Below are 50,820 nucleotides of genomic sequence, written 5' to 3' on the forward strand. Positions count from 1 at the left end.
TGATTGAGCCGCTGATTCGCCTAAAACGCTATGATGCAAAACGTCAGGCGAAGATGCGGGCAGCGTTGGAACAGCTGAAAGGTCTGGAAAATCTCTCCGGCGACCTGTTTGAGAAAATTACCAAAGCGTTAGCCTGAGACGTTGACCTGTAGTTTTGTAGGCCGGATAAGGCGGTAACGCCGTTATCCGGCAAAATGCCCGGTGGCGCTCATACTTACCGGGCCTACAACGTCCTGAATGTTTATCCATGCAGTCGGATTGACTGTTCTGCCTCGCCACGCTGCATCACCCGATTCAACACTTCTGCCTCCAGTTCTGCCAGACGCGCCGAACCAATCCGACGTGGTCGTGCAATATCCACCGTTAAATCCAGCCCGATTTTTCCGTCCTCAATCAGCAAAACGCGATCGGCCATTGCCACCGCTTCACTAACGTCATGGGTGACCAGCAGTACGGTAAAGCCGTGCTCTTGCCATAAAGAGACAATCAGATCCTGCATCTCAAGACGGGTTAACGCATCCAGCGCGCCGAGCGGTTCATCCAGTAGAAGCAGGCCAGGGCGGTGAATTAATGCCCGTGCGAGGGCCACTCGCTGTTTTTGCCCGCCGGAAAGAGCGGCAGGCCATTCCTCCGCCCGGTTTTCCAGGCCAACAGCGGCCAGCGCATCACGGGCCGCATCGCGCCATTGGCCTTTCAGCCCCAGACCAACGTTATCAATAACCGTTTTCCATGGCAGCAGACGCGCATCCTGAAACATCATGCGCGTATCATCCTGAATCTCTGCCAACGGGGTGGTTCCGGCAAGTAATGCGCCTGAGGTGGGAGACTCCAGTCCTGCCAACAGACGCAGTAACGTGCTTTTACCTCCGCCGCTGCGGCCCACCACGGCGACAAATTGCCCCGCCGGAATATGCAGATCCAATTGATTCAGCACCGTATTGGCGGCGTATTTTTTTGTCACGGCGCTCAGTAAAAGCGGGGTACCCTGGTTCAAGCGAGCGGTATTCATACGGTAGCCTCCTTCACATGGTAAGCCGGGTTCCAGCGCAGCCAGACCCGCTCCAGCAATTGGGCGCTGACGTCGGCAAGTTTGCCGAGCAGGGCGTAGAGAATAATGGCCACCACGACCACATCGGTTTGCAGAAATTCGCGGGCATTCATCGCCAGATAGCCAATACCGGCATTGGCTGAAATGGTTTCCGCAACGATAAGCGTCAGCCACATCAGCCCAAGGGCGAAGCGTACGCCAACCATAATCGAGGGCAGAGCGCCGGGGAGGAGCACATGGATAAACAGTGAAAAGCCGGACAATCCATAGCTGCGTGCCATCTCCACCAGGCCGCGATCGATATTGCGGATCCCGTGCCAGGTGTTGATGTAGATCGGGAACAGCGTGCCCAGGGCGACGAGAAAAATCTTGGCAGATTCATCAATGCCGAACCATAAAATCACCAGCGGGATCAGCGCCAGATGGGGAACGTTACGCAGCATCTGTACCGATGTATCCAGCAGGCGTTCTCCCCAGCGTGAAAGACCGCTAATCAGTCCCAGCGTCAGGCCAATCGATCCACCAATGGAGAATCCGACCAGTGCGCGCCAGGAGCTGATCGCCAGATGCTGCCAAAGCTCGCCGCTGGAGGAAAGCGTCCAGAAGGCTTCAATAACACCCTTCGGGGAGGGCAGGATGCGGGTGGAAAGCCAGCCCATTGTGGATGCGAACTGCCAGACCACCACCAGACCCACCGGTAAAAACCAGGGCGCGAGGCGCAATAACCACCTGTTTTTCGGTGTTGCCATTAGCTGGCTCCTTAGCTTTGTGCGACTTTACGCGGGATAAATTCGTTCGCCACCGCTTCGCCTTGTTGGTGCAGGCGCTGTGGCTGTGGAATTTCGGGTATAGCGACATCCAGATGTGGGAACAGCAGTTCACCAACTTTGTATGCCTCTTCCAGATGCGGATACCCCGACAGCACAAAGCTGTCGATACCCAGCGCGGCGTACTCGTTTATGCGCGCTGCGACAGTAGGGCCGTCGCCGACCAGCGCGGTTCCGGCGCCGCCACGCACCAGCCCAACGCCTGCCCACAGGTTCGGGCTTATTTCCAGTTTGTCGCGTTTACCGTTGTGCAGCGCGGCCATCCGCTGTTGGCCAACCGAATCCGTTCTTGAGAAGGCGGCCTGGGCTTTGGCAATCGTGTCGTCATCCAGATGGGCTATCAGACGTTCCGCTGCCTGCCACGCCTCATCCGTCGTCTCCCGCACGATCACATGCAAACGAATACCAAAGCGGATCTTGCGTCCAAGCGCTGCCGCTTTGGCTCGCACTTGCTCAATCTTCTCTTTCACCTGTTCAGGCGGTTCGCCCCAGGTCAGATAGAGATCAACCTGCTCGGCAGCCAGGTCTTGCGCGACATCGGAAGAACCGCCGAAATAAAGTGGCGGCCGGGTTGTTGTACGGGAGGAAAAAACAGCTTCGCGCCGCGGACGTGCATATGTTTGCCGTTGAAATCCACCGTTTCCCCCTGTAACAGCCGACGCCAGATCTGGGTGAATTCAGCAGAAGCTTCATAGCGCTCGGTGTGATCAAGAAACACGCCGTCGCCAGCCAGCTCCTGCGGATCGCTGCCGGTCACCAGGTTAAATAACGCCCGGCCGTTAGAGAGTCTGTCGAGCGTGGCGGCCTGGCGCGCGGCAACCGTCGGCGAGGTTACGCTTGGACGCAGCGCGACCAGAAACTTTAATCGCTGGGTGACCGGGATCATGGAGGCGGCGACCAGCCAGGCATCTTCACAGGAGCGACCGGTTGGGATCAAAACGCCGGTAAAACCCAGACGATCGGCGGCCTGTGCGATTTGCTGCAGATAGCCGTGATCGACCGGACGCGAGCCTTCTTCCGTTCCCAGATAATGACCGTCGCCGTGGGTAGGTAAAAACCAGAACATGTTCAGACTCATAATTTTGCTCCTGTCTGCTGAGTGGGTTGCCAGATACGCTGGCGAATATCGATTTTTTTCGGCAGCAACCGGTTGTCATAAAACAGATCGGCGGTTTGTTGTTGCAGGGTGGCAACAGAGGCGCTGACGGGCGAGATGGTCGTTGGCGGGCGGTGATCCAGATAAGACGCAATCACCGGCTCTGGCAGCCCCATGGTTTTGGCCAGCAGGGTAATACTTTGCTGGCGCTGGCTGAGGGTTAACGCATCGGCCTGGCTAAAGGTATCCAGCACGCCAAGAACAAACGCGCCATTTTTCTCGGCATAAGGACGCGCGGCGAGATAAAAGGAGCCGGTCTGTTTGAGGTCTGAGCCGTCTTTCAGCACGCGCACATCACCCTGCAGCAACGCGGCGGAATAGTAAGGATCCCAGATAGCCCACGCATCAACGTTACCTTGCTGGAAGGCTGCTCTGGCATCTGCGGGTGTCAGATATGTTGGTTGAATATCGGTAAATTTCAGCCCGGCCTGTTGTAAGGCTCGCAGCAGTAAATTGTGGGCGCTGGAACCTTTCTGGAAGGCGACTTTATGCCCTTTGAGCTGCGCAACGCTCTGGATCGGGCTGTTTTTGGGCACCAGAATCACTTCGGCTTTTGGTTTGGGCGGCTCGACGCCAACGTAAACCAGATCGGCTCCGGCGGCCTGGGCGAAAATCGGTGGAATGTCACCGGTACTGCCGAGATCGATACTGCCAATATTGAGTGCTTCCAGCATTTGCGGCCCTGCCGGAAACTCAATCCACGAGATTTTGGTCTGTGGGTAGCGTTTCTCCAGTAACTGATGGCTTTTTGCCAGCACCATACTGACGCTTCCTTTCTGGTAACCTATGCGCAGCGCGTCTGGTGCAGACTCTGCGGCATGGACGAGCGTTGAAAGTGACAGCAATCCGGTTAACGCCAGCCACGGCGTGTGACGCTTGAGCAGATTAAGCATGGGCGGCACCTCGCAGAGCATTCAATTGAGGAAGTTGGACATCACGACGATGCAACGCCAGCCAGAAGGTGTCGAGCGCATTATCCAGACGCAGTTGCAGGTTGGGCGTAAACTGCGGTTTATGCTGATAATCAATCACCTGTGAATCATCAGCAAAAACACCGTGCAGGATTTCCTGGGCTTTTAACGCGCTCAGCACCGGCTTAAGCGCATAATCAACGGCCAATAAATGCGCAACGGTACCGCCTGTTGCCAGCGGCAAAACCACTTTGCCTTCCAGTGCGCGTTCAGGAAGCAGATCGAGCAACGTTTTCAACGCACCGGAGTAAGCTGCTTTGTAGACCGGTGTTGCCACAATCAATCCGTCGGCGTCGTGCAGTTGTTCGACAAAGGTTTTCAGCGCCGGGCTGTCGAAGCGCGCATAAATCAGGTCTTCTGGGGCAAAGTTGTGCAGATTCCAGTGACAGACTTCGACATCCTGACCGTTCAGTTTTTCTCGGGCGTATTCCAGTAACGCGCTGGAGCGAGAGGGGAAGCGTGGGCTTCCCGCCAGAGTAATGACGCGCATAATTCCAATCTCCCCTTATAACCAATTGTTCGCTTTTATTTAACATTGATAACAATTTGTGCAGTCTGGCAGAGAGATTTTGTTTATCGAAATGATTTATACGGGATAGAAAAGTTGAAAAATGAATAAAACGGCAGAAGCAGGAAAACGATTGCTATTTATTGCCGCAGGTCAATTCCCTTTTTGCTCGCGATCGCACATAATACGCCCCCGGTTTGCACACCGGGAATCCAGGAGAGTTCATGTACTACCCCTTCGTTCGTAAAGCCCTTTTTCAGCTCGATCCTGAGCGCGCTCATGAATTGACATTCCAGCAATTACGTCGCATTACCGGCACGCCGCTTGAAGCGCTTGTCCGCCAGAAAGTACCCGCAAAACCGGTTACCTGTATGGGGCTGACGTTTAAAAACCCGCTCGGTCTTGCTGCCGGACTGGATAAAGACGGGGAGTGCATTGATGCACTTGGGGCGATGGGATTCGGCTCAATTGAAATCGGTACTGTGACGCCGCGTCCGCAGCCGGGTAACGATAAACCACGTCTGTTCCGTCTGGTTGATGCAGAAGGTTTGATCAACCGTATGGGGTTTAATAACCTGGGCGTTGATAACCTGGTGGAGAACGTCAAAAAATCGCATTTTGACGGTATTCTGGGGATTAATATTGGTAAGAATAAAGACACCCCGGTAGAGAATGGTAAAGATGACTATCTGATTTGTATGGAAAAAGTCTATGCTTATGCCGGCTATATTGCGATTAATATCTCTTCACCAAATACTCCGGGGCTGCGTACGCTACAATACGGCGAGGCTCTGGATGATCTGCTTACGGCTATTAAAAATAAGCAAAACGATCTCCAGGCGATCCACCATAAATATGTGCCGGTGGCGGTAAAGATCGCGCCGGATCTTTCTGTGGAAGAACTGATCCAAGTTGCCGACAGTTTGGTTCGTCATAATATTGATGGCGTTATTGCCACAAATACCACCCTTGATCGCTCCCTTGTTCAGGGAATGAAGAATTGTGACCAAATGGGTGGTTTGAGCGGTCGACCATTGCAATTAAAAAGTACAGAAATTATTCGTCAGTTGTCTCAGGAATTAAAAGGGCAGTTGCCGATTATTGGTGTTGGCGGGATCGACTCGGTGATTGCCGCACGGGAAAAAATGGCTGCCGGTGCTTCACTGGTACAGATTTATTCGGGATTTATTTTTAAAGGTCCGCCGTTGATTAAAGAAATCGTCAGCAATATCTGATCTATGCCTTAATCCGACAACCAGGGCTTTATTTCTAGCCCTGGTTGTTTTATATTCCTTTACTGTTGCTTATTTAAACATTCTGAGCTTTTATTATTAGGGCAATAAACGAAGCGGCAAAAGGATAGTGTCGTAATGGCGATGATTAAGGAAAGGAGAGAAACTGATGCGAATTAAACCCGACGATAACTGGCGCTGGTATTATGATGAAGAGCACGATCGAATGATGCTCGATTTAGCCAATGGCATGTTATTCCGCTCGCGTTTTGCGCGTAAAATGCTCACGCCTGATGCATTTTCTCCGTCTGGTTTTTGTGTCGATGACGCTGCGCTTTATTTCTCCTTCGAAGAAAAATGCCGTTACCTGGATTTAGCTAAAGAACAAAAAGCGGAACTGGTGTTAAATGCGCTGGTGGCTATTCGGTATCTTAAACCGCAAATGCCAAAAAGCTGGCACTTTGTAGCGCACGGCGCGAACTGGTCGCCAGTGGTCGGTGACGCTGCCTGTGTTTATTTAAGCGATACTGAAGAACAGGTAAATCTGTTAGTGGTAGAGCCGGGTGAAAATGCCGCACTGTGTTTGCTTGCACAGCCGGGCGTGGTCATTGCCGGTCGCACCATGCAACTTGGCGATGCGATTAAAATCATGAATGACAGACTGAAACCGCAGGCAATTGTCGACAGTTTCAGCCTTGAGCAGGCGGTCTAACTTTCCAGCCTGATTGCCGTTTTGGGGACACAACTGCAGCAAAGAATCGTTCCGTCATCTCCAATCGCTGATTTTTTCAGTGGGCTGACTTCACCTTCTACCAGCCGAATCCGGCAGCATCCACAAATTCCCGCACGACACGAGTAGGGAACACGGATCCCCTGGTTTTCAAGTTGTTCCAGCAATACCTGCTGATTATTTCCGCGAAACGTTTGACCTTGCCAGTCAATCATCACTGTTGCATCGGGTTGTTGTTGCAAAGCGGTATCATCAGATTCCGCCGCGCCGTACAGCCGGGCGGGTCCGGTTGCCAGTATTTCTACTTCATCACCCACACGAATTACGCCGCTATTTCGGGCGATGAGATTCTGGCCGAAATCGACATCACCGTTGTCTGGCGCTGTACGGAAGGTTTGCAGCGTTGCCAGTGGCTCTCCGGATGGATGTTTCTGACCTTTCTCTGGGCTGACGGTAGTGAAAATACAGCGACTACAGGGTTTAGCCACGTCAAAGATAACGTCGCCGATGCGTATCACTTTCCAGGTATCTTCTTCCCAGGCGCTAGCACCTACAACCACCAGGTTGGGGCGAAACTGTTCCATTTTGATGCTGGCCGGGCAGCGCTGCTGCAGATCGCGCAGAGAGGCCTCGTTTGTCAGGAGATAGGGAAAACCATCGGCAAAAGATAACGGTACGCCATCGTGCCGCTTTACCCGACGCGTCAGTTGTGGGCCAACCCAACGTAACTGCACATCACGGGAAAAGAAACCACTGATCCAGCGATTGATATCCGCTGGTGCGACCCGTGCGGTAAAATGGTTTCCCCACACTTCTGTAGGTGCATCCTGCGTGGAGAAGTCGGCAAAGCGCACTAACGCACTGCTGCCGTCTGGCGCGGTAAGATGTAGGCCGTCATGGAATGGCGACGGGGTAAAACGGACCATTTGCGGGAACTGTCGGGCGGTGATGAACGTTCCGCCAGGTTCAGTGATCATAAATATGCGATCAAAGGCAAGGCCGCTGATATCTGCCAGGGCGTGCGTTAGCCCAATGCCGCGCATTGATTTAACCGGATGGATAAAAAGTCGGGTTAACGTGACCACTGTACAGCCCCTCGAATGAAAATAAGCCTTCAACTTTATGACATACAGCCCATATTAGCTATAATGCGCAGCAATTTTCTCGGAGTAAAAGTGACATTATGAATTCTCTGTTTGCCAGTACGGCCCGCGGGCTGGAAGAGCTGTTAAAAACTGAACTGGAAAACCTCGGCGCATTGGAGTGTCAGGTCGTTCAGGGTGGGGTCCATTTTAAGGGCGACACGCGGCTTGTTTACCAGAGCCTGATGTGGAGCCGCCTGGCCTCGCGCATTATCCTGCCGATGGGAGAGTGCAAGGTCTATAGCGATCTTGATCTGTACCTCGGTGTTCAGGCAATCGACTGGACAGAGATATTTAATCCTGGTGCCACCTTTGCCGTGCATTTTAGTGGGCTGAACGAGACGATTCGTAATAGCCAGTACGGTGCACTGAAAGTAAAGGATGCGATTGTCGATGCCTTTACTCGTAAAAACCTGCCGCGTCCGAACGTAGATCGTGAATCACCCGATCTGCGCATTAACGTTTGGCTGAACAAAGATACTGCCAGCATCGCGCTCGATCTGAGCGGAGACGGCCTGCATCAGCGTGGTTATCGTGATCGTGCGGGTCAGGCACCGATTAAAGAGACGCTGGCGGCCGCCATTGTGATGCGTTCAGGCTGGCAGCCGGGTACGCCGCTGCTCGATCCGATGTGTGGTTCCGGTACGTTGCTGATTGAAGCCGCAATGTGGGCAACCGATCGCGCGCCTGGTCTGCACCGTGGGTACTGGGGGTTCAGTGGCTGGGCTCAGCATGATGAAACCGTCTGGCAAGAAGTGAAAGCTGAAGCACAGGTGCGTGCGCGCAAAGGGTTGGCGGACTATACCTCGCACTTCTATGGATCAGATAGCGATGCCCGCGTGATTGAAAAAGCGCGCAGTAACGCCCGCCGTGCCGGTATTGCCGATCTGATGACGTTTGAAGTCAAAGATGTCGCCAAACTGAGCAACCCGTTGCCGAAAGGACCTTACGGTACTGTTATCAGCAACCCACCCTACGGCGAGCGTCTGGACAGTGAACCGGCATTGATTGCTCTGCACAGCCTGCTGGGACGCACGATGAAAAACCAGTTTGGCGGCTGGAATCTGTCGCTGTTCAGTGCATCACCCGATTTGCTCAGCAGTCTGCAATTGCGCGCGGACAAACAGTTTAAAGCGAAAAATGGCCCGCTGGACTGTGTACAGAAAAACTATCACGTTGCAGAAACGACCGCTGACAGTAAACCTGCAACAGTGGCGGAAGATTATGCCAACCGCCTGCGTAAGAATATTAAGAAGTTGGAAAAATGGGCTCGTCAGGAAGGGATTGAATGCTATCGCCTGTACGATGCTGATCTGCCGGAATATAACGTTGCGGTTGACCGCTATGGCGACTGGGTTGTGGTTCAGGAATATGCGCCGCCGAAGACGGTTGATGCGCAGAAAGCACGTCAGCGCCTGTTCGACATCATTGCCGCTACGCTGTCGGTACTGGAAATCGCACCAAACAAACTGGTGCTGAAAACCCGTGAGCGTCAGAAAGGGAAGAACCAATACCAGAAGATGAACGAGAAGGGCGAATTCATTGAGGTGAGCGAGTATAACGCACGCCTGTGGGTCAACCTGACCGATTATCTGGATACCGGCCTGTTCCTTGATCACCGTATTGCACGCCGCATGTTGGGGCAGATGAGCAAAGGGAAAGACTTCCTTAACCTGTTCTCCTATACCGGTAGCGCGAGTGTACATGCCGGATTGGGTGGCGCGCGCAGCACTACAACGGTAGATATGTCGCGTACCTATCTGGAATGGGCAGAGCGTAACCTGCGACTGAACGGGCTAAGCGGACGTGCGCACCGCTTAATTCAGGCTGATTGCTTGGGCTGGCTGCGTGATGCCAATGAACAGTTTGATCTGATCTTCATTGATCCGCCGACGTTCTCAAACTCTAAGCGTATGGAAGACTCGTTTGATGTGCAGCGCGATCATCTGGCGCTAATGAAAGATCTGAAACGTCTGCTACGCAAAGACGGCACGATTATGTTCTCCAACAACAAACGTGGATTCCGTATGGATCTCGACGGTCTGGCTGAACTGGGATTGAAAGCACAAGAAATTACCCAAAAAACGCTTTCCCAGGACTTTGCCCGTAACCGTCAGATCCACAATTGCTGGCTGATTACCTCAGCCTGAAAGGAAAAATAAATGTCATTGATCAGTATGCATGGTGCATGGCTGTCGTTCAGCGATGCGCCACTTCTTGATAATGCAGAATTGCATATCGAGGATAACGAACGCGTCTGTCTGGTAGGCCGTAACGGTGCGGGCAAATCGACGCTGATGAAGATCCTGAACCGTGAGCAGGGTCTTGACGACGGGCGTATTATTTATGAGCAGGATCTGGTTGTAGCGCGTCTGCAACAGGATCCGCCGCGCAATGTCGAAGGCAGCGTCTATGACTTCGTTGCCGAAGGCATTGCAGAGCAGGCGGTGTATCTCAAGCGTTACCACGATATCTCGCATCTGGTGATCACCGATCCGAGTGATAAAAACCTGCAGGAACTGGCGAAGGTTCAGGAACAGCTGGATCACCACAATCTGTGGCAGCTGGAAAGCCGTATCAACGAAGTACTTGAACAGCTTGGGCTGGAGCCAGACATGGAGCTGGCATCGCTTTCCGGCGGCTGGCTGCGTAAAGCCGCGCTGGGCCGGGCGTTAGTCAGCAATCCGCGCATATTGCTGCTGGATGAACCGACCAACCACCTGGATATTGAAACCATCGACTGGCTGGAAGGGTTCCTGAAAACCTTTAACGGCACGATCATTTTTATCTCCCACGACCGTTCGTTTATTCGCAATATGGCAACGCGCATTGTCGATCTCGATCGCGGCAAGCTGGTGACCTATCCGGGTAATTACGATCAGTACCTGCTGGAAAAAGAAGAAGCGCTGCGGGTAGAAGAGCTACAGAATGCGGAGTTTGACCGCAAACTGGCGCAGGAAGAAGTCTGGATCCGTCAGGGTATTAAGGCGCGTCGTACCCGCAATGAAGGTCGTGTGCGTGCGCTGAAGGCCATGCGTCGGGAGCGCGGTGAGCGTCGTGAAGTGATGGGTACGGCGAAGATGCAGGTTGAAGAAGCGAGCCGCTCAGGCAAGATTGTCTTCGAAATGGAGAATGTTGATTACCAGGTTGACGGGAAGCAACTGGTAAAAGATTTCTCCGCGCAGGTGCAGCGCAGCGACAAAATTGCCTTAATTGGACCTAACGGCTGCGGCAAAACGACGCTGCTTAAACTGATGCTGGGACAATTGCAGGCTGACAGTGGTCGCATCCACGTCGGGACGAAGCTGGAAGTTGCCTATTTCGACCAGCACCGTGCTGAACTGGATCCGGATAAAACCGTGATGGATAACCTTGCCGAAGGTAAGCAAGAGGTGATGGTGAACGGTAAGCCGCGCCATGTGCTGGGCTATCTTCAGGACTTCCTGTTCCATCCGAAACGCGCGATGACGCCGGTACGTGCATTGTCTGGCGGGGAACGCAATCGTCTGCTGCTGGCGCGTCTGTTCCTGAAACCCAGCAACCTTTTGATTCTCGATGAACCCACCAACGATCTCGACGTCGAAACGCTGGAACTGCTCGAAGAGTTGATTGACGGTTATCAGGGGACCGTATTGCTGGTAAGCCACGACCGTCAGTTTGTTGACAATACGGTTACCGAGTGCTGGATTTTTGAAGGTGGCGGCAAGATTGGTCGTTATGTGGGCGGTTATCATGACGCACGTGGCCAACAAACACAGTATGTGGCGTTAAAACAACCCGTTGAGAAAAAAACTGAGGAAACTGTTGCACCTAAAGCAGAAATTGTAAAACGCGGCACAAGCAAACTAAGCTATAAACTACAGCGCGAACTGGAGCAGCTTCCTGCATTGCTGGAATCGTTGGAAGCTAAGCTGGAAACATTACAAGCTCAGGTGGCTGATGCCTCATTTTTCAGTCAACCGCATGAGCAAACGCAGCAGGTATTAGCTAATCTGAACGAAGCGGAACAAGAACTTGAGCAAGCCTTTGAGCGCTGGGAGTATCTTGAGTCTTTAAAGAATGGCGCATAATTAAAGGAGCACATATGTGCGAACATCACCATGCCGCGAAGCATATTTTGTGCTCGCAGTGTGACATGCTGGTGGCGCTTCCTCGCCTTGAGCATGGTCAGAAAGCGGCATGTCCACGATGTGGCACTACGTTAACTGTTGAATGGGACGCGCCAAGGCAGCGTCCCACCGCCTATGTTTTAGCGGCACTTTTTATGCTGCTTTTGTCCAACCTGTTTCCCTTTGTGAATATGAATGTCGCAGGGGTGAGCAGCGAAGTCACGTTGCTGGAAATCCCCAGTGTTCTTTTTTCGGAAGACTATGCCAGTCTCGGCACTTTCTTTTTGCTCTTCGTGCAACTGGTTCCCGCTTTTTGCCTGCTGACTATTTTACTGCTGGTGAATCGGGTTGAGATGCCGGGGCGGCTCAAAGCGCGGTTAGCGCGCGTCTTGTTCCAGTTAAAAAGCTGGGGAATGGCGGAAATCTTCCTCGCGGGCGTGCTGGTCAGTTTTGTTAAGCTCATGGCCTATGGCGATATCGGTGTGGGCAGTAGTTTCATCCCGTGGTGCTTCTTTTGCCTTCTCCAGTTACGCGCATTCCAGTGTGTTGATCGTCGCTGGCTGTGGGATGATATTGCGCCTATGCCGGCTATCAAACAGGTCTTAAAGCCAGGCGTACCCGGTATCCGGCAAGGATTGCGTTCCTGCTCCTGTTGCACAGCTATTCTTCCGGCTGAAGAGCTGGTGTGTCCGCGCTGTCAAACGAAAGGCTATGTGCGACGTAAAAACAGTTTGCAATGGACACTGGCATTACTGTTCACGTCGATCATGCTTTATCTTCCCGCCAATATTCTGCCGATTATGATCACCGATTTGCTCGGGTCAAAGCTGCCGTCAACCATCCTTGAGGGTGTGGTTTTAATCTGGAGCGAAGGTTCTTATCCCGTGGCTGCGGTTATCTTTATCGCCAGTATTCTGGTGCCGACGTTGAAAATGATCGCGATCGCCTGGCTATGCTGGGATGCCAAAGGGCATGGCAAACGCGACAGCGAACGTATGCACCTGATTTATGAGGTGGTGGAATTTGTCGGTCGCTGGTCAATGATCGACGTTTTTGTTATTGCGGTGCTCTCAGCGCTGGTGCGTATGGGAGGGTTGATGAACATTTATCCTGCAATGGGTGCTTTGATGTTTGCTTTAGTCGTCATTATGACAATGTTTTCTGCGATGACGTTTGATCCACGTCTGTCGTGGGACCGTGAACCAGAACCAGGCCATGAGGAGTCCTGACAGCATGGAATCTAAAAGTGGGGAAGCCAAAGTGCAGAAGGTAAAAAACTGGTCGCCCGTGTGGATATTTCCGATCGTCACTGCACTCATTGGCGCATGGGTTCTGTTTTACCACTACAGCCATCAGGGGCCGGAAGTCACGTTGATTACGACCAATGCCGAAGGTATTGAAGGGGGTAAAACGACGATTAAAAGCCGTAGTGTGGATGTCGGCGTGGTTGAAAGCGCTACCCTGACGGATGATTTGACCCATGTGGAAATTAAAGCACGTCTCAATTCCGGGATGGAAAAGCTGCTGCATAAAGATTCGGTCTTTTGGGTGGTGAAGCCGCAAGTGGGACGTGAAGGTATCAGTGGCCTGGGAACGCTGTTGTCCGGGGCATATATTGAGCTGCAACCCGGTAATAAAGGCAGCAAGCTGGAAAATTACCAATTGCTCGATTCTCCACCGCTGGCACCGCCTGATGCAAAAGGGATCCGCGTGATCCTGGACAGTAAAAAAGCAGGACAATTGAGTCCGGGTGACCCGGTTCTGTTCCGTGGATATCGCGTGGGCTCGGTTGAGACCAGTACGTTTGATGCGCAAAAACGTACGATCAGTTACCAGCTTTTCATCAATGCGCCAAACGATCGACTGGTAACCAGTAATGTCCGTTTCTGGAAGGACAGCGGTATTGCCGTCGATCTCACTTCGGCGGGTATGCGAGTGGAAATGGGCTCGCTCACCACGCTGTTTGGCGGCGGAGTCAGCTTTGACGTACCGGAAGGGCTGGAACAAGGCCAACCGGTTGAACAGCACTCCTCTTTTAATCTGTATGACGATCAAAAAAGTATTCAGGATTCCTTGTATACCGATCACATTGATTACCTGATGTTCTTCAAGGACTCAATTCGTGGTCTGCAACCGGGGGCGCCGTTGGAGTTCCGTGGCATACGCCTGGGTACCGTAAGTAAAGTGCCTTTCTTTGCGCCAAATATGCGCCAGGTATTTAACAACGATTACCGCATTCCTGTTCTGGTGCGTATCGAACCTGAACGGCTGAAAGCGCAGTTGGGTGAAGACACCGATGTGGGGGCTCATCTTGCTGAGTTGCTCAAACGTGGACTGAGAGGGTCATTGAAGACGGGGAACCTGGTGACCGGCGCGCTGTATGTCGATCTCGACTTTTACCCGAAAGAGCCGCCAATTACAGGAGTGCGCGAGTTTAATGGTTATCAAATTATTCCGACAGTGAGCGGCGGTCTGGCGCAGATTCAGCAGCGTCTGATGGAAGCGTTGGATAAGATTAATAGTCTACCGCTGAACCCGATGATTGAGCAGGCAACCAATACGCTGTCGGAAAGCCAGCGCACGATGAAGCATCTGCAAACTACGCTGGATAACATGAATAAGATCACGTCCAGCCAGTCGATGCAGCAGCTTCCTGCGGATATGCAGAATACGTTGCGTGAACTGAATCGCAGCATGCAGGGCTTCCAGCCGGGTTCTGCGGCCTACAACAAGATGGTGGCAGATATGCAGCGTCTTGATCAGGTACTGCGTGAGCTGCAGCCGGTTCTGAAAACGCTGAACGACAAGAGTAACGCGCTGGTGTTTGAAGCGAAGGACAAAAAAGATCCAGAGCCGAAGAGGGCGAAACAATGAAAAAGTGGCTAGTGGTGATGATGGCGGTCTGGCTGACGTCATGTAGCTCCAGCGGAGAGAATAAAAGCTATTATCAGCTCCCCATTGCGCAAGGGGGGGTACAAAGTTCAGCTAATCAGGGCAACCGCCTGCTGTGGGTTGAACAGGTTGCAGTACCTGATTACCTGGCGGGGAATGGTGTGGTGTACCAGACCAGCGACGTGAAGTATGTGATAGCGAATAACAATCTCTGGGCCAGCCCACTGGATCAGCAGTTGCGTAATACCCTTGTCGCAAATCTCAGTATGCAACTTCCTGGCTGGGTGGTTGCATCTCAGCCGTTGGGAAGCACCCAGGATACGCTTAACGTGACGGTGACAGGCTTTCACGGACGTTACGATGGCAAAGTGATTGTCAGCGGTGAATGGTTGCTTAATCACCAGGGGCAATTAATCAAGCGTCCGTTCCATATCGAAGTTGTACAGACGCAGGATGGCTACGATGAAATGGTGAAAGTTCTGGCCATCGCCTGGAGTCAGGAAGCGACGGCAATCGCACAAGAGCTGAAACGCATTCCATAAGCTTAAATAATTGTAAATTATGCCGCCTCAGGCTCATCGCCAGAGGCGGTTTTTTTATTTTTTTAGTGGTTGAGGTAGCTGTTCTGACAGAGAATTTTTGTACAAATGATTTACCAGCTAGCTCACAAATATGACACTGGCGTGAATTTTGCGCATTGACGAGCCTGATGTTTAGGGGTATTCGTTTAGTGTGATTGCACACTTAGTAATCACTGTTTTCTTTTCCACCAGACCCAAAAATGAGGGAAACGAGGCATGAAGAGACAAAAACGAGATCGCCTGGAACGGGCACATCAACGTGGATATCAGGCCGGCATTGCCGGACGCTCAAAAGAAATGTGTCCCTATCAGACGCTGAATCAGAGGTCATACTGGCTGGGAGGCTGGCGAGAAGCCATGGGGGATAGGGTTTTAATGGCCTGATTCTGTCTCTTTAGATAAAAGAAACCTCCGCAGAGCGGAGGTTTCGCCTTTTGTAGACCGGCGAATTAACGTACGTGGTCATTAGGCCATGTCGCACACCAGATCTACAGATGTCTGCAATTAGAACGCCGAGGTGTCCTGGAACAGACCCACTTTCAGATCATTTGCGGTGTAGATCAGACGACCATCAACCAGCACTTCACCATCAGCCAGACCCATGATCAGGCGGCGGTTAACGATGCGTTTGAAGTGAATGCGGTAGGTGACTTTCTTCGCGGTCGGCAGAACCTGACCTGTGAATTTCACTTCGCCCACGCCCAGCGCACGGCCTTTACCTTCGCCGCCCAACCAGCCGAGATAGAATCCAACCAGCTGCCACATGGCATCCAGACCCAGGCAACCTGGCATTACCGGATCGCCGATAAAATGGCATCCGAAGAACCACAGGTCCGGGTTGATGTCCAGTTCAGCTTCCACATAACCTTTGTCAAAGTTGCCGCCGGTTTCGGTCATCTTGATGACACGATCCATCATCAGCATGCTTGGTGCAGGCAGTTGTGGGCCTTTAGCACCAAACAGCTCACCGCGACCAGAGGCAAGAAGGTCTTCTTTTGTATAGGATTCGCGTTTATCTACCATGTTCTCTGTAAGCCTTATTTTATTGAAGCACGCAGGATAGCTAACACGTGTACGCTGAACAAGTCCGATCAGTTCGGAATAATCCAATTCAGCCAACGTAGCGGCCATGGAAAACGATGACGGCCTTCCTGTTGCGTTGCCGCAGCAATACGCTCCTGGATAGTTTGCATCAGCGTCGTCTGACCTTCGCCATCCCACACCAAATTTAATAGCAGTGGCAGCGCATCGGTTACGTCGTCTACTGCCCAGATAGTGAATTTTTCTTCTTCAACTGCCTGCAGCAGTGCGGGTGGCAGGCTCAGATGTCTGACGTTGGCTGTAGGGATAATCACCCCCTGAGTCCCCGTTAATTCACGCTGCTGGCAGATGGCAAAGAAGCCTTCAATTTTCTCATTCAGACCGCCGACAGGTTGAGCACGACCAAACTGATCGACAGAACCGGTTATCGCGATGCTTTGATTGACAGGAACGTCAGCGAGGGCGCTGATCAGCGCACACAGTTCTGCCATTGAGGCGCTGTCACCGTCTACTTCACTGTATGATTGCTCAAATGTCAGAGAGGCAGAGAACGGTATTTGTTGTTCAAGCTGGAGTTCCGACATCAGGAACGCCTGCATAATCATCATACCTTTGGCATGAATATTTCCGCCCAACTCTGCTTTACGTTCAATATCGGTAAATTCGCCATCGCCAATATGCACGACGCAACTGATACGTGAAGGTTCACCAAACGCGCGGGGATGACCTGGAAATTCAATCACCGACAGGGCGTTTATTTGCCCAATACGCTCGCCTTCCGTTTCAATGAGGATCTGCTCTTGCAGGATCTCATCCTGCATCCGTTCAGAGAGGAATCCTTCTCGCCACTCACGTTGAGCAAGCATCAGACTCAATTGCTCCGCAGTGCAGGTATCACCGTCGCAAAGAGGGGACACTTCTTTGAACTGGCGAGTGATCCATAGCGGATTAAGCGGCAGCGTGTCCTGTTCGCCGGTATAGCGAACGGCTTCGCGGATGAGAACCTGCCATGCATCGGCAGCGGGATAGGGCAGATTGTTGCGTCGGGCAGTATGCGTTACCCACTGACACCACTGTGTCATGGTTTCGGCATCCACTATCTGCAAGTTATCCTCAAATTCGCTGTAGATAGCCTGTTCTGCCAGTTCTGGTTCCATTTCCTGGAAGTCTGCCAGCGATTCACGTTCGCCGACCAACACCACTTTCAGTTTAAGCGGCATAGAAGGGACGGAGACTGGCAGGGGGCGAGACTCGTCAAAGGCTACCCAGTCAAAACGCTCGTGGCTGACAATGGCTTTCAGGCGCATCCACAACAACGGCTGAGCCAAAAGTGTGCGCAATGAGATAACCAGCACACCGCCGTTGGCCTGATGGACCAGTCCCGGTTGCAGCGTAATTTCGCCATTGAACTGGCGCAGACAGCCAAACAGCTGTTCGGCCTCAACCCAGTCCGCATTAACCACCTGAGTTAACGTTGCAAAGTTGTCGTCTGCTTTCTCCGCTGCGCGGTAACGAATAGTGTGGCCGGATACATCGTAATGCCCCCCGGTTAACCTATCGGCATCCGTATGCAAGGTACGTGCAGCCGTTGCAATAAGATTGAGATACTCCAGCTCTTCGGGCGCTTTCACCAGCATAAACGAGGACGTAGCCCAGTGCTGAAGAAGCTGCTCTAGCGCGAATTGTAAACGTGGCTGAGTATCACTGAGTAAGGTATCGGTGTCGTCAGTGACGTGCGGCTGTGCAAATATTTCCTGATAGCTGTCGGTATCAGGAACCAGATCACGCCATGCAAGTTTCGTAATGGTCAAAGTTGATGTTTTTTAGTCTGTTGTAAAAAACGAGATTATACCGTAACCATCAGCACTGCACACGTGGAAAGCACCGCTAAACGGATGTGATGACGCGCGACAGTTCACAGGCTGGATATTCTTTTCTTCAGATGCCCAAAAAGCTGATATTCTGATAAGAGTTACACGGTAACATTGAGATCGCAATGAAATATCAACAACTTGAAAATCTTGAAAGCGGATGGAAATGGAAGTACCTGGTGAAGAAGCATCGCGAGGGGGAGTTGATTACCCGCTATGTGGAAGCCAGTGCTGCCAAAGAAGCCGTTGATTTGTTGCTAACCCTCGAAAATGAACCGGTTCGGGTCAACGCCTGGATTGAAGAATACATGAACCCAGCACTGCTCAATCGCATGAAGCAAACGATCCGGGCGAGGCGTAAGCGGCACTTTAATGCAGAACATCAACATACGCGTAAGAAATCGATCGATCTGGAGTTTATGGTCTGGCAGCGTTTAGCCGGGCTTGCGCAGCGACGTGGTAAAACGCTCTCAGAAACGATTGTGCAGTTGATTGAAGATGCGGAGCATAAAGAAAAGTATGCGAACAAGATGTCGACATTGAAGCAGGATCTTCAGGCGTTACTGGGTAAAGAGTAGGGTACGGGTAACGTCAATATGGAGCGTACCTGTGTTTTTGAATGATATGCAGGTAAAAAAAAACCCCGCCTGGCGGGGTTTTTTTATAAGACGATAACTTAAGCCTGAGGCTGAGTTACAACGTCTTTGATACCTTTAACTTCGATCTCAACACGACGATCCGGAGCCAGGCAGTCGATCAGTGCAGCGCGAGCTTTCACGTTGTCACAGGTGTTGCCAGTAACCGGGTTGGATTCGCCCATACCACGTGCGGAGATTTTGTCAGAAGGGATACCTTTAGAGATCAGGTAATCAACAACGGACTGAGCACGTTTCTCAGACAGACCCTGGTTGTAAGCGTCAGAACCGATGCGGTCAGTGAAGCCCAGAACAACGACGGAACCGTCTTTCGGATCCAGGTTGCTCAGCTGGCTGTACATCTGATCCAGAGCCTGCTGGCCTTCTGGTTTCAGAGTCGCTTTGTTGAAGTTGAACAGAACGTCAGACTTCAGAGTGAAGTGTTTGGTCTGTACTTCTGGAGCCGGAGCCGGAGCCGGAGCAACTACCGGAGCTGCTTCTTCCTGCTGGCCGAAACGGTAAGAAACACCAACGCTCAACAGACCGTTGTCTGGACGACCACCAACGGTGTTCGCGTCACCGATGTTGTTAGTCCACTGGTATTCCAGACGGGTAGCGATTTCAGGAGTAATTGCATACTCTACGCCGCCAGCGAATACTGGGGATACACCAGTGTCGTGGTCTTTGAAGCCGTCGTTGTTTTTAGCATCTGCACGCCAAACCATACCACCCAGACGGGTATAAACGTCCAGATCGTCAGTGATTGGGTAACCCAGTTTAGCGGTCAGCTGAACGCCCTGAGCTTTGAATGCGCCATTTTCAGTGTTGCCTTTGTACGGCATACGACCTAACCAGTCGTAACCCATTTCAAAACCAACGTACGGGTTAACCTGGTAACCACCGAACGCACCAGCACCCAGTTGGCTTTCGTGGGTCGGTCCGTTGTTGTTGATCTGATTGTTGCCGATGTCATGGAACTGGGACCAACCCAGTTTAGCACCAGTATACCAGGTGTTATCTTTCGGAGCGGCCTGCGCCACGGTAGCGAAACCAGCCAGTGCCACTGCAATTGCGATAGCTGTCTTTTTCATTTTATGCGCCTCGTTATCATCCAAAATTCGCCATGAATATCTCCAGAGAGATAACACGGTTAAATCCTTCACCCGGGGACCAGTTCAATAGTTACTCTACCGATATCTGCGGCTTAAGCCGAGCACCCCTGGCGATGTAAAGTCTACAACGTACTCGAAAACTTACAAGTGTGAACTCCGTCAGGCATATGAAAAAAAAAGGCTTGTATACACAATATTTAACATTTATGGATGATTAATTGTACAGCCACTATCGCGGAAACCGCTTCACACAGGCGTTCTCACAAAAAATGTGTTAAAGCTCAAAGCTGAATTTGAGGGTGAAAAAAAATTCCAGGATAATTCCTAATTTTACTCAATGATACAAATTCGAGTGAATTTTTAGCCCGGAATGGTGTCTCCCCGCAAGTGTCTGAGCGCGTACAGGACGCATGATAAATCCCATTGCGTTTCCCTCATCTGCCGCTTTTACCAGTTCTGCATGTTCATCTTCTGTTAATTCTTCCGTCAGCCAGCCGATAACCACACTGTAATTCCCTGTGCGCAGCGCACGGACCATTGATTCCAGCGTATGGCAGGGAGAGAGTTGGCTAATTTGCATGACTTTCGTCAATGGGAGCCCGGCCGACTGCACCCACTCGCGGCTCAGTTTTTGCTGAGGCGTCAGCCAGAGCTGCCAGCGCGACTGCTGACCTAATTGCTGAAGCAGAGGAAGAAGCAGGAGTTGCGTCATCATGGGCTGGTCCTCGCGATAGACCACTTCACTGATAAGCCCAGCGGTAGTGTGCTCTGACGACACGCGCGCAATTTTGCTTGATGCGGAAGAGAACGACGAAGAACGATTTGCGTAGCCTGAAGTGTACATAATCAATCCAGCCCTGTGAGTTACTGTATGGATATACAGTAACCCTGCTATCACCAAAGATCAACCTTATTTTCTGAAACAGGTTCGCAGTTTTTGGTTGTTGTTATGGGAAAAACAAAATTCATCTTGCCCCTTGCGAATAAGTTGCCTATTTTCGTCATTAACGGATCCGCTACTGCAAATCATTTTATTACGTTATGATTTAAAAGGATTTTTATGAAAAAACTTTCTTATGCAAGGATCTATAAATCACAAGAATATCTGGCGTCATTGGGGACTATTCGTTATCGATCGCTGTTTGGTGGTTATAGCCTGACAGTTGACGACACGGTATTTGCTATGGTCGCCAGTGGCGAGTTATATCTTCGGGCCTGTGAACAGAGCGCGCCGTACTGTGTAAAACATTCCCCTGTCTGGCTGACATTTATAAAACGTGGACGTCCGGTGGTGCTCAATTATTATCAGGTGAACGATACGCTGTGGCAAAACCAGCAACAACTGGTGTCGCTATCACGGTATTCACTGGATGCGGCGTTAAAAGAAAAACAAAGTCGTTTTGCACAGCATCGCCTGCGTGGACTGCCGAACATGACATTTCATCTGGAAACTCTGCTGAATGAAGCAGGTATAAAAGATGAAAGCACATTACGCATGTTGGGGGCAAAAATGTGCTGGTTGAAACTGCGACAGGTTAATCCCGCCCTGACGGTGAAAATACTCTATGCCCTTGAAGGCGCGATTGGGGGGATTCATGAGGCGGCGCTCCCGGCGATTCGTCGCCAGGAGCTTGTGGAGTGGGTGAGTTCTCTTACGCCTGAACCGGTGTACTAGACGGCAATGCGGCAATTTGCTGCTGTAATCGTCTGATTTCTGGTAGTAGTGCTATCAATAGGCCAACTTGCTGTACGACCAGCGGTTCTTTACTGTCCGGGCGTGGTTCAAGATGCTGAATCCGTTGCTTCAGTCCTTCAAGCGCCTGGTATACGCGCTGCTCGTCAGCGGGTTGATGGTGCAGTGCATCATCAACATAGCAAACGGCGTCGTCCAGTAATGCCAGAACGTCCGGGTTAGTTAACTGTTCACGGTGTGCGCCCAGCGCTGAGATATAACTGGTAAAGGTATGGTTGAGGCACAGCAAGCGGAATGCCGTTTCGCGCGTTTGGGCGGTGACATCCGGTTCACTCGACATATTCGACACCACGGATGCCAGCTCCGCATCACGATTATGCGCATCACGGCGTGCAATACGGTATGCCAGACGATTGTCTCGCCCCTGATGATATTGTTCGAGAATGGCGTCAAGGTAACGACAGTTTGCATCGGTCGCCCGTTCAATCACCCGTGGCAGGTTGCGAAAACGCCAGTCTGGCCAGATGAAACTGACGGCTGCCCATGCGATGGCACAACCTATCAGCGTATCGATGACGCGCGGCAGTGCGACTTCAAACCCTTCTCCAAGCAGGTTAAAGCACAGCAATACGAGCAACGTGATAAACATTGTTGCATGCGCGTACTGAACATTGCGGAAAGCGAAAAAGAGCACGCCAGTGATCACCAGCAGTATTAATTGCCCTTCCAGAGATGGGACGAACCACAGGATGGGCAACCCAATCGCTATCCCAACTAATGTGCCGATAATCCTTAACGCCAGACGATGTCGTGTGGCGTTGTAGTTGGGCTGGCAGACAAACAGGCTGGTCAGCAGGATCCAGTAGCCATGGTTCATACCCGTTATCTGGATAATGGCGTACCCGACGCAGAGCACCAGCGACATGCGAACCGCGTGACGAAACAGCGCCGACTCCGGCGTAAAATTGCGACTCAGACGCAGCCAGATATCACTGAATCCATGCGGACTATCATCGGCAAGCTGATTTTCTGACTCATTGCGCGAGAGTACCTGAGCCTGCTCAGACTCAATGGTGGCGAGTTGCGCATCGATAGCCCGCAGATTTGATAGTAAGAATCCCAGCGTATTGAGCAGATCTGCAGGGGCACCGCTTGCACGCATGCGCTCAAGGGCGGCATCGATATGTGTAAAGACGCGCTCAAAGTGTGGATCGTGCTGGTAAGGGGTGCGTAGCAAAATGCAGCGAGACAGTTGTGTACAGGCTTGTCCCTGCATCGACATTAATCGCTGGAAACGAAACATCACATCGCTGTGACGGAAATGGTCGCGTAGCGTCTGGTACTGAATATGTGAGGAACTTGCGCGTTCGTGAATATCCTGTGCGACAAAATAGTAATGCAGTGTGCGGCGGGTTCCTCGCTGTCCACGGTCACCGCGCAGACGGGTCAGTAATGATATTTTTGTTTGGTTCAACGTCGCCATCAGTTGCCCATTGGCCAGCGCTAAGTCATACAAGGGGGCCTGGCTTTCGTCTTCGATGTCGGGATCAAAAAGGCGGGATTTCAGCTCCAGGTAGTGTGCCAGCTGTTCGTAGCTGCGCGCCAGATTGTCCTGCAGTGGACGAATCGGGAACAGAAGGTGACCGATAAGCGTCAGAAGGTTATACCAGATGGCGCCAGCAAGCAGCAGGATCGGTTGCTGGTACCACTGATCGTAAAGTGATGTGCCCAGCATGGTGTAAATGGCGATCAGTAATGCACCAAAAGCGATGGTCGCATAACGCTGACCTAAGCCTCCCAGCAAAATAAAGCCGCTGGTGGAAAGCGTTAATCCAATCGCGAAAAGCCACGGCCAGGGGAAGAGCAATTCGACGGAGGCCGAGGCAATAAAAAAGCAGATCAGTGTAATGATCAAATTGCGCAGACGACCCGCGAGCCGATCGTCCAGATCGGTCAGCGCGGCAGCAACCATACCCAGCGTTAGCGGGATGGTCAGTTTGACGTCACCCAGCCACCACGGCAGCGCCGTAGTACCGCAAAGTGCGATAAAAATTCGCACGTAGTACAGCCAGGTGCTGTTCCAGGTATAGCGTTTAAGCAGTGGACTTAACATAAAGGCCATCAGTTCCGATTATTCAAAGCGACGACGCGCGTTGGCTTCGCGTGCGGCACGGGCAACTTCGACTGAAACCACGCGACGACCAACGGGCCAGAGTGCAATTGCGGCGATTTTAAAGTTCGCAATACCTACCGGAATACCAATAATCGTAATGCACTGGGCAATACCGGAAACAATATGCATCAGGCACAGCCACCAGCCGAAGAAAATCAGCCAGAAAATATTGAGCAGCGTGCCGCCGGTATTCAGAAGCACGTTTTTACCCGCCGGGTTGAGTTCATCAACGTGAATCGCTTCATTACCGTAGGGGAACAGCGACAAGCGTGTGATTTCCCAGCAGGAGCGGGTCAAGGGTAGTGTGAAGATAAGCACGATACTGACTAACGTCGCCAGTAACCAGGCTAAGGTGGTGGCGAATCCTCCAAGCACAAAATTTAAAATATTCAGAACAGTACGCATAAACCCTCGGTTAACTCTGGTTTTCTGTGAATTTGGCAATTGTAACGTTTTTTTGGGCTGGAGCACGTTTTCTCTGGCGGTTACACTGATAAGCAAACCTCTTCGTGTGGATCCGCGTAAGTCTTATGGAACTGAAAGCAACTTCTCTGGGAAAACGTCTGGCGCAACACCCTTACGATCGGGCCGTTATTCTCAATGCCGGCATTAAAGTCTCCGGCGACCGTCATGAGTATCTTATTCCATTCAATCAGTTACTGGCTATCCATTGTAAAAGGGGCCTGGTATGGGGCGAACTGGAATTTGTGCTTTCTGATGATAAAGTTGTACGCCTTCACGGCACTGAATGGGCGGAAACCCAGCGTTTCCATCATCATCTGAGCATGCTCTGGCAACAGTGGAGCCAGGATATGAGTGACGTTGCAGCAGGGGTGCTACAGGAACAGTTGGATGCGATTGCCGCGCGTACAGGGGAAAACAGATGGCTGACGCGGAGCCAAACATCCGGATTGCAACAACAGATCCGCCGTGCTTTTGACGCGTTGCCCCTGCCGGTCAACCGGCTGGAAGAATTTGATCATTGTCGTGAGGCGTTGCATCAGTGCCAGGCGTGGCTGCAGGACATTGAAGCGTGTCGTTTGCAGCATAACCAGGCATATACCGATGCGATGCTGGCGGAGCATACCGAGTTTTTCCAGAAGATTGAGTCCTCACCGCTGAATCCAGCCCAGGCGCGTGCGGTGGTGAATGGCGAGCAGTCGCTATTGGTGCTTGCGGGTGCAGGAAGTGGCAAGACATCCGTTCTGGTTGCGCGTGCGGGCTGGTTGCTGGCGCGGGGAGAAGCGGCTGCTGAACAAATCCTGCTGCTGGCGTTTGGTCGCAAAGCCGCTCAGGAAATGGATGAGCGCATTCGCGAACGGCTGCAGACGCAAGACGTCACCGCACGGACGTTCCATTCACTGGCGTTGCATATTATTCAACAGGGTAGCAAAAAAGTCCCGACAGTCAGCAAACTCGAAAATGATACTGCCGCCAGAAATAAACTGTTTATCGCCACATGGCGTCAGCAGTGCAGCGAGAAAAAAGCACAGGCTAAAGGCTGGCGACAGTGGTTGGAAGAAGAGATGCAGTGGTCCGTGCCAGAAGGCAATTTTTGGGACGATGAAAAATTACAGCGTCGCCTGGCCTCACGGCTGGATCGCTGGGTTAGCCTGATGCGTATGCATGGTGGAGCACAGGCGGAGATGATCGCCAATGCGCCGGAGGCGATCCGCGATCTGTTCAGCAAACGTATAAAGCTGATGGCACCGTTGCTCAAGGCCTGGAAAAGCGCTCTGAAAGAAGAGAATGCCGTCGATTTTTCAGGATTGATCCATCAGGCGATTGTCATTCTGGAGAAAGGGCGCTTTATCAGCCCCTGGAAGTACATCCTGGTTGATGAATTTCAGGATATCTCCCCACAGCGCGCCGCCCTGTTAGCCGCATTGCGCAAGCAAAACTCACAGACCACGCTATTTGCCGTGGGCGATGACTGGCAGGCCATTTACCGTTTCAGTGGTGCACAACTTTCGTTGACTACTGCCTTCCGGCAACACTTTGGTGAGGGCGATCGCTGCGATCTGGATACGACATACCGTTTTAATAGCCGTATTGGCGAGATAGCCAATCGGTTTATCCAACAAAACCCGCATCAGCTTAAGAAACCGCTCAATAGCCTGGCAACTGGCGACAGAAAAGCCGTTACTCTGCTCGATGAAAGTCAGCTGGATGCGCTATTGGATAAGCTATCCGGCTTTGCGAAAGCAGAAGAACGCATACTGGTGCTGGCGCGATATCACCACCTTAAACCTGCCAGTCTTGAGAAAGCAGCGACCCGCTGGCCCAAACTACAGCTGGATTTTATGACTATTCATGCCAGTAAAGGACAGCAGGCGGATTATGTCATTGTCGTTGGGCTTCATGATGGCAACGATGGTTTTCCGGCCCCGGCCCGTGAGTCGATTATGGAAGAGGCATTACTGCCAATGGTCGAGGATTTTCCGGATGCAGAAGAGAGAAGGTTGCTTTACGTGGCCCTTACGCGTGCCCGGCATCGGGTGTGGTTGCTGTTTAATAAAGACGCGCCATCTTGTTTTGTTGATGAACTAAAACAACTGGACGTCCCGGTAGCGAGAAAACCCTGAAGAACAGGCGGCGGCCGCCGCCTGTCTGGCGATTATTTGAGGCGCTCTGCCAGATAACGGGCGTAATCCGGGATCAGTATGTCCGTCGCATCGCTGAAGTTTGGTGACTGGATAATAAAATCGGCGGTAGATACGTTGGTGGCAACCGGAATATTCCAAACTGTGGCCAGGCGCAGAAGGGCTTTAACATCCGGATCATGAGGCACGGCGTTGAGTGGATCCCAGAAGAAGATCAGCACATCAATTTTCCCTTCAGAGATCAGGGCACCGACCTGCTGATCGCCACCCATTGGACCGCTGAGCATGGCGTTGACATCCATACCGGTCGCGCGTTGAATGAGATTTCCTGTCGTGCCTGTCGCATAGAGGACATGCTTTTCTAACAATGGCTGGTGGCGTTCTACCCAGCTCATCAGCATCTGTTTACAGTGATCATGTGCAACCAGCGCAATATGCTTACGCGCCGGTAAAGTGCGAGTCGTCAGTTCCATAGTACAGCTCCCAAGTTAACCTCACTACAGAGTACTGGAAGCTCTTGACGCTGCAAGAGAAAGACAAAAAAAATGCGTAGGTGAACATAAAGGTCACGAGGGCGGCTGTTTCTCTGCCCATTGCAGAAAATTACTTCGTGTTTGCGCATCGGCCTGCCCAAACCAGTATTTCAAACGCTGTTCGGTAAGTGTTTGCGACTGTGGCGGCACCCGATCCAGTTCAGAGACTCCCGAGAGCAATGCGCTGTCATCTGCCATCATAGTGGCAAATTGTGGGAGTGAAGCGTGCTTAGACGATTTGTTATAGCGTTCAGTCTCGAGTTCGTAATCCACGATTTTTGCCGATGAGGTAATCGACAAAATATCCAGCTTGACCGGAATGGGCATGGAATCGCCATCTAATAGTTCCACACGGGGAGCGTCATCGAAATGCGTCGCGTCACGTTCGTTGTTAAGACGGGGGAGATGAAAATTGACCTGACTAACCAACTGAGTATCAAAACTGATGACCAGCGGAGGAGAAATATACAGACGTTCTTCATGGCTGGAGAGACGAATCGTTTTCTCAACGCGAAAGACAAGCTGATGCCGACCATTCTCCAGCTCAATACTGTCGGCACCGCGCAGTAAAGAGCTGGACACCTTTTTTCCGTCCAGCACCAGAAGGTCAATATCATTAGACAGGCGCAAAGAGGTCGCACAAACGGTTACCGGCAAAAGCAGAGCAATCAGGGCTGTCACAATGCCGGTTTTCATAAGGTTCTCCTGTCCAGAAAATGTTCTGCATAAGATGTATCTAAATTTTTCGACAATCATGTTTACTAACATATAGACATATTTTCCAGTTTAGCTCTCATGCGCCAGTATGGGATGAATGGTTGCGACGTCAGGTTTGTCGTACACTTTGCAAAACAGCCTGGAGGAATACGATGAAAGAGACCGATATTGCTGGCATTTTGACATCTACCCGTACGATTGCGCTGGTAGGAGCAAGCGATAAACCCGATCGCCCGAGCTATCGGGTAATGAAGTATTTACTTGATCAGGGTTATCACGTTATCCCCGTGTCTCCTAAGGTTGCCGGGAAGTCGCTGCTGGGGCAGCAGGGCTATGCGACGCTGGCAGACGTACCAGAGAAAGTGGATATGGTGGATGTCTTTAGAAACTCAGAAGCAGCATGGGGAGTCGCACAGGAGGCTATTGCTATTGGCGCGAAGACCTTGTGGATGCAGCTTGGCGTGATTAATGAACAGGCTGCCGTGCTGGCGCGCGATGCGGGCCTGGCGGTAGTAATGGATCGTTGCCCGGCGATTGAAATCCCCAGACTGGGACTGGCGAAGTAAGGTTGTACTGTTGCCGGATGGCGCATTGTATATCCGGCCTACAACGGTGTTTGTCGTAGGCCGGAGAAATGTTGTCAGTTGCGCAGGCGTGGGGCCTGGAGCTGTTTACGGATTGTCCGTGCCAGTTCATCCATCGACGGTTGCTCTGGATGTTCTTCTTGTAGCTCACTACTCAACTGTGCTTCAGCCAGATACGTATGTACTGGCAGGCCATTATCGTCTTCCATCACCACGTGATACCAGGGAGCGGCGCGAAGTTCGTCGTTTACCGCCAACTCATCAGGTGACGGGTCATCAAGCGAATATTCCGGGTCGATATCCACGACCACTCCGAGGTAACCTAACAGGGAATGGCGGACCTGCTGGCCGATACCGAATTTGCTGGCAATCATAGTCACCTCCCGGGAAATAGATACCCTCTATGTAAGGGTAATATTCCACTTTTCAAGTTACATGATGCGACAGGCAAACCCTTTCAGATACAGCCCTTCCGGGTAGGTAGCGATCACAGGGTGATCGGCGGCCTGACGGAACTGCTCTATAAATTGTACATCACGCCCGGCATCTATTGCGGCATCGGCGATGATTTTCTGAAATAAATCGGTGGTCATCAATCCGGAGCAGGAGAATGTCAGCAGTACGCCCCCCGGATTCAGCAATTGAATTGCCAGCATATTGATGTCTTTATAGCCACGGCAGGCACCCATCAACTGGCTTTTGTTTTCGACAAACTTCGGCGGGTCCATCACGATAACATCAAATTTCTCACCACGATCGCGATAGGCGCGCAGCAACTTGAACACGTCATCACGCACAAACTCGGCTTTGCTCAGATCCAGCTTGTTCAGCTCTACGTTCTGGCGGGCGATATCGAGAGCTTCCTGGGAAGTATCAACGCTGACGACCTGGCGGCAGCCGCCCATTAATGCAGAGACGGCGAATCCACCGGTATAGGAGAAACAGTTCAATACGCGCTGATTTTCCACATAACGACGCGTGGCCAGGCGGCTGTCACGCTGATCGAGGTAATAACCGGTTTTATGTCCGTGCTGAATATCAACCAGCAGTTTCATCCCGTGCTCTTCAATCGGCAGCAGTGCTGGCGGCAGTTCACCCGTGACGGGGCCCTGAGTCAGTTCCATGCCTTCTTTTTTACGCACGGCAACATCGCTACGGTCATAAATAGCGCACTCCGGGAAGACAATCTGCAGGGCGCTAATCAATGCGGCACGTTGATACTCGGCACCTGCACTGAGAAGTTGCAGCACCAGAAAGTTACCGAAACGGTCAATGGTGATGCCCGGCAGGCCATCAGACTCCCCGGCAATCAGTCGATAGCTGTCCAGCCCGTCCTTTTTCGCCAGCCAGTCTCGCCACTTCTGCGCTTGTTGCAAACGGCGGGTAAAGAAATCAATATCGATGGATTCAGACTTGTCAAATGTCCAGACGCGTGCACGGATCTGCGACGCGGGTGAGTACGCGCCGCGTGCTAACCATTTACCCTGATGGTCAACAATATCGATGGTCTCACCGAGGTTGGCTTTACCTTCCATACGTGCGACGGCACCGGAAAATACCCACGGATGGCGGCGCAGTAATGATTTTTCGCGCCCTTTGGCTAACACTAAACGTACACTCATAATTTACTATTCTGTCAATTCAAAGAAATGGGCGCCATTGTCCTGAGTTTTACGTGTATTTGCAACGCGCACCGCGATGATAAGGAGAACCGCAATGTCGAAAGTCTGCATAATCGCCTGGGTCTATGGCCGGGTTCAGGGGGTAGGATTTCGCTATACCACCCAGCATGAAGCACAACGGCTGGGATTGACTGGCTACGCGAAGAATATGGATGACGGCAGCGTAGAGGTTGTCGCCTGCGGTGAAAGCGACCGGGTAGAACAGCTGATGAAGTGGTTAAAAGCCGGGGGCCCGCGTAGCGCCAGGGTAGACAGAGTTCTCAGCGAACCGCATCGGCCTGGCGAAGAGTTAACGGGATTTAGTATCCGCTATTAAATACATTTCACCGGTTTCGGCAGACCGGCAATTTTGGTTGCCTGCTTGGCCGGACCTTTCGGGAACAGGCGGTAGAGATAACGGCTGTTGCCTTTCTCTTCGCCAAATTTGTTGGCCATCGCTTTGACCAGCATACGAATAGCGGGAGAGGTATTAAATTCCAGATAAAACTCGCGTACAAAGCGCACCACTTCCCAGTGTTCCGCGGAGAGCGTAATGCCTTCGTTTTCAGCAATGGCAACTGCCAGCGGCTCGCTCCATTCGGTTGTGTCTTTTAAATAGCCTTCGCTATCAGTACTGATTTCTTTACCTTCAAAGATCAACATAATTCTTCACTGCGTTAGTCAAACTGGTGGCAGTTTACCAAAAAAGAAAGCCCCGCATAAGCGGGGCTGGATAATGCGTGTGGACATCTTAATCGCGGCTGGCGAAGCCCAGAATGCTCAGCAGGCTGACGAAGATGTTGTACAGCGATACATACAGGCTGACGGTTGCACGGATGTAGTTGGTTTCACCACCACGGATGATGTTGCTGGTTTCAAACAGGATGGCACCTGAAGAAATCAGGATAAACACCGCGCTAATCGCCAGATGCAGCGCTGGCAGTTGCAGGAAAATATTCGCAACCATACCAATCAGCACTACCACGATACCTGCCATCAGCATACCGCCGAGGAAGGACATGTCTTTACGCGTGGTCAGAACATACGCAGAACAGCTGAAGAAGACCAGCGCCGTACCACCCAGTGCCATACCGATCACGTCACCCATACCTGCTGACAGGTAAGTGTTCAGAATCGGTCCCAGGATGTAACCCAGGAAACCGGTGAAAGCGAAAGCAGACAGAATACCTACTGGTTTATCTGCCGTTTTGTAGGTCAGGAACATCAGACCATACATACCAACCAGCGTCAGAATCAGACCCGGAGACGGCAGCATCAGTACCGTACTGGCTGTTGCGGTGATCGCTGAAAACGCCAGCGTCAGGCTGAGCAGGAAATAGGTATTACGCAGCACCTTATGCGTGCTGAGTAGCGATGTACGATCGCGCGAAGAACTAATAATACGATCCATGAGTCACTCTCTTATGACAGATGTAATTAATGATGGAGGATAATGAAATCACCGGTAACGACCCAGCGGTTTTACCCATCTTTACGCATTTTAACCCGCCGGGCTTAAGCATATTATTTCAGCAAAAGCATCTGGATTAGATGTTACCACTGTTTATGCAAAAATGTCAGATCGATATCTGATAGGTAACTGAAAAATATTGCGTTATTCCCTACATGCCTTTAAGAGTGACAGCGGTGTCAACATAAAACAGAGCAATAAGGTAAAGGGAATGACTCAACATAAATCGAAGGTATTTACATTTACGCTGTTGGCTGTCTGTTTGATGTCTATCAACGGTGTGGCGAGCGCTGCGACAGTTCCCGCGGGCACAGAATTGGCAGCTCAACAGGAACTGGTCAGAAATAACGGCAGTGAGCCAGCCTCACTGGATCCGCATAAAGTTGAAAGCAACGTTGAGTTTAATTTAATCAGCGATATGTTCGATGGACTGGTGGCCGTAAACCTGGATGGCACTATTGCGCCCCGGCTTGCTGCCTCCTGGGAGAATAAAGATAACACTGTCTGGACCTTTCATTTACGTCCGGGCATAACCTGGTCAGATGGATCGGCTATTACTGCACAGGATGTCGTCTGGAGCTGGCAGCGACTGGTTTCACCGCAAACTACTTCACCCTATGCCTCTTATCTGGGCAATATGCATGTCGCAAATGCGGTTGATATTGCTCAGGGGAAAAAAGATCCCACTACGCTTGGGGTCAAAGCGCTGAATGACACTACGCTGGAAATTACCTTGACGCAGCCGACAGCGGCATTTTTAGCGATGCTGGCGCACCCATCACTGGTCCCGCTGGATAAAGTACTGATTGGCCGCTTTGGCGATAAGTGGACTCGTCCGGAGCACTTTGTCAGCAGTGGTGCGTATAAGTTGTCGCAGTGGGTCGTCAACGAGCGGATTGTTGCCGTGCGCAACCCGCATTACTGGGACGATCAGCATACGGTCATTAATAAAGTGACGTATTTGCCCATCAGTTCAGAGGCCGCAGACGTTAACCGTTACAAAGCCGGGGAAATCGATATTGTTTTTAGTGTTCCGGTCAATCAGTTCGCTCAATTGAAAAAGACGATGGGTGATGAACTCCATGTCTCACCACAGCTTTCAACCTATTATTATCAGTTTAATACCACGCGTGCGCCGTTTAACGACCCGCGCGTGCGTCGGGCGTTGAATATGGCGCTGGATAAAGACATCATCGCACAAAAGGTGATGGGGCAGGGACAACGTGCGGCGTGGGTTATCAGCCAGCCTGAAATTGGCGGGGTAAAATTACATGCGCCGGACTACGCATCATGGCCACTCGACAAACGCATTGCTGAGGCAAAAAAACTGCTGGCGGAAGCGGGGTACGGTCCTGAGCATCCGCTTACCTTAAATCTGCTCTACAACACCTTCGAAACGCATCAGCGAATCGCGATTGCCGCCTCGTCAATGTGGAAGAAAAATCTTGGCGTTGAGGCAAAGCTGCAGAACCAGGAATGGAAAACTATGCTGGATACCATGCACACCGGCAATTTTGACGTCGTACGTTATGCATGGATAGCGGATTACGACGATGCATCGAGTTTCCTCAACATTTTCCGCACAGGCGATAGTGAAAACACCACCCGATACAGTAATCCAGCCTACGATGAAGCGATGCGTAATGCGGCGAAAGCCCGTTCTTTGCCAGAACGTGGGAAATATTACCAGCAGGCGGAAGACGAGTTAGGCGAGGATGTACCCGCTATTCCGGTTTACCACTATGTCCGCACACACCTGGTAAAGCCGTGGGTAGGCGGATTTGCACCGGATAACCGCGGGAATTACTTCACCAAAGATATGTACATCAAAAAACATTAAACAGCAGCATCCCGGATTTGTGCTGAATAAACGGTCAATTTGTTGTTATTTAAGTCGATTAACAACATTTTGGCTGTTTTTCAGGCAAACGAACACATTGGTGCTTTACAGGTCCGTTCGGGATGTTTATAGTGCGCCTCATTGGAAGCGTGGCCGAGCGGTTGAAGGCACCGGTCTTGAAAACCGGCGACCCGAAAGGGTTCTAGAGTTCGAATCTCTACGCTTCCGCCAATTTCTTAACAAAATCAACAGCTTAGGTATTAGTTCTGATTTTGTACTGCATAAAGTATTGCATTAAAAGCCCGTGTAAACGGGCTTTTTTTGTATCTAAAATCCCTGTTTTTCATCAAAAAACTTATCCAGTCTTCATCCCTTCCTATACAACTAAATCCTTTAAAAGCAGTAATCCGAGAGAGGAAGCCTCTGGAAATTTAGTGATCGATGGATGATTTCACACCAATCTTAAGAACCTACCAGCAATAAGCTCAGCTGAACTACGCCATTACTGGACAACCTATTGTTCTGTCAGTTAAAACAACTAAAAATGGTAAAATGGACAGCACAGCAATGAAACGAAGCGAACTCAGGAAAGTATTGGAAGAATGGTTTGACGTTGAACGGTATGAAGCGATAAAGAAACTCACCCTACAGCAATTTTATGTTGAGGTTGAGCGGCGTATCTTGGCCTACAAGATGTTGCTGAGAAGGGATACGTTACCGCCTTTGAACAGATTCTTATTGGATGATTACCGCTATAAGATCCTAAGAGGAGAAATTTTGTTTAGCGGCGACACGTCCACGCAAGGACATGGGCTTGCCAGAACTTACGCAGTGGTCCCCGTAACCCGGAGCAACGCACAATTATATGCGAAAAGTTTAACACTGATTGGAACACATCCTGAAACATCCCAGATAAGTCAGTCTGAATACATGTCGGAGTACCTGAAGGAATCCGGTATCAAAAGTCTGTCCTCAGTTACTGTCGATATATTCCTGCAAGAGGCTTCAACCGAAGACATCATCGAACACCTGAAAGTGCTCATACCCCAATGGAAAAAACAGCTAAAAATGAACGATCCGGGTGTTCGGAAGTATCGTTTTGGCAAAAGCACGTTGAGAAAAATCATCGACTATCGACTCATCCCGATGATGGATCTCATTTTTTGGGGAGCAGATAATAATGACACCAAAATCTCACTTTCACTGATGTCATCGCTGCTGCATGAGAACAGCGAGAAGGATAGGGATGAGGGAATGCTTAAGGTGACTGACTATCCGCTGGCAATGGCGTTGCTGACAGACGAGAACTATCTGAAATCGTTTGAAGATTACATGATGGAAAACAATGTCTTAAAAGACACAAAGATTGTAGATCACGTCAAAGACGAGAAGAAGACGAAAGAAGACAAGTAAAAAAGGGTTACGTTCGCCGTGAGCGAACGTGATCACATCCATCCTCAACCATTTTTTTTCTGTTCACATACCCCCATTTTTTTTGAAAAACTCTTTTGCCAACATCCCTAAAACGCCATAAGCGAATTCGCTATTATTGTCCTCGTTGAAACAACAGAGGAAAAAACAAATGAGAAATGAAATCGCAGGTAAAAGATTAATCCGTGTTCCAGAAGTTCTGAGAAGAGTCGGATTTAGTCGAACCACAATGTATGAGCTTATCAAGGAAGGACGATTCCCGGATAAGGTAATCATAGGGGCAAGATCTGTAGCCTTTGTGGAAAGTGAGATTGATGCATGGATTGAAAATACTATTTCCGATTCACGCAGAAATAATAAATAACATAAAAGAGGAAGCGAAAATGAAAGTGCAAAAAATAGAAATAAATGTTAGCAATGATGATACAAAATACTTTGTTCTGAAAAGCGGGGAAGACTATGACTACTATTTGCGATGTATGCATGAGTATATGGGGGAAAGATTCTATCATAACCTTGAAGACGATGGTTATATGGAGTGTGTTTTAAAATCAATAATAGAGAATGGTAAGAAAGATTTTAATGAGTTCTTGAAAAAACATAAATATAAAGCATCGATTAAAAACGTATATTTTGATGAAGTGCTTGTCAACCTGAGGCAGATACATCATGTGATGAGTCACTATATTTTACATACATAATCGCTGTCGTCATCTATTCGGCCCCGCAAGGGGCTAATATAAAACGAAATGAATAAAATAAGCATTTAATTATGAGGGTATAAGTATGTCTAAAGAAACTGTTATTGAAAATAAATCAACAGAACTGTTTTATGATCTTGCTTGTAGATCGTTTACAGCAAGCTGGAATCTGTTCATGGAAGTTAATGGCGATGGAGATGCCAATGACTATCTGGATGATCCTGATTTTATGAGTCCCTTTATTATTTATGTGATTGACCATATTCAGAATAACTTTGAGAGATTTACCACGCAAGAGGGAAACTGTGGTGATATTAATCAGGTCAACTTTGAACAAGTAGCAGCCTTGCTGGTAGGGTATTCAGAAAACTTTAGAAAGTAAGAACTAATCTTGCCCCGAAAGGGGCTAACTATAAAAAAAGGAAAAACAGATGAATAATGATATGACAGTAATCGTAAGTATGTTATGTGAGAAAACACCTAAAGTGATGAACCTTATCCAAGAGAGCTTGGATATATTTATCGCATTAAGAGGAAGCTCCGTCGAAGAAATCATGAATGATAAGACCTTGTTAGATGATTTAAATCGTTATGTAAATGAGACACTGTATGATGAGTTAGATCTGGAATATGGTTCTGTTATCATCAATATCGTTTATAACAACTAATTATTTTTAATAACTATCAACATAACAAAAGGATTAAAGATGAAAGAGATTATATTGAACAGCTATGATAAAACAAAAAATGAACTCATTGCTAACATCTTACAAGGGTTCTGTGATGAGATATATGCTATTTACGAAAAAGATCCTGAAACAGCAATCTCGATTTTGAGTTGGGGGAAATATTCAGAAGTTATTTATGATGTATTGATAACTCGTGAGATAATGAAATACTCTATTAAAAATAATACATATGATATCGATAAAAATGATTTGAAGGAAGAGATTTTACATTGGCATCTGGAGCATATCATTGAACTCGCGTTTAAGAATATAAATCAGGATGAAAATCAAGACCCTGTTTATTGGAAGTTAAAAATGACAGTGATGTGATATTAAAATATGAAGAATATTCCCTCGTGTAGAGGGAAATAATTCTGTAATGAAGCGGAGATAACCAATATGATTGATGAATTCCATGTTATGTATATGTATAAAAAAATCCAAGCTGAAGCTGCGACGACAGATATGAAAACACTGGAACAGTTTTTGAAAAAGTTCCGCCAAGTAGTTGCGGAGCGGCGGGAAGAATACTATCAGGAGATTGGTGAGAAAAAAGCGCAGAAATTGAGGGTCAAGAGATTACAACAGTTGCTTGAGAAAATGGAGCGTGACCGTGTATCGCCGGAATGCTTATTCAAATAATGATAGCCCGGACACGAAATGTGAACGAACATACAGGGTAAACTGATAACAGCAATTGTAATTACTCGACTGGTGAAGGTATTGTTAGTTTGTCTAAAGCATACAGGGGTGTTGAACTGATGTGATAGTTGCCATCTGGCAAAGTAGTGCCTGATAGCCTTTCTACTTCCTCAGTGGAGATAACTGAGTGAGGTTTTGGGCAGACCATTCCATTGCTAAGCTGGCTTTTCATGTTGAGAAGGGTTCTGATGAAATTAGAGAGGACTTGCATGGATTTTGAAGAGAAAAAAGAACGAGCCATTTCCATTATGAAAAGCAAGAAAATGTGGAGCAGTAACTATGCTCCCCCTCTGTTACGCATTGCATGGAAAATGGGTATCAGGATACCTCCGTTGCCTTTCGCTCGATTCTGGCAAGTCGCTTTGTTGATGGGGATACCGATTGGCTCTGTCTGGGGAATACTGATGTGGTTTTTTACATGGAAGGAATCGGGGATGGATCCAACAGATGCTATTGCTAGAAGTTTGCTATTTGACGTTTGGATGGGGATTTCTATGGCGTTGTACCATTGGTGGAGAAGGATAGCCAATAATCTTCCAGACTGGGATGGCCTCAAGTAAAACTGACACTAAGATAAGCTGCATCCAACAGGGCCGAAGCAGAAAGTGATGGAAAGATGTCGTGGTGTTAGCTCCCAGATCTAGGCATATGCTTGTGATAATTCAAAAGCATGATTCTGTGAGAAAATTATGGTCATGCAGGCCTGATGAAAATTGAACTGACAACAAAAAACAACACTCGAAGAGCTACAGCCGTGTAGCCGCAATCATCATGCTCATTACAGATACGCGTTCTTACGAACGCAGCTCAACTGCTATGATCACTTAGTCACAACGTATTAATAAAAAAAGGACCCACGGGGGTCCTGTAAAAGGATGATAATTTTGTAGTTGTGAGAAATACAAGATAACTATAACAGCGGAAGGAACGGATAAAAACAACGAAAAGTATGCAATTATGTACATTTATGGCGGGGGCATGCCGTAGGCTACTGCGGGGATGTTGTAGGGAATTACTATTTGACAATAAACATCATAATAAAACCGCCAAAAAAATTGACGGTTTTATTGAGGTTAGATCGCAAAGTCTTCCAGTGTTCTACCTGCTTCAATAGCAGCAGCGATCGCTTTAGGAGTACGGCCTTGACCCGTCCAAGTCTGCTCATTACCGTTTTCATCTGTATATTTGTATTTAGCGGGGCGAGGAGCACGAGTCGATTTAGCTTTAGGCTGAGATGAGCCAACAGCAGCAAGGAGTTCTGCCGGATCAATGCCATCTTCTAACAGTTTCTGACGGAAGGCTTCAAGCTTAGCCTGACGTTCTTCTTGTTCTTTACGGACGGCACTTTCTTCCTCACGACGATCTTCAACGACAGCAGAGAGTTTTTCCAGCATCTCTTCCAGAGTTGCCAGATCTGTTTCACGAGCATGTGCGCGAAGTGTACGAATATTGTTCAGTGCCTTGAGAGCTTCACTCATAGTATGTTATCCGATGTTTTAAAAGGGGGCGATTAATAAAAATAATGTATGCGGTGTTGTTGAACAATCAAAAGCATACCTGTTATTAAATAATATAGTAAATATTGTCGGTTAAGCAATCTTAAAACATCCCATTTGACACGCATAACATAGGGTAGTTCTTTAAAGATACATTTTTCTGCGCTTTTGGCTTGATGGCTCGAACTCTGACGAGATATGAGAGAGTTGCCCAAGGCTTTGTTCAATTGAACGCTGGAACTCAACAGCAGCTTCTGTACGCTGTTTTATGACTAAGGCAATTATTTCTTCATCGCTCTTTTCTGAAATGGCCTTACGGTATAATACACGTTCGTTAAACAGATCAAGATTACCTGATGATCTTGCTGATGTGTTAGCTTTTGAACTGCTGATGGGATTTAACTCGTCAATAAAGTATTCAATAAGAGATTCTCTCTTTTTTTCCAGCCTGCGAAGTTCAGTATGTGCAGATTTAAACTTTTGGGCTTTAATCAAAGGAACATCATCGGAGCGTAGCCTACGGTATTCATTCCTGTATTCTTCTATCGAAATATGATTTTTTAGTTCTTTGACTGTCTCTAAATACTAGATTAAATCACTGTTGTCTGTTTTTACTTTTCTCATAGGAATACCTCGTTAATAAATAGTGGATATATTTATATTACGAGATATGGTGTTAGTGTCAAATTAGCTCTTTAGCTCTGTTTCTCTCTTGGCAAGAAAATATCTTTAATGCAATCGTGGTTTATTTCGGCGGTTTTTTAACCTGTTTTCTCGTAGGTAATTAATTTTTATTATTCGCTGTTTTTTTGTCCTTCAAGTAATAAGTTTTCATGAAAGTTAAACGATCACCATTAAACATATAGTCTGGATTAATAAAATAATAGTTTTGTATCATGGTCTCAGCAATAAATTTCTTGTCAGCAAGTTCTTTCATACCCTTGAAATAAGTAGTTCTTGATATTTTTACGATATCTTGATCAACGATATCGAATGACATTAATATCGTGTCTGTATCTTTATTATCCCTGATAGCAAGATAAAGTATCTTGAACACTTTTTTACCGGAGGAAGACAAACCTTCAATAGCTGATACACCATCAACATAAAGTTTCACAAACTGTGTCTTGTCTACTTCCATTGACTGAAAGAAACCACCATGTCCAACCTGTTCTCCTGTATTTTCATTTACTAATGCTAATCGATCTTTTCCTGTAGTAATACGTCTGACGCCAGTTTTTGTATGTAGACTTGTATCATTAAGAAATGGATTTTTAGTATGACGTGGGAGACCTCTTCTTGATTTCTTTACTTCAGTTTGTATCTTATTTTCTATCATGGCATTTACTCCTTTATTTTTTAGTTATATATTTAAGTAAATACTATATTTTGCGTGCAAGTCAATAGTTAAAGTTTATATTTTTTAAAATAACTAACACTTAATGTGTTTACTGTTGAAACTTGTAGTGCCACAGCATATATATAAATAATACTTTATCATTTTTATTCGAGAATAGTTATCAACTTAAGTACCGGGATTCAGGACTTTAACTCCCGGATGTCGGTACTTGGTTTTAAGCTATAGCTGGCCTGAGAGCATTTTTCTTCTTCATTATTCAATTAGCGAAGCTGAGAACAACTATGCAGAGGTACTTTGGGGTACAGTTCTACTTTTTATTTCATTGGTTTCTTCTCTTCAATTTATATCTCAGCAAAGTGATTGTTTCAAACAATCACTAAGCGCTGCTGATATCTTATTAAAGTTGAAATTGTTTCCCATTTACCTCATAGCGGCTGTCGCCGCAATTCTTCATGGATAAATCCATCATCAACAGGGATGAACCCTGTTCCAGCAATGTGATTGTTCAAAACAATCACGAAGTGCTGCTTCTGAAAATATAGTTTTCCAATGTGTTTAAGAGCAAATGCCATATGTCGAGAATAAGATATTATGTGCAGGCACATGGTCGGTTTTCGATATTAGTATAATACTTTGAACATTAAATCTCATTTCATATCAGTGTCAGGGCGTAGCCGTGCGGTAGCACATGAGCATTAGCTCATAAGATAAATATTTTTTTCAAACAGAATGATAACAAAGAAGTAATCAATGCTGCGCATGGTGAGTTAAATTTGATTTTACTCAGTGATAAATGGTATTTAATTACATAACAGACAAAATAAGGAAGGCGTGTAATGAAAAAAATAAAAACAATAAGTATCTTTAAATCAAATGAAAACATCCCTTTTATGACGTGTATCGTAAACGATATAGAAGAAAGTAAAAATGGAATAAAGCTTATTCTGGAAAACGGCGAAAGCATCAATATTAAAGATTACGGTTATTTCTTCCTGTCAGAGGGCGAAGGCGATTTGGACAGGGAGCGAATGGTAAGTAGTTACAGAAGGTTGATTTCTGAACTCAGTCAGATCAGTGAAGAAACCGTAAAATCATTAATGTTCTGACCTGAACATCCCACTGCTGCTGTTATGATATTAACTTCATGAAAGATATTACTTTTTAAGTAAAACCAGAAATCGGTAAGTGATAAAACTCGTGCGGTATCACCGAGCAGCAGGGGTATAAGCTATGCCATGTCGGCTTAGGTCAAGTCTGTGACATTTTCCTCTGCTTCAGATCGCTGTAGACAGGTTTTGTTCCACCTATAAAAGTATCAGAACAAATCATGTGTGCTGCTTCATTCCTTATCCCTTGATCATTTAGCTAAAGCAGGCCAACTGTGGCTATCGAACATTTCCCATCACTCCCAATCAATTGATACAAAAGATCGATAAATCACTATTGATAGGTTTAATCGATTGAAAGCTGATTATCGATCGATGTTTTAATTGTTAGTATCGATCGATAATCATTGTTTGATAGTTTTAAGCTATCATTTGTTTTGTATCGATCGATTTAAACGATATGACGAACAACAAAAATAATTCAATCCTATCAATTGATTAGAAGATGATTCCTGATCTGCGGGCAAGAATACTTGGATCGGGCGAGACAAATCGGACTAAATCTTTGAGGAATAAATGAAAGGACATAACTTCTTACCACTGGTGGTCTCTCTGGCATTTCTTACTGGATGCCAACAGCTCAACGATGGCGTGAATAGCGTTAACGGGGCAATTAACTCTTCACTGTCATCATTGAACAGCACCGTTGATAAAGCGCTGGGGGTTACAGCTTCCGGTCAGGATAGTGGTCCAGCAACGTCCATTACTGGTCTTGGTGCTGTCTGCAAAGACCATGAAGAAAATCCGATGGCAGCAGAAAAGAAATGGACTGGCAAAAGGATCGCTATCACCAATGCCACTGTTCTTGAAGTTACGAAGGGCAGAAGTGCCAGCGATATGATGACGGGTATGCCCAAAACAGCCCCTAACTATTACCTGCTCTTTAAAACAGCCGATACAAGCTACTGCGGCGGGATGGTCTGGCTGGATTACTACTCTGGTATTGATGATGCCGTTCTTACCTATAAGAAAGGCCAGAAAGTCAGTGTCACCGGAACGGTAAACAATTTCGAAGTCCGCGGGTTCGCTACCGTCAACAACGCAGATATGCCAGTTCGTCTGGTTGTTCTGAGAAACGGCACTATCAACAAATAAATCTGGGGTAACATCATGCGTAAAATTTTACTCGCTGCAGGTATTGCTGCTCTTTTATCTGGCTGCGGTGAAAAAGGCGACTTTGAGAAAGCGATCAACACGAAAATATCGCAATCAAAGCTGTGCTACTCACTGCAGGACAACGACATTGTATTCAACAAAGGTTTTCCGATTAAGGTTAACCTTAGCTACCGTTCTGCCGGATACAGTGCCAGTGATGAGATCCTTAAAGGACTTGTTGAACAAGGGCTGCTCACTGTTTCACAACAGGCAAATGGCTTTAGCAGTATCGATGTTCTAGAAGTAACAGATAAAGGCCAAGAGGTTGAGTTTTGGGACCGTGAGAAAGGTGCCTGTGTCGGTCATCGGGAAGTTTCTGAGATAAAGGAGTGGACTGAACCGGGAAACGGTAATCAGAAAGTTGTTCGCGTGTCTTATACGTGGAAGTTGACGGATGTTCCTTCTTGGGTAGACAAAAAAGCGTTCTCCAGCGTCAAGGGTATGAATGAACCTGAAGAGAGCATGATTAATCTTGTTAAAACAAGCAATGGCTGGAAAGCGATCTAAGGTGTCTATCATGGAAAACAATACAATCCAGTGTCCGTTTTGCCTGAAAGAGAGCCAGCGCGGTGTGCATGTCTGCACCGGCTGCATGGCGACTGTTTTATATGGGGCTTATCCGCAGTGGTATGCTTTCGTGGTTATATTGCTTACCTTTGGCATGTCAATTCTTATCGGAATGTCTACAGGAATTGCGGGGGCTACTATCAGCCTACCAATAATTGCGGTTATTGGATTTGTCGCTGGTAAGGTAATTTTCTCTGATAATGTTGTTTTCAGGCGAAGAATGTAATATTAAATCATAATTATTTAAACCACATCCTTCACAATGATGTGGTTTAAAATCTGCTATTTTGCAGAGCTAATCATTATAATTCTAGCATTCATAATGATAGTTGTATTTATCAACGTGTAATATTTTGCTTATCAAGAAAAATAGCACGATTCATACCTGCGCGTTCAAAGATTGCAAGGTTAAGTAAAAACGCTTCAGACCGAACAGTATCGCAAGAAAGAAACAATGAAACAGGATCCCCTGAAATCGTTAACATAAAACAAAGATTATTAAGGAGATTTATCAATCTAAGGTAGTTTCCTTTTGTATAGTATTCCGTCATGAAGCCATGAAGTATACTGTGTCGATTTAAATTACTTATCCCTGTATCATTCTGTGTATTTTGATAAAGATGTTTTTCTATATAGTTTCTACCATTTAATGCAATCTGGTATCTTTCTTCAAATCCGGAGAAGAATTCTTTGGAGCTAATGCAAATAGGTTTCCAGTCATAATCACGGTAGACATAGTCATTAATGTAGAACTTTAGCCATGCATCATAAATACTAAGTAAAAATTTAGTTCCCACATTTTCAGGTTCATCTAGTCCAAGCCTAATACCTAACGATCGAATAATGCTTTCAATACAAGGTAGGAGAGTAGTTATTGCTGAACGGTATAATCCGAGACAATATGTCTCTGTTGTTTCTCTTATCTGTACTAAACATTTTTCGAGAACGGGAAATTTTGTGTAGTGTTCTATAACTAAAAGTGAAAGCACTTCAGGAGGGAACATTGATGTGAGAGAACGTTCACCTGCCAGTATTTTCATATCTCGACTTGGCGCTTTGTTTATTTGACCACAGTGGTGTGAAATAATACCGAGTGATACATAATTGGGAAGGATTATCTCAGCTTCATTTAATGTTTCACCCATAGCTTTTATAAGCGTATTCTTTGATCTATATACTTCAAGTTGTGGGATAAATGCCTTGTATTCTTTATAGCAAACACAGAAGCCATGAAGATTGTTCATAGTGTTTGTAATCGCTGTCGGATGAACAGAAAATTCACCAATGCCCAATTTCTCATTCAGTATAGCATTCAGGATTTCAATGTTATCGCATTTGTTGTTCTTTCTTTTAAAAGTGCGGTGGATTTTTCTGAATATATTATCGATGTTATTTTGCATTGCAAGTTAACTTCCTTTGAAAATAATATAAAATCTACCACTATCCATCAGGATAAACTAGCTGAAATCTTAAATATAGACATCCTTCTGTGTCTGGCTGGGTTTGTTTACGATTTTTTTGGATGCAGCTGGTTATGTTATGTGAGTCACTTCTGGGTTAGAATTTACTCGCCATAGGTGAATCACGTTGAGCAGTTGTGGCAGGCCCTGCACGACACAATAACACGAAATCATCAGTGTCATTCCATGTGGCAGTTGCTGAAAAAAGTTCGCCATTTTATGGAAACCGCCAGCCCATTCCCCGGAGGTCGACATGGACTCGCAAAAGTGTTGTGGTATTAGGCGCAGCTATTTAGGATATACTCGTTGTCGAAATTTCTAGTGTGAGGAACCGCTAAAGTATTATCGCATAATGCCGATACTGATGGTGTAGATTAGCAATTTAAAAGGATTATGACATGGATATTACGTTTTCCGATGCTCAAGTACTTAACAGTTTGATGGGGCATTCTAACTTTGTTCAGTTGACATATTCTGTTTCTGATTTATGGTTAACTTCTGATTCTGTAGTTGTATATTGTTCTTCTTTTCAAATAGCAATTCTTCGCAATGATAATAATAACGTCATCAATGTTATTAACTTAAGATCAAGTGCTTGTGTAAACAGAGAAACGATTATAGTTCCACCAATACCTCTCATCACAACATGTCTTCAAAATGAACTATCAGTAACTAGACCATTTAATATGTCGTGCAATGAGTTTTTTGATGCAAGTAATAATAGAAAACCTCTGGGGGGATATATATCAATCCAGTAATCATGCTTGTATACACATCGTGTAGAGAAGACCGATAATAAAATTGAAAATGGTTACTATAGTTGTAAATTAAATCCCCCTCCCTTATATAGACAATGCGAAGAGGGGGGTTATTGGTCCTAAAATTCTTCTTTGGAAAACAATACAATCCAGTGCCTTTTTGCCTGAAAGAGAGCCAGCGCGGTGTTCATGTCTGCACCGGCTGCATGGCTAGTGTTTTATATGGAGCCTTCCCCGGCAGGTATGCTTTCGTGATTGTAGTATTGTCCTTTGGCCTGTCTATACTAATTGCAATGTCTAAAGGAGTGGCGGGAGCTACTATGGGTCTACCTATAATTTTTGCTGTAACTTTTATAGCTGGTAAGACTATCATCTCTGACAATGTTGTATTCAGAATAATAATGTAAATTATATTAGCTTTGATTTGCCACGTTTACATTTATTTTAAACGTGGCTTTTTAATTGGATAGTCGGAATGTAAATAATCAGATACCTATGGCAAGTTTTTTGAGATTATACATTACTGTAGATTTTTCATCATTTGTTATTTGTGGGTTAAAGACTGGCTCAAGTCCTCTGATTTGTACAGGCGCATAAAATTCCTCATATTCAAGCCATATGCAATCATTTACTTGAAAAACAACTGCGTAAACTTTATTACTGAACCTTTCAAATAAAACTGGTTTGTCATTACGAAAGAAATCTAGGGATTCATGTATTATTACCGACGCTTCATGCGTGGCATATGAACAAATTGAACTTATCATGTTTCTGTTTGAGCAGCAGTTATCAAAAATCTCTTTCTTACTTAGATGAATATTTTCAAAACTCTCCATATACATTTTTAATGTATTATTTGCAAAAGATTTTATCCGTTCTTTGTTGCAGACATTTGTTGCATTAATTGCTGAAAAGCCTTCGGATGCTAATCCGGTATTTATTCTTTTCTCAACTTGTTCGAGTGATTTTTTTAAATTAGCTCTAACCGAGTTCTTGCTTCTGCTATGTAAGTATTTACATTCTATTGCCACTTTATTATCAATGATAACATCGCAGATAGTTTTCATATCAACTTTTGCAGAAGTGTCATGGCCCTTAGCAAATCGAATTGCCATCGATAACTCGTAGAACTTATCATTGTAATTATGACTTCCATCATTTATATTTTTCTCACCTTCTATAATTTCAATTAGATCAGATGTATTATATTGTATTTTACAATCTTTTGTGAACAGATAATCAAGTTCATTAAATCTTGTAACTAAACCAAATAATTCAAGTAAGTCATTATCGCTTAGAGTGGATGTATTTTCGTTTATATACTTATTAAGTAAATCGTAATAGTATCCAAATTTAGTATTCATTATATTAGAGTTTTTATTTCTCTGTATTGAAGCTTCCTGTAGACGACATATTAGGTTATGAAATCTTTTAAGGATTTGATCTCTGTGGTGAACATTTTTCACGCCCATAATTATTCCTTTTGCAATATATATAACAGTTATTTATTTTACTTGTTTTCTTAGTTAAGGTAAAGATAAACATGTAATACACAATGCTGTAGTGTTGATTTTATTGATTATTTCCGAAAAGATTTAATTAGCGACCTTTAATTACAGCGATAATATTTTTGCTTTAATTTTGGGGTGCTGGTTTTTACATAATGTTTTGAAGACGTGGATGGAGTGAGATCTGTAAGCATCCCGGCAAACCGGACCATTCATTTTCAGAGCTCTTCTGAGATACTGATTATGTCCTCTGAGGAGATCACCATGCGCAAAGCCTGATTCACTGAACACCAGATTATCGCCGTTCTGAAGTCCGTCGAAGCCGGACGTACCGTTAAGGATGTCTGCCGTGAGGCCGGTATTTTAACCCTGTTCCTGCCCATATAGGGGGGATGCAGCGCTCAGCTAGCTTCTGGTTTTCAAACTGTTCCGGGCAGAGTCCCCTCAAAATGATCTACTATTTGGCACAGCTATTTAGCAAAAAATCAATTAAGATTAATATCTTGAGAGCACTACGTGTGATTCACATCATGGTTATATGGAGTGGTATATGATTATAAAGAAAACATGTACAAATGATAGTTTCATTGAGCAACTATTGAATGGATGGATTCAGGCAAATCAACGCTATGTCGATCTCTTAGGAAAGAGAGATTGTTGTTGGTGGTATAACGAACGGACGAATGTGAGTGTACTTGCTGGTGCTGCATGGTCATTAGGCTGGGCTGCAATTGAAGAATACCCTTCAAATAAAAGAATGAAGGGCTGTCTTCAGGAAGATACTGATACCAGTAAAGGTCGTGTTGATCTTTACATTACAAATAAAAATGATGATGTTGCTATCGAAGCTAAACATGCGTGGTACAATCTTGATAATATAAACGAAAGTAATGTTATTACTAATTTTAAAATGGATGAAGCACGTAGTGATGCTAATCGTTTGGTAGGGCAGGCCGATCGCCATTTTTCAGCAACTTTTGTTGTTTTTTATACTAAGACAAATTCACAAGAAACTACTATTGGAGATCATATCGATGATCTGATCAACAAAGCTATAGAGAACGTAAAAACAAAGACTATTTCATATGCATATCTCATTGATACGGATTCTATGTTTAAAAATGCTTTGGGGTGTTATTATCCAAGTGTTGCATTGATAATGGAAGAAATTTAATAACAATGGTTAATGTTGGGTTTTTATTAATTGGTTCACATTTTAGGGGTAAGTAATTAATATGGCTTTCACATCTGTAGCTATAGTTTCTGGTACAGCAGCATTAGCATCAACTCTTTTTAAAGAGAAAGAATTAAAAGCAAAAGAGATCATTGAGTTATCAAAGATACCTCAAGAAGAAATTAATCTCAGCCCTCAATTGATAATTGTGCAGAATGAAATTAATTCACATATTACTGGAGTTAAAGATGTGCGCTTTCATAAAGTATTGCTAGAAATCATGGCTAAGAACAATAAGCCAGTAGGCTATTTTTCTAAACTCAATGGCAAGTTGAGTTTTATTACTCCAAATCATATCTCAATTGAAGAATGTCCATCTTTCAGCCGCAAGTTTTATAACTACATTAGTAATAATGAAACTTTGTTTTCAAACTTCATGCATATCGCTTTCATTTTAGTAGCACTTTCTTTGAGTATTGATACTGCTCAAAATGGAATTACACCTATAGAAAAAGCATTATCTGTTCTGTTGGCTGCTATTTCAGGTTTTATGATATTTAACTGGTTTTCTTTAATGAGTATTATTTTTAGAAATGGTACTAACAAAACGAAAACTCATGAATATAAGGTTTTGTTTGAGGAATATGCTGATATGAAAAAGGAGTGACTATTATCAATCATAAAGAAACCTTGCGTTGCAAGGTTTCTTTATCACATTATTCACAATGTTGCAGAACCAATTTGAGAAAATATGAGGAAGGAATTTATCATTTTTCTGATAATATATACGATACATTATGATTTATGTGGGAATAAACTGTGATTATTTCCACTCAGGAGGAAAACCCGGAGGTCTTAACTTCGGCTCTAGCGGTTTCCTATCAGCTGCTGGTGTTGGTATATAGTCCAGATCGCTATCAGTAAGTTCGCGCTGTGGACGACTTGGAAAGCGCCTGATCTCCTCTTTGGTTGGACTATAAGTGTCACTGTTAAATCTGGCACGTCTTTCATGCTCAGCGCGTGGGACGTAGATGCCTTGAACTTCATCAAAGACATAGTTTTCAGCGATACGCTTATCATGTTCAGCATCAACTGAAACAGGGGACGGTTTCTTTCTGGCCCAGACGAATTTCTCTTTTATGTATTCGACTACCAACAGCGTGAAACGCTTAAACACACCGCTCTGACGAGGTTCAACTTTCTTCCTCTTAACTTTAACAGGAGCGCGTTTGAGTGCTTTTGCCGTTGAAGAGGATAGGGTTTTCAATTTAGTGTGTGTATGAGGTACAGGGGCAACCAGAACAGGTTTCTGCAAGCCTGTAGATGAAGCTCTACCTGTGTTATCCGGGAGAACAATTTCTTCCGGTTCAGCCAGTGCATGAACCCTAAAGCTGGCAACATCAACAACGATGTCTAATGGCAGATCTTTAAAGGCAAAGTAGGCTTCCCCAGCTTCTTTTTTTAGCTCATCTCGTATAGCTTGCTCTGTAGCACGTTGTTCCTGAGCTGCAACAGTTCCCCAACGGTCACGAGGGATATGAAGTATTGGATCGCGGTTTGTTTCAATAGCTTTAGCAAGCCAGATAGCTTTCTCTTCATTGGTAGCTGCAACCGTTGCCTGTTCAAGAGCTTCCTCATACTGAACCCTGATAGAACGGTGATCAACGCGTTCATCACGACCATACAGTTCAAGGAAGCTATTACAGATGTCCTGCCAGCCTTTACGCCAGTTATCGAGCGTTTCAGGCTTGTCCCACTCACGGACCTTTTTACCAAAGCCGGTAGAAAGAACCTCACGGGTGGTTCCCATTATATGGATATGTGGGTTATGACCATTGATATCGTGGATAACAACATCAGCAATGATGCCTTGCTTGGTAAAGTGCTCAAGAACAAAAGCAGCAGTGAGTTCAATGCTCTGTTCTGCTGTTAGCTCGGCAGGGAGGGCAATTTTAAACTCTTTGGCAAGACGGGCATCTTTTCTCTTCTCTGAGGCTTCAACAGCATTCCAGAGTGTTTCACTGTCAACAATCAGGTGAGGTGGGGTATGTTCAGGTGCAAAAATCTGCGCAAAGGCAAGGTCCTTTTTATGTGCTGTTTTACGACCGCAAATTTCACCCGTTCTGTTATCGAAGAAAATTTTACGGTGACGATATGCAGCAGAGTTAACCGAAGACTGGCCTTCGCCTCTGCTGATGTTCTCCATTTTGAAACTGTATATCGCCATCCAAATATTCCTCAATGCCAAATGCTGCTGTTCGTTTTACGTAAGGAAAACGCCGGGGTTGACGTTGACCTTGATTTTGTTTCCGAAGGAAACGGTTTTAGCCTGCGGCAGGCAACCGTCGGTAGACCCCACGGCATTAGAGCGAAGCGATAATGCGTAAGTGGGCATTGCTTTATTTTTTTATCGCCATAAATGGCTCAAAAAATAACAACAATGTATAAGGCTTACCCTTATTAATTAATACTAAATATATGAATGACTGTAAAACATACCGCCGAATTAAGCGGCGCAATATGGATGGGCGGGCGAAGTATTCCGCGATATTATACGGATTGGGCTTTGATAGCGTCCGTAGGACAAAAAGAGTGTTATTTCATCCCGCCGTAAGGCGGGGAAACACTAAAAGACATAAAGCGGATAAAAATAGTGGTAGTTTCCCCTGTTGCACAATTCACTGGTGAGGGTAAGAAATTAGAGCGAAAAACCGGAAGGTGAAATGAAAACCATTAATAAACAAAAATAAGTAACGCGGAGAGAGTCGTTTAAAAAATTAGTGTGTGCTAGCATACGAGTGTACTATTATTCAACTTCTCTAAATCAGACTTGATCTTATGTCTGAGATAGCTTAATAATATCGCCGTTGATTGGTATCAACATAGTATCAGGAAAGTTACTTTTTTATGGTGATAAGTATGCAAGAAAGTTGGCAGTTTTTGGTAACCACAGTAATACCTATCTTAGCTTTAATGACTGCTATCAGTGCTAGAAATGAAGCAAAAAAAGCGAATCGAATTGTGACAGAGGCTCATAAGCGGAACGAACTTAATCAGTATTACCCCTCATTGAAATTCAGTTCGGAAATTATTGATGAAAAGATTCATCTTGTGATTGCAAATGCATCAAATAGTAATAGTGCGTCTTTAGGAAAAATACGATATAATATTTTTTTACAATCTGGTGATTACAAGTTTGATAAAGAAGGATTCATTGAATTAGATGAGGTTATTAATTCCAATTCAGAAAAGAAAATTCCTTTTTATTTATTGAACGAAAATGTGGAAGGGATTAACTCTATTGTTTTAAAAATGACCAGTCAAAAAGCAGACGCTGTTTCTATACGCTTGAAAGCATGGTTAGACTATAAACCAACAATATATGAGGGTAAAGAGGTCGTGGAATATTGGTGATGCTGCCAACTTACTGATTTAGTGTATGATGGTGTTTTTGAGGTGCTCCAGTGGCTTCTGTTTCTATCAG

General features: G+C 46.8%; 53 protein-coding genes, 1 tRNA gene and 5 pseudogenes (1 of these 59 running past the window's edge). 35 read left to right on the forward strand and 24 right to left on the reverse strand.

The genetic code is table 11. The annotated features are described in order from the left end of the window. On the forward strand, nt 1-137 hold the end of the coding sequence (gene pepN, locus QMN38_RS08820; protein WP_271457399.1) for an aminopeptidase N. It extends 2,476 nt beyond the left edge of the window; 137 of the gene's 2,613 nt are visible here — the last part of the coding sequence; the start codon falls outside the window, past its left edge; its stop codon occupies nt 135-137. 104 nt (nt 138-241) lie between these two features. On the opposite strand, the gene ssuB is transcribed toward pepN, so the two are convergent. The 5 genes and pseudogenes from ssuB to ssuE all read right to left on the reverse strand — a co-directional run bounded on the left by ssuB (nt 242) and on the right by ssuE (nt 4,492). Beyond that, a complete protein-coding gene (gene ssuB, locus QMN38_RS08825) occupies nt 242-1,009 on the reverse strand; it encodes an aliphatic sulfonates ABC transporter ATP-binding protein (RefSeq protein WP_271457400.1) in 768 nt (255 codons plus the stop codon). Beyond that, nucleotides 1,006-1,797: an aliphatic sulfonate ABC transporter permease SsuC gene (gene ssuC, locus QMN38_RS08830; protein WP_323604855.1), complete on the reverse strand. Its 792-nt coding sequence runs from the start codon at nt 1,795-1,797 to the stop codon at nt 1,006-1,008. Before ssuC ends, ssuB begins: the two co-directional genes overlap by 4 nt. 11 nt (nt 1,798-1,808) lie before the next feature. Then, a pseudogene (ssuD, locus tag QMN38_RS08835) lies at nt 1,809-2,953 on the reverse strand (FMNH2-dependent alkanesulfonate monooxygenase). Further along, nucleotides 2,950-3,924 (reverse strand): sulfonate ABC transporter substrate-binding protein, encoded by a 975-nt coding sequence (locus QMN38_RS08840; RefSeq protein WP_271449328.1) that lies wholly within the window; start codon nt 3,922-3,924, stop codon nt 2,950-2,952. Before QMN38_RS08840 ends, ssuD begins: the two are co-directional and overlap by 4 nt. Next, a complete protein-coding gene (gene ssuE / locus QMN38_RS08845; protein WP_061381850.1) occupies nt 3,917-4,492 on the reverse strand; it encodes an NADPH-dependent FMN reductase in 576 nt (191 codons plus the stop codon). Before ssuE ends, QMN38_RS08840 begins: the two co-directional genes overlap by 8 nt. A gap of 242 nt (nt 4,493-4,734) precedes the next feature. Here ssuE and pyrD point away from each other — a divergent pair, with 242 nt between their 5' ends. Beyond that, complete coding sequence (gene pyrD, locus QMN38_RS08850) at nt 4,735-5,745, forward strand: quinone-dependent dihydroorotate dehydrogenase (protein WP_101742829.1); 1,011 nt, start codon at nt 4,735-4,737, stop codon at nt 5,743-5,745. Nucleotides 5,746-5,911: 166 nt separating this feature from the next. Continuing rightward, nucleotides 5,912-6,454, forward strand: a complete 543-nt coding sequence (zapC, locus tag QMN38_RS08855) for a cell division protein ZapC (RefSeq protein WP_271442110.1) — start codon at nt 5,912-5,914, stop codon at nt 6,452-6,454. Here the strand turns inward: zapC and QMN38_RS08860 are convergent. Then, on the reverse strand, nt 6,451-7,557 hold the full coding sequence (locus tag QMN38_RS08860; protein ID WP_323604856.1) for a YcbX family protein: 1,107 nt from the start codon (nt 7,555-7,557) through the stop codon (nt 6,451-6,453). The two genes, zapC and QMN38_RS08860, sit on opposite strands and share 4 nt — an antisense overlap. 98 nt (nt 7,558-7,655) lie before the next feature. On the opposite strand from QMN38_RS08860, the gene rlmKL reads away from it, so the two are divergent. From rlmKL to rmf, 6 genes are all read left to right on the forward strand, one after another. Further along, the gene (gene rlmKL / locus QMN38_RS08865; RefSeq protein WP_323604857.1) at nt 7,656-9,764 is read left to right on the forward strand and encodes a bifunctional 23S rRNA (guanine(2069)-N(7))-methyltransferase RlmK/23S rRNA (guanine(2445)-N(2))-methyltransferase RlmL; all 2,109 of its coding nucleotides are present in this window, start codon (nt 7,656-7,658) and stop codon (nt 9,762-9,764) included. A gap of 12 nt (nt 9,765-9,776) precedes the next feature. Beyond that, complete coding sequence (locus QMN38_RS08870; RefSeq protein WP_271442107.1) at nt 9,777-11,684, forward strand: ABC transporter ATP-binding protein; 1,908 nt, start codon at nt 9,777-9,779, stop codon at nt 11,682-11,684. A 14-nt stretch (nt 11,685-11,698) separates the two neighbouring features. Beyond that, nucleotides 11,699-12,952, forward strand: a complete 1,254-nt coding sequence (gene pqiA / locus QMN38_RS08875; RefSeq protein WP_271457408.1) for a membrane integrity-associated transporter subunit PqiA — start codon at nt 11,699-11,701, stop codon at nt 12,950-12,952. Between the two features lie 4 nt (nt 12,953-12,956). Continuing rightward, nucleotides 12,957-14,597 carry an intermembrane transport protein PqiB gene (pqiB, locus tag QMN38_RS08880; protein ID WP_137382848.1) on the forward strand — a complete coding sequence of 547 codons (1,641 nt, stop codon included), beginning with the start codon at nt 12,957-12,959 and terminating at the stop codon, nt 14,595-14,597. Beyond that, entirely contained in the window at nt 14,594-15,157 is a 564-nt protein-coding gene (pqiC, locus tag QMN38_RS08885; RefSeq protein WP_271442105.1) for a membrane integrity-associated transporter subunit PqiC, read from the forward strand. The genes pqiB and pqiC overlap by 4 nt, the downstream gene beginning before the upstream one ends. Nucleotides 15,158-15,412: 255 nt before the next feature. Further along, nucleotides 15,413-15,580 (forward strand): ribosome modulation factor, encoded by a 168-nt coding sequence (gene rmf / locus QMN38_RS08890; RefSeq protein ID WP_003035871.1) that lies wholly within the window; start codon nt 15,413-15,415, stop codon nt 15,578-15,580. A gap of 120 nt (nt 15,581-15,700) precedes the next feature. On the opposite strand, the gene fabA is transcribed toward rmf, so the two are convergent. Continuing rightward, complete coding sequence (gene fabA / locus QMN38_RS08895) at nt 15,701-16,219, reverse strand: bifunctional 3-hydroxydecanoyl-ACP dehydratase/trans-2-decenoyl-ACP isomerase (protein ID WP_003035875.1); 519 nt, start codon at nt 16,217-16,219, stop codon at nt 15,701-15,703. A gap of 68 nt (nt 16,220-16,287) precedes the next feature. Further along, nucleotides 16,288-18,048 carry a Lon protease family protein gene (locus QMN38_RS08900; protein WP_271457409.1) on the reverse strand — a complete coding sequence of 587 codons (1,761 nt, stop codon included), beginning with the start codon at nt 18,046-18,048 and terminating at the stop codon, nt 16,288-16,290. A gap of 185 nt (nt 18,049-18,233) precedes the next feature. On the opposite strand from QMN38_RS08900, the gene matP reads away from it, so the two are divergent. Next, nucleotides 18,234-18,686 (forward strand): macrodomain Ter protein MatP, encoded by a 453-nt coding sequence (gene matP, locus QMN38_RS08905; RefSeq protein WP_005123520.1) that lies wholly within the window; start codon nt 18,234-18,236, stop codon nt 18,684-18,686. A 98-nt stretch (nt 18,687-18,784) separates the two neighbouring features. Here matP and ompA read toward each other — a convergent pair whose 3' ends face one another. Continuing rightward, complete coding sequence (ompA, locus tag QMN38_RS08910; RefSeq protein ID WP_048212110.1) at nt 18,785-19,834, reverse strand: porin OmpA; 1,050 nt, start codon at nt 19,832-19,834, stop codon at nt 18,785-18,787. Nucleotides 19,835-20,189: 355 nt separating this feature from the next. Further along, complete coding sequence (gene sulA, locus QMN38_RS08915) at nt 20,190-20,699, reverse strand: SOS-induced cell division inhibitor SulA (protein WP_271442103.1); 510 nt, start codon at nt 20,697-20,699, stop codon at nt 20,190-20,192. 216 nt (nt 20,700-20,915) lie between these two features. On the opposite strand from sulA, the gene QMN38_RS08920 reads away from it, so the two are divergent. Continuing rightward, nucleotides 20,916-21,530, forward strand: coding sequence for a TfoX/Sxy family DNA transformation protein (locus QMN38_RS08920; protein ID WP_271449335.1), 615 nt, complete (start codon nt 20,916-20,918; stop codon nt 21,528-21,530). Here the strand turns inward: QMN38_RS08920 and yccS are convergent. Then, complete coding sequence (gene yccS / locus QMN38_RS08925) at nt 21,508-23,661, reverse strand: YccS family putative transporter (protein ID WP_137382853.1); 2,154 nt, start codon at nt 23,659-23,661, stop codon at nt 21,508-21,510. The two genes, QMN38_RS08920 and yccS, sit on opposite strands and share 23 nt — an antisense overlap. Nucleotides 23,662-23,679: 18 nt before the next feature. Then, entirely contained in the window at nt 23,680-24,126 is a 447-nt protein-coding gene (locus QMN38_RS08930) for a YccF domain-containing protein (RefSeq protein WP_005123514.1), read from the reverse strand. 125 nt (nt 24,127-24,251) lie between these two features. Here QMN38_RS08930 and helD point away from each other — a divergent pair, with 125 nt between their 5' ends. Beyond that, nucleotides 24,252-26,306 carry a DNA helicase IV gene (helD, locus tag QMN38_RS08935; protein ID WP_323604858.1) on the forward strand — a complete coding sequence of 685 codons (2,055 nt, stop codon included), beginning with the start codon at nt 24,252-24,254 and terminating at the stop codon, nt 26,304-26,306. 32 nt (nt 26,307-26,338) lie between these two features. Here helD and mgsA read toward each other — a convergent pair whose 3' ends face one another. Next, on the reverse strand, nt 26,339-26,797 hold the full coding sequence (gene mgsA, locus QMN38_RS08940) for a methylglyoxal synthase (RefSeq protein ID WP_137382855.1): 459 nt from the start codon (nt 26,795-26,797) through the stop codon (nt 26,339-26,341). A gap of 93 nt (nt 26,798-26,890) precedes the next feature. Further along, entirely contained in the window at nt 26,891-27,553 is a 663-nt protein-coding gene (gene csgI, locus QMN38_RS08945) for a curli synthesis inhibitor (RefSeq protein WP_271442099.1), read from the reverse strand. 173 nt (nt 27,554-27,726) lie between these two features. On the opposite strand from csgI, the gene QMN38_RS08950 reads away from it, so the two are divergent. Next, on the forward strand, nt 27,727-28,140 hold the full coding sequence (locus QMN38_RS08950; RefSeq protein ID WP_271454877.1) for a CoA-binding protein: 414 nt from the start codon (nt 27,727-27,729) through the stop codon (nt 28,138-28,140). 74 nt (nt 28,141-28,214) lie between these two features. Here the strand turns inward: QMN38_RS08950 and hspQ are convergent, their stop codons facing one another. Both hspQ and rlmI read right to left on the reverse strand, forming a co-directional pair. After that, entirely contained in the window at nt 28,215-28,532 is a 318-nt protein-coding gene (gene hspQ, locus QMN38_RS08955; protein ID WP_005123508.1) for a heat shock protein HspQ, read from the reverse strand. 57 nt (nt 28,533-28,589) lie between these two features. Beyond that, nucleotides 28,590-29,780 (reverse strand): 23S rRNA (cytosine(1962)-C(5))-methyltransferase RlmI, encoded by a 1,191-nt coding sequence (gene rlmI, locus QMN38_RS08960; protein WP_137382857.1) that lies wholly within the window; start codon nt 29,778-29,780, stop codon nt 28,590-28,592. A 94-nt stretch (nt 29,781-29,874) separates the two neighbouring features. On the opposite strand from rlmI, the gene yccX reads away from it, so the two are divergent. Continuing rightward, on the forward strand, nt 29,875-30,156 hold the full coding sequence (gene yccX / locus QMN38_RS08965; RefSeq protein WP_137382858.1) for an acylphosphatase: 282 nt from the start codon (nt 29,875-29,877) through the stop codon (nt 30,154-30,156). Here the strand turns inward: yccX and tusE are convergent. Together tusE and yccA are read right to left on the reverse strand one after the other, a co-directional pair. Continuing rightward, nucleotides 30,153-30,482, reverse strand: coding sequence for a sulfurtransferase TusE (gene tusE, locus QMN38_RS08970; RefSeq protein ID WP_005123506.1), 330 nt, complete (start codon nt 30,480-30,482; stop codon nt 30,153-30,155). The genes yccX and tusE overlap by 4 nt on opposite strands. Nucleotides 30,483-30,570: 88 nt before the next feature. After that, nucleotides 30,571-31,230 (reverse strand): FtsH protease modulator YccA, encoded by a 660-nt coding sequence (yccA, locus tag QMN38_RS08975; protein WP_003035917.1) that lies wholly within the window; start codon nt 31,228-31,230, stop codon nt 30,571-30,573. Nucleotides 31,231-31,501: 271 nt separating this feature from the next. Between yccA and QMN38_RS08980 the strand changes: the two genes are divergently transcribed. From QMN38_RS08980 to QMN38_RS09025, 10 genes are all read left to right on the forward strand, one after another. Continuing rightward, entirely contained in the window at nt 31,502-33,130 is a 1,629-nt protein-coding gene (locus tag QMN38_RS08980; protein WP_323604859.1) for an ABC transporter substrate-binding protein, read from the forward strand. Between the two features lie 143 nt (nt 33,131-33,273). Further along, nucleotides 33,274-33,361: transfer RNA gene (locus tag QMN38_RS08985), tRNA-Ser, on the forward strand. Between the two features lie 336 nt (nt 33,362-33,697). Beyond that, the gene (locus tag QMN38_RS08990; protein ID WP_124021692.1) at nt 33,698-34,543 is read left to right on the forward strand and encodes a DUF6387 family protein; all 846 of its coding nucleotides are present in this window, start codon (nt 33,698-33,700) and stop codon (nt 34,541-34,543) included. 169 nt (nt 34,544-34,712) lie between these two features. Beyond that, nucleotides 34,713-34,925: a helix-turn-helix transcriptional regulator gene (locus QMN38_RS08995; RefSeq protein WP_023302112.1), complete on the forward strand. Its 213-nt coding sequence runs from the start codon at nt 34,713-34,715 to the stop codon at nt 34,923-34,925. A 19-nt stretch (nt 34,926-34,944) separates the two neighbouring features. Next, nucleotides 34,945-35,262 (forward strand): hypothetical protein, encoded by a 318-nt coding sequence (locus QMN38_RS09000; protein WP_124021545.1) that lies wholly within the window; start codon nt 34,945-34,947, stop codon nt 35,260-35,262. Nucleotides 35,263-35,347: 85 nt separating this feature from the next. Continuing rightward, complete coding sequence (locus QMN38_RS09005; RefSeq protein WP_016243654.1) at nt 35,348-35,644, forward strand: hypothetical protein; 297 nt, start codon at nt 35,348-35,350, stop codon at nt 35,642-35,644. A gap of 49 nt (nt 35,645-35,693) precedes the next feature. Next, entirely contained in the window at nt 35,694-35,930 is a 237-nt protein-coding gene (locus tag QMN38_RS09010; protein WP_123268211.1) for a hypothetical protein, read from the forward strand. A gap of 39 nt (nt 35,931-35,969) precedes the next feature. Then, nucleotides 35,970-36,320: a hypothetical protein gene (locus QMN38_RS09015; protein WP_123268210.1), complete on the forward strand. Its 351-nt coding sequence runs from the start codon at nt 35,970-35,972 to the stop codon at nt 36,318-36,320. Nucleotides 36,321-36,389: 69 nt separating this feature from the next. Further along, nucleotides 36,390-36,632, forward strand: coding sequence for an H-NS family histone-like protein (locus tag QMN38_RS09020; protein WP_123268209.1), 243 nt, complete (start codon nt 36,390-36,392; stop codon nt 36,630-36,632). A gap of 269 nt (nt 36,633-36,901) precedes the next feature. Next, nucleotides 36,902-37,252 carry a DUF6404 family protein gene (locus QMN38_RS09025; protein ID WP_123268515.1) on the forward strand — a complete coding sequence of 117 codons (351 nt, stop codon included), beginning with the start codon at nt 36,902-36,904 and terminating at the stop codon, nt 37,250-37,252. A 513-nt stretch (nt 37,253-37,765) separates the two neighbouring features. Here the strand turns inward: QMN38_RS09025 and QMN38_RS09030 are convergent. The 3 genes and pseudogenes from QMN38_RS09030 to QMN38_RS09040 form a co-directional block, all read right to left on the reverse strand. Further along, the gene (locus tag QMN38_RS09030; protein WP_123268208.1) at nt 37,766-38,170 is read right to left on the reverse strand and encodes an H-NS family histone-like protein; all 405 of its coding nucleotides are present in this window, start codon (nt 38,168-38,170) and stop codon (nt 37,766-37,768) included. Between the two features lie 162 nt (nt 38,171-38,332). Next, nucleotides 38,333-38,812 (reverse strand): annotated as a pseudogene (locus tag QMN38_RS09035) (DUF4756 family protein). A 160-nt stretch (nt 38,813-38,972) separates the two neighbouring features. Then, on the reverse strand, nt 38,973-39,527 hold the full coding sequence (locus tag QMN38_RS09040) for a replication/maintenance protein RepL (RefSeq protein ID WP_123268206.1): 555 nt from the start codon (nt 39,525-39,527) through the stop codon (nt 38,973-38,975). An 857-nt stretch (nt 39,528-40,384) separates the two neighbouring features. On the opposite strand from QMN38_RS09040, the gene QMN38_RS09045 reads away from it, so the two are divergent. The 4 genes from QMN38_RS09045 to QMN38_RS09060 all read left to right on the forward strand — a co-directional run bounded on the left by QMN38_RS09045 (nt 40,385) and on the right by QMN38_RS09060 (nt 42,662). Next, entirely contained in the window at nt 40,385-40,654 is a 270-nt protein-coding gene (locus QMN38_RS09045; RefSeq protein ID WP_123268205.1) for a hypothetical protein, read from the forward strand. 576 nt (nt 40,655-41,230) lie between these two features. Next, nucleotides 41,231-41,809 carry a hypothetical protein gene (locus QMN38_RS09050; protein WP_124021547.1) on the forward strand — a complete coding sequence of 193 codons (579 nt, stop codon included), beginning with the start codon at nt 41,231-41,233 and terminating at the stop codon, nt 41,807-41,809. Between the two features lie 15 nt (nt 41,810-41,824). Continuing rightward, nucleotides 41,825-42,376, forward strand: coding sequence for a lipoprotein (locus QMN38_RS09055; protein ID WP_123268203.1), 552 nt, complete (start codon nt 41,825-41,827; stop codon nt 42,374-42,376). A 10-nt stretch (nt 42,377-42,386) separates the two neighbouring features. After that, entirely contained in the window at nt 42,387-42,662 is a 276-nt protein-coding gene (locus tag QMN38_RS09060; RefSeq protein WP_124021548.1) for a hypothetical protein, read from the forward strand. 112 nt (nt 42,663-42,774) lie between these two features. Here the strand turns inward: QMN38_RS09060 and QMN38_RS09065 are convergent, their stop codons facing one another. Then, nucleotides 42,775-43,836 carry a hypothetical protein gene (locus QMN38_RS09065; RefSeq protein ID WP_124021549.1) on the reverse strand — a complete coding sequence of 354 codons (1,062 nt, stop codon included), beginning with the start codon at nt 43,834-43,836 and terminating at the stop codon, nt 42,775-42,777. A 177-nt stretch (nt 43,837-44,013) separates the two neighbouring features. Between QMN38_RS09065 and QMN38_RS09070 the strand changes: the two are divergent. The 3 genes and pseudogenes from QMN38_RS09070 to QMN38_RS09080 form a co-directional block, all read left to right on the forward strand. Next, nucleotides 44,014-44,178, forward strand: a pseudogene (locus QMN38_RS09070) (IS630 family transposase); the annotation flags it as partial. A gap of 116 nt (nt 44,179-44,294) precedes the next feature. Continuing rightward, a complete protein-coding gene (locus QMN38_RS09075) occupies nt 44,295-44,654 on the forward strand; it encodes a hypothetical protein (protein WP_124021550.1) in 360 nt (119 codons plus the stop codon). A 132-nt stretch (nt 44,655-44,786) separates the two neighbouring features. Continuing rightward, nucleotides 44,787-45,061: pseudogene (locus QMN38_RS09080) on the forward strand (hypothetical protein). A gap of 78 nt (nt 45,062-45,139) precedes the next feature. On the opposite strand, the gene QMN38_RS09085 reads toward QMN38_RS09080, so the two are convergent. Continuing rightward, nucleotides 45,140-46,126 (reverse strand): hypothetical protein, encoded by a 987-nt coding sequence (locus QMN38_RS09085; RefSeq protein ID WP_124021551.1) that lies wholly within the window; start codon nt 46,124-46,126, stop codon nt 45,140-45,142. Between the two features lie 300 nt (nt 46,127-46,426). Here QMN38_RS09085 and QMN38_RS09090 point away from each other — a divergent pair. The 3 genes and pseudogenes from QMN38_RS09090 to QMN38_RS09100 form a co-directional block, all read left to right on the forward strand. Further along, nucleotides 46,427-46,525: pseudogene (locus QMN38_RS09090) on the forward strand (transposase); the annotation flags it as partial. A gap of 187 nt (nt 46,526-46,712) precedes the next feature. Beyond that, complete coding sequence (locus QMN38_RS09095; RefSeq protein WP_124021552.1) at nt 46,713-47,336, forward strand: hypothetical protein; 624 nt, start codon at nt 46,713-46,715, stop codon at nt 47,334-47,336. Nucleotides 47,337-47,397: 61 nt separating this feature from the next. Further along, nucleotides 47,398-48,003: a hypothetical protein gene (locus QMN38_RS09100; protein ID WP_126320187.1), complete on the forward strand. Its 606-nt coding sequence runs from the start codon at nt 47,398-47,400 to the stop codon at nt 48,001-48,003. Between the two features lie 156 nt (nt 48,004-48,159). On the opposite strand, the gene mobQ is transcribed toward QMN38_RS09100, so the two are convergent. Beyond that, nucleotides 48,160-49,563 carry a MobQ family relaxase gene (mobQ, locus tag QMN38_RS09105; protein WP_286453035.1) on the reverse strand — a complete coding sequence of 468 codons (1,404 nt, stop codon included), beginning with the start codon at nt 49,561-49,563 and terminating at the stop codon, nt 48,160-48,162. 692 nt (nt 49,564-50,255) lie between these two features. On the opposite strand from mobQ, the gene QMN38_RS09110 reads away from it, so the two are divergent. Beyond that, complete coding sequence (locus QMN38_RS09110; RefSeq protein WP_323604860.1) at nt 50,256-50,750, forward strand: hypothetical protein; 495 nt, start codon at nt 50,256-50,258, stop codon at nt 50,748-50,750. The last annotated feature ends 70 nt before the right edge of the window (nt 50,751-50,820 follow it).

It is taken from the genome of Citrobacter sp. R-1.5.2 (genome assembly GCF_035064245.1).
In the GTDB taxonomy this organism is placed as follows: Bacteria; Pseudomonadota; Gammaproteobacteria; order Enterobacterales; family Enterobacteriaceae; genus Citrobacter.

Coding starts and splice junctions, on each gene's coding strand:
- ssuB (WP_271457400.1), bottom strand. CDS start 1,009: ATGAATACCGCTCGCTTGAACCAGGGTACCCCGCTTTTACTGAGCGCC.
- ssuC (WP_323604855.1), bottom strand. CDS start 1,797: ATGGCAACACCGAAAAACAGGTGGTTATTGCGCCTCGCGCCCTGGTTT.
- QMN38_RS08840 (WP_271449328.1), bottom strand. CDS start 3,924: ATGCTTAATCTGCTCAAGCGTCACACGCCGTGGCTGGCGTTAACCGGA.
- ssuE (WP_061381850.1), bottom strand. CDS start 4,492: ATGCGCGTCATTACTCTGGCGGGAAGCCCACGCTTCCCCTCTCGCTCC.
- pyrD (WP_101742829.1), top strand. CDS start 4,735: ATGTACTACCCCTTCGTTCGTAAAGCCCTTTTTCAGCTCGATCCTGAG.
- zapC (WP_271442110.1), top strand. CDS start 5,912: ATGCGAATTAAACCCGACGATAACTGGCGCTGGTATTATGATGAAGAG.
- rlmKL (WP_323604857.1), top strand. CDS start 7,656: ATGAATTCTCTGTTTGCCAGTACGGCCCGCGGGCTGGAAGAGCTGTTA.
- QMN38_RS08870 (WP_271442107.1), top strand. CDS start 9,777: ATGTCATTGATCAGTATGCATGGTGCATGGCTGTCGTTCAGCGATGCG.
- pqiA (WP_271457408.1), top strand. CDS start 11,699: ATGTGCGAACATCACCATGCCGCGAAGCATATTTTGTGCTCGCAGTGT.
- pqiB (WP_137382848.1), top strand. CDS start 12,957: ATGGAATCTAAAAGTGGGGAAGCCAAAGTGCAGAAGGTAAAAAACTGG.
- pqiC (WP_271442105.1), top strand. CDS start 14,594: ATGAAAAAGTGGCTAGTGGTGATGATGGCGGTCTGGCTGACGTCATGT.
- rmf (WP_003035871.1), top strand. CDS start 15,413: ATGAAGAGACAAAAACGAGATCGCCTGGAACGGGCACATCAACGTGGA.
- fabA (WP_003035875.1), bottom strand. CDS start 16,219: ATGGTAGATAAACGCGAATCCTATACAAAAGAAGACCTTCTTGCCTCT.
- matP (WP_005123520.1), top strand. CDS start 18,234: ATGAAATATCAACAACTTGAAAATCTTGAAAGCGGATGGAAATGGAAG.
- ompA (WP_048212110.1), bottom strand. CDS start 19,834: ATGAAAAAGACAGCTATCGCAATTGCAGTGGCACTGGCTGGTTTCGCT.
- sulA (WP_271442103.1), bottom strand. CDS start 20,699: ATGTACACTTCAGGCTACGCAAATCGTTCTTCGTCGTTCTCTTCCGCA.
- QMN38_RS08920 (WP_271449335.1), top strand. CDS start 20,916: ATGAAAAAACTTTCTTATGCAAGGATCTATAAATCACAAGAATATCTG.
- yccS (WP_137382853.1), bottom strand. CDS start 23,661: ATGTTAAGTCCACTGCTTAAACGCTATACCTGGAACAGCACCTGGCTG.
- QMN38_RS08930 (WP_005123514.1), bottom strand. CDS start 24,126: ATGCGTACTGTTCTGAATATTTTAAATTTTGTGCTTGGAGGATTCGCC.
- helD (WP_323604858.1), top strand. CDS start 24,252: ATGGAACTGAAAGCAACTTCTCTGGGAAAACGTCTGGCGCAACACCCT.
- mgsA (WP_137382855.1), bottom strand. CDS start 26,797: ATGGAACTGACGACTCGCACTTTACCGGCGCGTAAGCATATTGCGCTG.
- csgI (WP_271442099.1), bottom strand. CDS start 27,553: ATGAAAACCGGCATTGTGACAGCCCTGATTGCTCTGCTTTTGCCGGTA.
- QMN38_RS08950 (WP_271454877.1), top strand. CDS start 27,727: ATGAAAGAGACCGATATTGCTGGCATTTTGACATCTACCCGTACGATT.
- hspQ (WP_005123508.1), bottom strand. CDS start 28,532: ATGATTGCCAGCAAATTCGGTATCGGCCAGCAGGTCCGCCATTCCCTG.
- rlmI (WP_137382857.1), bottom strand. CDS start 29,780: ATGAGTGTACGTTTAGTGTTAGCCAAAGGGCGCGAAAAATCATTACTG.
- yccX (WP_137382858.1), top strand. CDS start 29,875: ATGTCGAAAGTCTGCATAATCGCCTGGGTCTATGGCCGGGTTCAGGGG.
- tusE (WP_005123506.1), bottom strand. CDS start 30,482: ATGTTGATCTTTGAAGGTAAAGAAATCAGTACTGATAGCGAAGGCTAT.
- yccA (WP_003035917.1), bottom strand. CDS start 31,230: ATGGATCGTATTATTAGTTCTTCGCGCGATCGTACATCGCTACTCAGC.
- QMN38_RS08980 (WP_323604859.1), top strand. CDS start 31,502: ATGACTCAACATAAATCGAAGGTATTTACATTTACGCTGTTGGCTGTC.
- QMN38_RS08990 (WP_124021692.1), top strand. CDS start 33,698: ATGAAACGAAGCGAACTCAGGAAAGTATTGGAAGAATGGTTTGACGTT.
- QMN38_RS08995 (WP_023302112.1), top strand. CDS start 34,713: ATGAGAAATGAAATCGCAGGTAAAAGATTAATCCGTGTTCCAGAAGTT.
- QMN38_RS09000 (WP_124021545.1), top strand. CDS start 34,945: ATGAAAGTGCAAAAAATAGAAATAAATGTTAGCAATGATGATACAAAA.
- QMN38_RS09005 (WP_016243654.1), top strand. CDS start 35,348: ATGTCTAAAGAAACTGTTATTGAAAATAAATCAACAGAACTGTTTTAT.
- QMN38_RS09010 (WP_123268211.1), top strand. CDS start 35,694: ATGAATAATGATATGACAGTAATCGTAAGTATGTTATGTGAGAAAACA.
- QMN38_RS09015 (WP_123268210.1), top strand. CDS start 35,970: ATGAAAGAGATTATATTGAACAGCTATGATAAAACAAAAAATGAACTC.
- QMN38_RS09020 (WP_123268209.1), top strand. CDS start 36,390: ATGATTGATGAATTCCATGTTATGTATATGTATAAAAAAATCCAAGCT.
- QMN38_RS09025 (WP_123268515.1), top strand. CDS start 36,902: ATGGATTTTGAAGAGAAAAAAGAACGAGCCATTTCCATTATGAAAAGC.
- QMN38_RS09030 (WP_123268208.1), bottom strand. CDS start 38,170: ATGAGTGAAGCTCTCAAGGCACTGAACAATATTCGTACACTTCGCGCA.
- QMN38_RS09040 (WP_123268206.1), bottom strand. CDS start 39,527: ATGATAGAAAATAAGATACAAACTGAAGTAAAGAAATCAAGAAGAGGT.
- QMN38_RS09045 (WP_123268205.1), top strand. CDS start 40,385: ATGAAAAAAATAAAAACAATAAGTATCTTTAAATCAAATGAAAACATC.
- QMN38_RS09050 (WP_124021547.1), top strand. CDS start 41,231: ATGAAAGGACATAACTTCTTACCACTGGTGGTCTCTCTGGCATTTCTT.
- QMN38_RS09055 (WP_123268203.1), top strand. CDS start 41,825: ATGCGTAAAATTTTACTCGCTGCAGGTATTGCTGCTCTTTTATCTGGC.
- QMN38_RS09060 (WP_124021548.1), top strand. CDS start 42,387: ATGGAAAACAATACAATCCAGTGTCCGTTTTGCCTGAAAGAGAGCCAG.
- QMN38_RS09065 (WP_124021549.1), bottom strand. CDS start 43,836: ATGCAAAATAACATCGATAATATATTCAGAAAAATCCACCGCACTTTT.
- QMN38_RS09075 (WP_124021550.1), top strand. CDS start 44,295: ATGGATATTACGTTTTCCGATGCTCAAGTACTTAACAGTTTGATGGGG.
- QMN38_RS09085 (WP_124021551.1), bottom strand. CDS start 46,126: ATGGGCGTGAAAAATGTTCACCACAGAGATCAAATCCTTAAAAGATTT.
- QMN38_RS09095 (WP_124021552.1), top strand. CDS start 46,713: ATGATTATAAAGAAAACATGTACAAATGATAGTTTCATTGAGCAACTA.
- QMN38_RS09100 (WP_126320187.1), top strand. CDS start 47,398: ATGGCTTTCACATCTGTAGCTATAGTTTCTGGTACAGCAGCATTAGCA.
- mobQ (WP_286453035.1), bottom strand. CDS start 49,563: ATGGCGATATACAGTTTCAAAATGGAGAACATCAGCAGAGGCGAAGGC.
- QMN38_RS09110 (WP_323604860.1), top strand. CDS start 50,256: ATGCAAGAAAGTTGGCAGTTTTTGGTAACCACAGTAATACCTATCTTA.